The sequence below is a fragment of the Candidatus Hinthialibacter antarcticus genome (genome assembly GCA_030765645.1).
GTDB lineage: Bacteria > Hinthialibacterota > Hinthialibacteria > Hinthialibacterales > Hinthialibacteraceae > Hinthialibacter > Hinthialibacter antarcticus.
On record JAVCCE010000010.1, the window covers coordinates 1 to 57,671 of the forward strand.

Below are 57,671 nucleotides of genomic sequence, written 5' to 3' on the forward strand. Positions count from 1 at the left end.
CATTCATAGTCACCTCCTGAGAGTTTTCAGCCGCTTTGCGCGTTCGAGTTCCAAGATAGACGCCAATCAATAATGAAATCGTGATGCCAGACAGAAACAGTCCCTTCAAAAACGCATTGGAACGCTCCAGTTGGATGATCTGCTCGGTATTCTGGTTGATCTTTGCTGATAGGGTCTTGAATTGAGACTCAAGCACGGTCAATAGTTGTTGGATTTGTGTGGTGATGGTGGTGGATTGGTGGTCGTTTTGCGGGATATCGTTGGTGGGTTGCTTGCTGCCGCATGAAGTGAGACAAATGAGACAGAAGATCAGTAAAAATGCTCGAAAACTACGGAAATCGGGTGGTCGAAAGACGTTCATTCATACATAACCTCCTGAGGATGGAATGAGTGGTTAGGGTTTAATATTATATAGTGGAGAGCGAAATTAAATCATGTAATGCTAAAATGCTACATCTGATTGGTGTATTCTCATATATCAATTTATCAGTTCAAAATTAGATTAACGGATCCTCAGCAAGACACTCTCCCTTATTTAAATTACGAATAATATTTTGACCGACTTTAATTCCAAGCACGTCTTATAAATGTATTTTACTTATGCTTTTTATATAAAGCATAAGATTTGTCATTTCATAATTCTCAATCTAAATCTCTTTGAAGGGGAGAAAATATGTATATTTGTAATTATTTAAAAGCCAGGAATGCTCATTGTTATTTGCTTTTTCTAATTAGCTCGATAATGCTGTGTACACAAAGTGTTGAGGGACAAAATCTCAAAGAATACATTTTCTTTTCTGTTTATAATAATGGTGTATATGACAGTATCTGGAGAATGAATCCAGATGGTACGAATAAACAAATAGTTTTTGAAGAACCTGGAGTAAAGATTTTTTTCTATAATATTTCACCAGATGGAGAGAAAATTGTAATTGCCAAAGAAACTGAATTATGGACTTACGATATTGATGGAACTAACCCTCAATTGATAGACACAACAGATTCACTACCTTTTCTTAGTCCTAGATGGTCGCCAGATTCTCAAAAAATACTTTATGTTATCGGGAGTTCTGGTTCTAATCGAAAATTTTCTTTAATTAATGCTGATGGTACAAACAAGGTCATGACATCAGTATTCGGACATCGTCAATCATTCACACGAGATGGTAACCATGTAATATACCTTGGTCCTACTAATTCAAATTCCAATAATTATGATATTTGGATTTGTGATTATGATGGAACAACGCTTTCAAACGCAGTAAACCTCTCTCCAGGTTCTCCATATGAAAGTACCTCTACAAAAGGACAAGCAATCTCTGCCGATGGAGTCGTGCTAGATTATTTATGGCCTTCAAACACTATTGCTACGCGGCAACTTATCGAAAATAATGGAGTATTCAGTTTAGGACCGCGCATCAATCTCTTTGGTGCGACAACTTATGATGCATCTTGGTCATACAACGATCAGAAAATTGTGTTAAATAGGGGCTATGACATTTTCATAGCAAATCCAGATGGAAGTGGTCTTGTGAATTTAACGAACAGTCCAGAGAGAGAAAATGGAGCTTTATATGTCCTAACAAAAAATCTTGATTTAGATCAAGAAAATAATGAACCAATCATTATAGATATTCCTAATTTACCCGCTAATGCAAAACCACTGGAAATGGTTAAAATTCCGGCTGGCACTTTTATGATGGGAAGCCCTGAAGACGAACTAGATCGTAATGCTTCTCGTGAGAGCCCACTTCACAATGTCACAATAAGTCAAGATTTTTATATGGGTATCTATGAAATAACCCAAGCGCAGTGGGAAGCCGTGATGGGGAATAATCCATCGATCAATGGTGGTAATCCAAACCATCCTGTTGAAAATATTTCATGGAATGATAGTCAGGAGTTCATTGAGAATCTGAACGAATTTGGGCAAGGGACTTTCCGTTTGCCTACTGAAGCAGAATGGGAATATGCATGTCGTGCTGGTACGACGACTCGGTATTATTGGGGGGATGACTTAACTTATTCAGAGATCAATGATTACGCATGGTTTAGTGGAAATGCGTCGATACCTCAAGTGGTTGGAATTAAAATCCCTAATTCCTATGGATTATATGACATGGCAGGCAACATTACTGAATGGTGTATTGATGGATTGCAAGCATATCTTGATGGAGACCAAATTGATCCTGTTCAAGACCTATCTGGAACTGTTCCATGTGTAAGAGGTGGTTCGATTAAAAGTTTAGCGGAATATTGCCGCTCTGCTCAATGAACAGGTTTCAATTCGCCAGCTTACAATCTTGGTTTTCGGGTTGTTCGACTAATCAATGTTAATCAATCAAACAATTCTCCAACAGCTGACGCTGGAGAAAACCAAACAATCGAAGCGAATCGCATTGTTGGTGCAGACGGCATCTTATTAGATGGAAGCGGTTCAAACGATCCTGATAATGATCCATTAACGTACGAATGGTCTGGTGCATTCGGTACAGTCTCAGGAGTGACTGCTGAAGTCAGTCTGAATATTGGAATGTCAAATGCAACGCTTACTGTGTCGGATGGTCAAGCGTCAGATCAAGGGAGCGTTATTGTCTATGTGAAAGACACGACTCCACCAGCGCTTGAAGACCTTGAAAACATCACCGTAAACGCAGCTGACAGTTCGGGAGCTATTATTTTCTACCCAACTCCAGCAGCATCGGATATCGCTGATCCTTCACCAATTGTTTCAGCAACTCCAACTTCTGGTTCGTTGTTTCCGTTCGGCGATACGGTAGTGTATTACTCAGCAACTGATTTTTCTGGTAATGTTTCTTCAGCATCTTTTGTGGTAAGCGTTTTTGATCAAATTCCACCACAAATCACATGCCAAGGAAATATTGTCGTTGAAGCCGAAAGCGAGTTTGGAACAGTAGTATACTATCCAACACCTGAAGCAATGGATAATGTTGATCCATCTCCAATTGTTGAATGCAACCCACCATCTGGTTCTCTAATCCCGGTTGGAAGCACTATCGTTAATTGCACAGCGACCGATTCTAGTGGAAACGCATCGAATTGCTCGTTTATTGTTAGCGTCACAGATACGACTTCACCAGACATTAATTGTCCTGGAAATATTTATGCAGAAGCAATTGATAGCAATGGTGCGGTTGTTGAATATTCAGTAGAAGCAACCGACATAGTTGACCAGGATGTGGATGTTGTCTGCATTCCTCCATCGGGTTCAGTATTTCCAATAGGACATAACATAGTGACTTGCACTGCCACTGATGACTATGGGAACTCATCTGAATGTTCATTTGATATTTATGTTGACGATACGACTCCTCCAATCATTCAATGCTTAAATGATATAAGTGTTGAAGCAATGAGTTCAGATGGAGCAGTAGTTGAATTTGTGGTGTCTGCATCAGATACGGTTGATTCTGAGGTTGATGTAAATTGTACACCTCCTTCGGGTTCTGTTTTCTCGCTTGGTGATACATTAGTCCAGTGTATTGCTTCAGATGATGCAGGGAATTCATCTACATGCACTTTTGTCGTTAACGTAACGGATACCACTCCACCAATTATTGTTTGCCCTGGTGAACTAATCGTTGTAGAAGCAGTTGATGAGAATGGTGCAATTGTTAATTACTTGGTGACTGCAAGTGATATCGTTGACCAGGATGTTGAACTAATCTGTGATCCACCATCAGTATCCGAATTTCCACTTGGACAAACAACTGTTTCATGCATCGCAATCGATAATTCCGGTAACAGCACGATATGCGAATTTGTTGTTAATGTGATTGATACAACTTCACCTGTCATTTTGTGTCCAAGCGACATATACGTAGAAGCAACCGGATATGAAGGTTCAGTTGTCGAGTTTGTTGTTTTAGCATCAGATACAGTTGATCAAGAAGTAGACGTGAGTTGTAATTCGCAAACAGGTTCCGTATTCCCACTGGGAGAAACTGTAGTTCAATGTATAGCAACTGATGACTATGGAAATAATTCTACATGTTCATTTGTTATAACCGTCATTGATACAACACTACCTGAGATTGATTGCCCCGAAAATATAAGCGTTGAAGCGACCAGCCCTGATGGTGTGGTTGTTGAATTCACAGTTGTGGCGACAGATTCAGTTGATCAGAATGTCGATATCGTTTGCAACCCTGTTTCGGGTTCTGTTTTCTCAATTGGACAAACAACAGTTACATGTATAGCGGTTGATGATTTCGGCAACCAAGCAATATGTTCATTTGTTGTTAAAGTTACAGACACAACTCCTCCACAAATCAATGACGCTGTTCCTGACCCTGCTGAAATTTGGCCGCCAAACAATAAGATGATTCCTGTCACAATTTCTGTTGACGCCTTCGACACTGCTTCTGAGACTGTAAATTGCCAAATCATCTCCGTGACAAGTGATGAAGAAATTACTGAAGATGACTGGGAAATCACAGGTGATCTTACTCTACTCGTTCGAGCAGACCGCGACGGTAACGGTGATGGACGTGTTTACTTTATTCTTGTTGAATGCACCGACGAATATGGAAACGCTTCACAAGAAGTAGTTGAAGTTACGATAGCGCACGACCAAAGTGGTAAATCGAATAAGAAAGATAAAAAACCAGCAAAACCACCTAAGAAATAATAGATAACTGACATCGTTTAGAATGGGGATTCGAGATTATTCGAGTCCCCATTTTTTTTGCATGGTTTTATTTCGACCCTACCATAACTATATATATTCAATTCCAACCACCCGTATTCCCACCCAAATCACCCAACCCAATGAAGGAGACGTGCGCATGAACGATCAACCGGATACAAGTGTGTCGAAAGCGATGCAAGAAAGTTTGAAAAATTATTTGAAAGAATTATGGAACGCTCTGTGGATTGTTGTCTGGGGAGTTCTTTGGTATCAGTACTACGAAAATGTGAATCCATACAATCAAGCAGATCAACTCATACTCGCCATCGTCAGTCTATTTGTGCTGATGAATTTTCTGCGTGAGTGCAGCGTTCGCATCGACAACATATTCTTTATGTCAGGGACGTGGTTGATGCTGATTTTTGGAGCGTTGTTGCCAAATCAGTCGTATGAATGGATTCAACCAGTGCTTGGATATGCCGCGATACTGTTTCTGTTTCGCATATTCGCATCGAGAAAAGATTTTATGGATGATTTTCTGAAAGACGCTCGAACTGATGAATCTAAAAATGATTCAAACGGTGATGATAAAAACGGCAAAGACAAGATGAGTGAGTCGAAGTTGTAAACGGCGCTGAAAGAGGGCTGAATGGCTCTCTTTTTTGATTTAAAACGGTGCTAAGTCGTCATATTTTTCATCCTTAACCTTCGTAATATCTGCACATTACACCCAATTCTTCAACCTTCGTAATATCTGCACATTACACCCAATTCTTCGGCGCGCCGAATCACTTTTTTGCAAGTATCTGATCGATTCTCTTCTTCAAACTCATCATTTCTTTGTTCTCATATACTTACAGCTCTTTCTCACTGGTTTAGTTAAAACCATCTGATGAATGTTAACGAATCGATAACATACGAATCAAAAACTTAAAATTTCTATTTGACAGTTACAATAACTTGAGATAACGTGTTAGTTATCTAGCAGGAGGGTGTAATGGTACGTCCAAAATTTCCGATTCTAAGCGAGTGGGAGCAGACTCTTCTTCAATTGATATGGGAGAGAAACGCTGCGACTGCGAATGACATCGTAGAAGACTTGTCAACAAAACAAATCCACCGAAGCAACTCAGCCATTCGGACGACTCTCAGTTCACTAGAAAAAAAGGGATATCTAAAGCACCGGATACAAGATAACACCTATATATACTATGCGACGGTTTCAAACGAAGACGTTGAAAATGATGCGTTAGATTATGTAAAAAAAGTGTTTTTTAATGGGTCTTTGCATTCCATGTTACTTCGTTTAGTCAATAAAGATGAGATCACACCAGAGCAAATTCTTGAACTTAAAAACCAATTAGAGGAAGTTGATAAAAACTGATGCAGAACTATACACTTGGTTTTGACATACTGTTATCGATTGTCCTACATTGGGCGCTGGCATCCATTGTATTCATATCGATAAACGAATGGCTTATTGGTAATTCACAACGAAGCGAGTCTCTACAACCATTAATTTGTTTGCAATCATGCATAACAATTCTTTTCTTTTTCCCTATTTTCTATAGCATTTTTCCATTTAAGATCACGAAAGAAATAATAGTATACAGTCATTTGAGTAATTGGTTTCCGTATTTATATTATTCCTTTATTACTCTTTTTTTCATTCGCTTTACCTTTAATTTCAGTTCATACATACTGATACGGTTCGATTGGTTTCGGAAACGTAATTTTAATACAATCCATTCTCCTGCCTGGTTGTTGAATTTGGTTGAAGAAGAAAAAAAACGTTTAGACATCAATAAGCCAATCCAAGTCGTCGTCATTGACGGCATCGGGTCTCCAGCGGTAATTAATGGCTTCAAGGCGATTATTTTTATGCCTGCGCAGATTGTAAGCCAATGGGCTATTAGCGATATTAAACCTATCATCATCCATGAACTCGTACATGTTCGCAATCGTGATCATTTCTTTTTAGGCATGATTGATTTCATACAAACCATATTATGGTTTTTCCCAGGCGTATATTGGTTAAAGCGCCGGTTTTACCAAGCCAGTGAGTTTGTTTGTGATGATGCTGCTGCCAGCGCATGTGAAGATAAAAAAGAATATGCAAAAATTCTATTTCGTATTTATGAAATTGCGCAATTTGACTCAAATAAAAACGCCGTATGCGCTTTTGCCAATCCTAACTATAGCGTCCATTCGCGTATTCAACGGCTTCTTTCAAATACAGATCATAAAGCGCCGCTTTCATTTTTCTCTAAAGCCGCTACAACTCTGCCTCTCGTCGTTCTCATGTTTTTCCTCTGCTCAATTCATATAGAGATCGTTTATTCACAAAACCCAGACATCCCTATTGAATTGATTCAAACAGAGACCATTGAACCGGCATTTCAACAGTATCAAACTCCAACGCCAGAGGCCGTCTTGACCTCATTCGCCCAGTCAAATTCACAGGCCGTTGTCGCTGGTTCAAGGGCATGGATTTGGGAAGAAGAGGATGTGGAGGAAGCCGGACCATTTTTCAGCATCGCCAGCGGTTGGTCATTTGATCCTAGCGTTATGGAGGCTCAACAAACTGGCGAAATACAACTTCCGAACGAATATGTGCTCACTGAATCCTCGATTACTCCACTGAAGAATATAGTGGAGTATCGAATTCAAAAATCCACTGATGATTTACTCATAATCAGCGGCGAGTATAAAAACCTTCGCCCCTTGATTGATCTACCGGATGTTACTGATCTCAAGCAGTATATTGGCGCGAATCTATTTGACGCATCCAGTTCAAACAATCCAGAACTCGTCGCAACTCTTCCCCTCCGAACAGATTACAGTGGAGATATTTATTGGGTTCTTGGCGTTGCGGTGGTTAACAGAGAATTAATACTCGTCGATGTAGACGTGCAAGATGAATTTGAATCGTACCATCGTATTTTTGCGTATGACGTTTCGGACGCGCGGGCCCCCAAATTGAAGTGGGTTATGGATAACCCCATGACTTTACTTTATGACGCAATGCTCGACGAGCATGACAACGACATTTTATATTTGGCTGGAGATGATTTGCTTGTATGCCAATTGACGGAGACAAGTTGTAAACCAATCAAGAAGTTGCAATTTGAAAATACTGCTTGTTTCTTTTTTGCATTGTTGCCGTTTGAATCGGGAATTGCCGCTATTGTACAAGAAAAAATATCCGATCCGTTTGATTTGCCCTATCCTCCGTCGGAACTCTGTTTTATACCTCTTTACCCGAATACCGTTGCGAAAAATGTTACGTTCCTTCCATTCATTGGAGACGATCAGTTAAGTTCTCACATATTATTGGGGACATTTCGCAACGGAAACCGCATAATTGCAGTAACGACCCACGAGGCCTTCGTTATGGAAGTGGTTGATGACGTCCCTCGTGAAGTCGGCGTATTCCCAACGGGCAATAAAAGTTTGGTTCCTTTTAACGTTGGCGGCTATTACTTCATTGGTCGCGAACCGACTCATGTCTATGACGATCATATCTTCTCACCAGAACAAACCATTCAAAATTGGATGGGATACTAGGAAGAACCGTCATGCAGAGAAAATCTGACGCATATTCATTGATTGAACTTCTCGTTGCCGTGGCAATCATTGGGATATTGACAACAATCTCCGTCCAGCAACTTGGCATGGCCAAAGTAAGAGCCGAAGTTGCCCGCGTACAATCGGATTTTCACAACCTAGGCGTCGCAATCAATTCATACAAAGTCGATTCGGGCAGCTATCCAGCAACGAAATTGGCTAAGGTTTCACTGGCTTCAAACTATGTTCAAGCCATGTTCGAACTCACGACTCCCACTGCGTATATAAACCAATTGCCTGATAGCCCCTGGCTTGGTAAAAACCTGCATCTCCATGTACTTTACAGAGCGCAACGGAATTATGAACGTACAAATCGTTATAACGAAAATTGGGGTTTCACCTATGACTACACCTATTGGATAGGGGCTTCTGTGCTTCACATTCCAATGCAGACAATACCAAACTGGACATTAACAAGCCATGGTCCGACCGGCATTGGTTCCACTGGGACTCCTTACGATTCATCAAATGGAACCTTAAGTAACGGTTGGATCTTTCACCATGATTATTGAGTATGTATGCAGGGATTCTTGTTTTTGAGAAACTTATCTTCTCACCAGAACAAACGCTTCAAAATTGGATAGGATACTAGGAAGAACGGTCATGCAGAGAAAATCTGACGCATATTCATTGATTGAACTTCTCGTTGTTGTTGCAATCATTGGGATATTAACAACGGTCTCCGTTCGGCAACTTGGCATGGCCAAAATAAGAGCTGAAGTTGCCCGCGTACAATCGGATTTTCACAACGTCGGTGTCGCAATCAATCTCTACAAAGTCGACTCGGGCAGCTATCCAGCAACTAAATTGGCTAAGGTTTCAGCGGCTTCAAACTATGTCCAAGCCATGTTCGAACTAACGACTCCCACTGCGTATATAAACCAATTGCCTGATAGCCCCTGGCTTGGTAAAAACCTGCATCTCAATGTACTTTACTATGCGCAACGGTTTTATGAACGTTCAAATCGTTATAACGAAGACTGGGATTTCAGCTATGACTATACCTATTACACCAAGGATGCCATGCTCCACATTCCAATGCAGACAAAACCAAACTGGTCATTAACAAGCCATGGTCCGACCGGCATTGGTTCCTCTGCGACTCATTACAATTCATCAAATGGAACATTAAGTAACGGTGCGGTCTTTCACCATGATTACTAAACAAAAATACGGAATTTATACTTTATTCACGCGAATTTTTTTAACCCGCAATGCTAGTTAACTAGCAGGAAGGAGGGGAATGGGAGGAATTCCAGATGCAAGTGAATGTACTGGTGGACACGGAAATTCTTGTTTCTAACAAAAAAGATTGGAGAAAAGAGATGTTCATTTCAAGCGCAAAAAAACTTACTTATCTGACGGCAATCACGATTGCATGTTTTGTTGTCTTCGCCCAAACCGCAGCGGCGGAAGAAGCAAGTCCAATACAAAGCGGCGACGTGGTTTTTCATTCGCTGTATACATGTGATTTACTGCCCGCTTTTACTGGAGACAGCACTGCTTCTTTTATCGCGCATACAAAACAAAAAAAGACGCAGGTTACTTACCAGCGTTTTATCCATGCAATCTTTGACGGCGACCAAAGCTGGATCGAAGAAACAGTTGAAGCGGATGGTCAATTCTTTTCGTCGCCAGTCAGCACGACCTACATATATGACGGAGAATTTTTAGCCATTCTTGACAATGTATTAGGTACATTTGCGAAGAAGCCGCAGAGCCGACCTTATAGTCAAACTACATACGCTAGAAATCAACTCCATCCTTTGTACGGCGGCTACAATGCGCAAACCATATATACCATGATTGCTTCGGTGAAAAATGATTCAGGCTTATTGCCCGGCATCACTCTCGAAAGAAACGGTTTCGTTACGACGGCTTCAGCGATTTATCCAGATTCTGAAGAAACGATAATCTTAGCCAGCATTGAATGGGACCAGGACTCGGAAGCATTGTTCAAAAAAGCAAGGTTCTTCGTTCCTTCGTCAAAAGCTGCTGTCGAAATAACGAACTCTACCTTCAAAGATTTAAACGGTGTCCGTTTCCCTGAATCGATCCAAATCCGCCTTCGTTTTGCTGACACGTTAGACGAATTTGACAATGGGCGGTTTATATCCGACCAGGTATTAACTGTTGTAAGCGCAAACTTCAATCAGGAGATACCACAAGATACGTTTTCAGTAGACGTTCCGGCTGGTTACGCCGTTGCATTTCAAAGATAGTACAACTAAAGCCTATAGGGACTCGACATTTATAGAGTGTGGGGACTTGAATTTGTCCTCACACTCCCTTTTTCTATTGTATATTTAGCATGAGAAATGTCTTGAACTGTGCAATTGAACACCAACAAACCATGTGTGGACGATTTACGTTATTTTCTAAGCTTGATTTGATCAAAATCCTCTATCAGTATCTGGATGAGACGGGACAGAACGAGCATGTCCCTTCGCCGGAGGAATGGGAAGAAATCGTCCGGCGGCATACGTCGTACAACATCGCACCGTCGCAAGAAGCGCTGGTTATCCGCAACGGAGATAACAACGGCGAAAAGCAATTGGCCTCGCTCAAGTGGGGGCTGGTTCCCGCCTGGGCGAAAGACCTCAAACAAGCCCGCAAACCCATCAACGCCCGCGCCGAGACCGTCGCTGAGTCGGGCATGTTTCGCGGCGCCTTCAAAAGCCGCCGCTGCCTGGTTCCGTCGTCGGGGTTCTATGAATGGAAAAAGTTAGACGCCAAGACCAAACAGCCGCACTTCATCCGCATGAAGAGCGAGGAGCCGTTGCTATTCGCTGGATTATGGGAACGCTGGAGACGCGAAGACGACGAATTGCAAACCTTCACCATCATCACCACCGAACCGAATGAAGTGATGGCGCCGATTCACAACCGCATGCCAGTCATCTTAAATCAGAAAGAGTGCAAGCAATGGCTTGATCCAGACGCCAACGACAGCGCGGCGTTGAAAGCGCTGCTCAAGCCCTACCCTGCTGATGAGATGGAAGCCTACCCCGTCAATCCAGCGGTGAACTCACCGAGAAATAATCAACCCGAATGTACTACGCCCTTTGAGCCCCAAAATAGATCCGATGAACGATTGTTTTAGCTGATCGTAATAGTAATTTATCCTTGTTTCAAATAGACATAATTCGCCTGTTTACACTGATTAAATGAAACGCTTATGATACAATAATTAGTATAAAACATTGCCTGTTTCGTTCCGTACTTATACATTCGTTGTATTACGGAGATACAGACAATACACATCTCGTTTAAGCAAAGGGGTAAATGCAATATGAAGAAAGTTTTGATCGCATCTTTGGTATTACTCGTGAGCATGGCTATGGCAACAGTCGGTTACACACAAGCGGAACCTGTTGCTTGGGCAGATTTTGAAGTAGACGTAAATGGCTGGTGGACAGAAGAGCACGCAATTGGAATGATCTGGTCAGAAGAAGGCGCCGGTCCCGGCTCTTTTGGTTCAATCGCAACCTTGATTGACCCAAATCAACCAGATGATGACAGCCCGGAATCAAAAGTCGCTGGAAACTTACCCGAAGGCATCAACATTGCTGATTATGAGTATGTTTCCTTTTACTACAAATGCGACAGTGACGCCTACACAGGCAACACCATGTTCCTCATGCCAATGGTTGGCGGCGGAGCATCAGGCGCTGGAGCGTCACACTCCGGCACTATGATTGGCGACGGAGAATGGCATTACGAAGAGTACCATATATCCGAATTTTCGAACTGGTGGGGCGAGTGGAGTTGGGATGCAACTGATACGCTCGTGATCGGCGTTTGGGAAACCAATGACCGCGGCGAATGCGAAATGTTTTATGACCACGTGATGTTGTTTAACACTCCTGGCGACGGCGTTTTGCTTGCGCAAGAAGGTGCGCCCGAAATTACCCAAACCGTCCCTGCATCTGGCGCACAACTTTCAGCATTGAGCGAAATTACCATTTCATTCAATCAAGCAGTCGAAGGCGTCGCCGACGATGGAAGCAACCTATTGGTCAATGGTCAGCCTGCGACTTCAGTCACAACTTCCAACAATCGTATTTTTGTCTTCACCGGTTTCCCTGAACCAACGGGAGACACCGCAGACATTGAAGTCGTTGCTGGCGATATCAAAACAGCGAACGGCGATGCGTTTGCGGGTTATTCTTTCAGCATTGGCCTTTATTCAGCCAAGTCATACACCGCCCCATTCGCGGCCGTTGCGCCAACCATGGACGGCGTCATTGACAGCGGCGAATACGCTGGCGACATGGTGAATAGTTGGAAAGACAGTCTGGGCGCTCAAGACCCCGAAAGCGATACCGATTGGAACGCAGAGTGGACAGCGACGCATGACGCAAATTATGTGTATGTAGCGTTCCGCGCTGCGGATGATGTTCGTGAAACGGCGGCTGACGCTTGGGCGCAAGACAATGTCGAATTCTTCATTGACGGCCCCAACTTGAAAGACGGAACCGGAAATCAGTTCCGCGCCAATTGGGACGGAACGGAATGGACGACTTCCGCTAACGAAAATTGGGAATTCACTGTCGGCGACACTGGCGACGGTTGGATTGTAGAAGCGCGCTTTGAAAAGTCGGTCTTAGATATTCCGGCGGATGGAAGCATCGGCTTCAATATTCAACCCAGCGACAACGACGACGGAACCCGTGGAACGTATCATTTCTGGGAAGATTCTCCCGCAAATAATAACCCCTGGGACAACGCCGCTTCATGGGGCAACATGGTTCTTGTTCCTGGAACGTCAAACGTCACGGACTGGAGCCTCAATTAATCTATCAATGCTGTAATCCGAGAGGAAATCGAATACGAGCCCCGAAGGCGCATGCTTTCGGGGCTTTTTTCATGGATCAACCCATTCTTTTATTTTAGATATATGCGCTTGACATCAAGTACAAATTTCTTTAACAATATTGTCATATACTCGCTTCATTGCATTAAAATGAAGCACATAACGGCAAAACTTTTGCGTCGGATAGGGGAGACGCGGAAGAAGCCGCCATCATCGCGTTTCACAAAACAGGGGGATAAAATGAAAAACCGCTTTCTCACGCAAATAATATGTATCGTCATATTTTCATTAATCGCTTGCAGTGGCCAGGTTTCATTTAGCGAAGAAGGCGGCGTAAAGATCGGCCCCCGGCCGGGCGAAGACAACCCCTATGGAGCGCCCAGCCGCTGGACGCTGTATCGCGATGATGAACTCGCATTGTTTTCATTCAACTCAAATGATGATGAACACAAACTTCAATCCGACAAAGTGTATGTCAATGAAAACACTGACGATCTGAAGATTCATGACGGCCACCGCGCGGACGACTTCTTTCATTGGGACGAAATAAACCATCCCGGTAAGTACGCGGCGGCGGCAGGGCGGTTTAACGTCGAATCTGACGAAGTGGCGACCGCCCACTATGTCGACGACACGCGCTGGCGAGTCAGTTTTTTTAACAATGATTTGATGCGTGTTCGCAATGTGATTTTTGAAGACGCTGGCGAAGGACTATTAGACATCGTCGCGGGTGACTTTATTGCCGTGGCGGATGACGACGAACAATTTGAAGATGAGATCATCGTCGCGCGCGCCTACAAAGACGGCTCGTCTTATTCATTGGCCTTCACGGTTTTCAACCAACTCTTAAACCCACTGCTGCAACAGGCGCCTATCGAATTAGATACAGGCGGCGGCGCGGAGCCGATTGGCATCAAAGCAGACAAAGGCGACTTTAACAATGACGGAATCACCGACCTGGTCATTGTCGTCGCGCTGAAAGAAAAAGGCATTGTCATCTACCCGTTTTCATTCAGCGACAATTACACAACCATTACCGCCTGGGACAAACACACTCACACCCATAGTCACAATGTCTCCTCCGTTTATTTTGACTTGGCGGTTGGCGATTTTAACGGCGACAACTTAGACGATATCGCCGTGTCGTATGAAAACCTGCGCATCTACTCAACAGTTAGCGACGACACAACTGTCTTTGAATATCAAAGTTCGATTGATTACCCACCAGACGTTATGTATTCTGCTCAAATTGTCTCGGGCCTGTTTCATTATGAACCAGACTTGGGGTATGACGTGAACAGAAGCCAGATCGGCTTGGTCTATAGTTCTCCTTCGGCAAACAATCGTGATCGATATTCTGTTCAACTGTACCGGGTTTACAAAAACTTTGAATTGCATGAATTCGATACCAACTATGGATCTCATTATGAGTTCAATCAAAATGAAGTGTGGGCAAACCAGTTTTCCTGTTCTGCAGGCAACTTCATTTTTCATGATGACCCTGATCAGCCCCCCAACCTGTCAGAGATTTGTTTAAGTATTCCAGGGATATTTTCCGCATTGACGGTTCTGTTCAAAATCAATGATGACAAGGTCGAAGTCTTTGACAGCGCGACAGAACGCGAAAGCGGCTTCGGGCCTGTGGTTTGCGTTGCCTATGACTCAGACGGCGACGCGCTCAAACTGGGCGCCCCCGCCCATTTGGTTACAGACAATTTTATTTCGCTCGACACGGCGATGATGGAGCCGCCCAAGCATGTTGATTATCTGCCTCTCAATCCCGAAGAATGGCACAGCGGCTCCGACCATTGGGGCGTGATAAACGTCAATAGTTACCCTGACTTTAATGTTGACTATGTGAACGAAGACGAGACTAGCGGGTCGATTGCTTCATCTGAGCAATCATCTCGCTCATGGGCATGGTCGTGGAGCGCAAAGTATTCAGAATCACTGCGAACTGGCCCGAAAAGTGATAACACAACGGTTTCGATAAGCGCCGCTTATAAAATGTCTGGCAGCAAGGCGCGTTCGCAGAAAAACTGGGACGAGCATTATCAAGAAACTCAAAAAACCATTTCGATGAAAACCAATGAAGACGACATGCTTCAGGGCAATTTTCAGCTCATTGATATTTGGCGATACCCCATTCTCAACCAAACGGATGAAGACGGCGCCTATCTTTATCAAGACGTGTTTCTTCCCGGCCCAAAATATTCATTTATCGGCGGGGGCCTTGGCCATGAGTTTTATCAACCCCGTCATGTGAACCATAATCTTCTGACCTACCCGCGTTTTTCTGAGTCGTTCCCTAGCGGAGTCGGCGCCTATTCTGTCATCGAGAAAAAAGATGATAGCGATAAAATTATTGAACAAGATGCGTCGCGTCCGTGGAACGATTTAAACCACATTGATTATTCGCCCAATGATGTGGATGTCCATGTATCATTTAATGATGCAGAAAAAACAGGATATTCAATTTCACACAATCATTCGTTCAATCACGATGTCGATTTTCACGCTAAAATTTCTTTGAAAGAAGACGTTGGAGTCGAAGCGGCGAAGCAATCGCTGGCCCTCTCGTTTAGTTCAAAATGGCGGCATCATTGGGGCGACAACACCACCAAGAAATACGAACAATCAAACACCAAGAGCGTTAAAATCCTTCAACCTGATATTCCGCTTCCTGACCCGGGCTGGGGATTCGGCTACGTTCCCGCCGTATTTGTATCGTCATCGGGCGGCGCCTGGAAGACAAAGTTTGCCATAGATCAAAACACTCTAGGCGATCGTTGGAGAAACTATTACGGCGGACGGCCTGATCTAGGCCTGGCGCTGCCTCACCGCTTTCACGCCAGCCGGGCTGACAAAGCGTCGTTTGACCGCTGGTCGCTAGTCACTGAGACTGAACGCATGGCGATGCGCGGCGGCTTTTTGTATGAAATGGGCGACGACGATGAGGAAGAAATTCACAACGGCGCGGGCATCGAAGAAGGCGACGTGGTCATCGCGGCGGCGCGGGTGTATAACCTGTGTCTCTCTCAAGAGGCCGGACCGTTCATGGTTCGATTTGAAGCGGCGTTATTTGATGTAGCCACCGCCTTCGAAGTTGAAGGCGAGCGCATATTGATTGGCGAAACGGTTATCGAAAATCTGAATCCGCTTGAGATGCAAGAAGCCTCGGTCGAGTGGGATACGACTGGGTTTGGCCTTGAAGAAGAAGATGCGAGTCTTGTTTGGCGTATCTATGTCACGGTTGACCCTTATGATGAAGTCGCGGGCGAGATTCATGAATGGAAAGACGAAACAAACATTGGCGTCGAAGGCTGGACGGATGAACACGGACGGCTTTATCACGGCAACAACGAAGGTTACTTTCCTCACCACGACGGGTATTTCGTCGGCAAGCAATTATCTCAAGTAACCCTACCAGGGCCTTTGCAAGCGTATAAACACGATGAGTCGCTTGCCATCCAGTATGAGCAACAACTTCTTACCAGCGGAGAGATTCGCGTCCCGCTAGGCAAAAAATATAAACTACGCACACACCTTCAATGCGAAAAGGCCGATCTCAACCGTATTGGTTATGTCGTATTCCATGACAAGGACCCTGGTCAAACGAATGAAGTGATCGCCGTCCAAACGATCCGAAGCTTGAAAAAAGACAATTACGCTTGGGCGACATGGGAGCCCGTTGAAAAAGGCGAGTACGCATTATGGTCGGTATTTTTAGAAGATTCTGACGACCCCAACCCAGGCGACGCCAGTGATGTGTTGCATGTGACAGTTTACGATCCGAATGATACGGCAATCGAGCAATGGGCATTGTTTGAATAATCATTGAGTCTCGTGAATAAAAAACCGCCCTTGAACGGATCGGTCAGGGGCGGTTTAATTCTTGCTTTTGCCATGACATTTTTAACCGCGAACAACGATGTCTCCACCGCTGACAACGCCATTGGATGTGTCATACGGCAAGCCGCGGGTGTCCCCGGCTTGTGATTGCACGGTGCCGATTTTCCCGTCAGGGCCGATGCTAAATATGGCGAACTCCCCTGTCTTCAATGCTTGAATTCCCATCGCTAGCGCATTGGTGTTCCCAAAGCGGTACAGGCCAATGTTATGGTCTTCACCTGGATCTTCGGGATCATTATCAAAATAAATATATGCTTTCCCTCGTTCATCGGCGCCGAAACCAATATTTGTATCAATATTATTTTCGAAAGGATCAATCGGAATCGAAGAAAGATACGCAATCGGTGATGTTAATGGAGCATAAACATTTTCTAGAGTGGTTGAGGGAGGCGCATGACCGACCCGGCCAAAAACGTCTTCCCAGCGTTTTTTGCCCCAGTCGCTGTCATCATCCCAAAAATCCAGCAACAATGCGTTCTTGTCGAGTTGCATCATCTTGATCGCAGTCGCTGTGGTTCTTACATCGGCTTGAGTCCGGGCGATTTTGGCTCGCATTTGCGCATTCAAAAAATTGGGCACGGCAATCGCAGCGAGAATTCCAATAATGGCGACGACGATCAATAATTCAATTAAAGTAAAACCACTTCTGTTAAGCCTCATCACACTCTCCTCATACATTGTTTAGTTAGTCAAATGAAATTCAAAGTAGAACCATCCCAGCAAATTGTAGCAATACATCGATTAACTTCAAATCATTCTTTATAAAAAAATATATTTACACACACAATCAAAAATAGCATTTAATTAAACTTCTCTTGTTATTCTCCATCAAATTCAGATAAAATAGATTTATCAACAGGGAGAAACACCATGAAAAAAATTTGCGCCTGGTGTAAAAAAGAACTTGGCGTCAATTCAGCCAACTCTGAATTGATTACGCATGGTATTTGTGATTCGTGCTCAGAGACTTTTTTAAAGGGAGACCCAGAAAGTTTCCAGTCATTCCTGGATGATTTTCACTTCCCAATCATCGTAGTTGACACTGACGGCAAAGTGATGGGCGGAAATTGCCAAGCCTGCAAAATCACGGGCAAAACAATCAATCAATTTCGCGACCAAATGCTGCCAGGAGAAGCGATTGATTGCGTCCATGCGTTTGAACCCGTCGGCTGCGGAAAAACCATCCACTGCCAATCGTGTACGATACGCCAATCTATCAACCAAACCTTTATGACGGGGCAATGCCTGCGAAACGTCCCCGCCTACAAAGACATCCGCGTTGGCGAAAACGAGCAGCCCGTGCGTTTTTTGATTACCACCGAAAAAATCAAAGACCGCGTCTTGTTGCGAATCGACGACCTACAAAACTAAGCCTAACCGATATCTTTCACCAAGCGCATCATCATGCCGAAGTGGACGCCGTTGTGAAACAAACTGAAGCGCAGCGCATCTGAGACGCTACCTAAGACAACGCCCGTCTGGGTCGCGAACGGCTTGTCAAACGTCAAGGCCCAATCCGACTCATATTGATCGAAAACATCAATCACGTCATATCTTAATTGATCGCAAAGCGTTTCTAACGATGGGACATGTACGTCTTTCCAATCCAGCGGCGACGTTCCGCGCCCAAACAACTGAGTATATTCACTCCAGGCGCTGACGTCTTTTCCCGCCAAGCGATCGGTCAACATTCGCGGAACCAACACCAAATGGCCGACATGCCAAAGGAGGTTGTTCTTCCAGCCATGTGGAACCACGTCAGCAACCTCAACGCGCGGCTCTACCCAATTGGCGATACATTCGTGAATTAAAATGGTCTGGCTGCGCAATGATTTAAATTCGTTCATGGAATATTTTGTCCTTAATGCGTTTTTGATTTTTCGACTTCGGCATTCTTTTGGTAAACGCGAATGTAGTCAACTTGTAGCGACTGTGGAAACACCGTTTCATCATCAGGGGCGCCGGGCCAATTGCCGCCGACCGCAAGATTCATAATTAAATGGAACCGCTTGTCAAATGGGGCGGGAAACAGCGCCTTGTTGGTACTCCACTTCGTTTGGGTTTGGTAGAGTTCGCCGTCAACATACCAACGCATCACGCCTTCTTCCCACTCAAGAGCAAACACATGAAATTCATCGGCGAAACTGCCCTCATCAATCGCAAACGGCTTGCCGCTGTGGACATTATCCGGCCACGACGCGCCGTAATGCAACGTACCATGAACCTTATTTGGTTCATGCCCAAGATACTCCATAATGTCGATCTCGCCGCTGGACGCCCAACCACCGTAGGCGCTATCGGTCGGCATCATCCAAATCGCGGGCCAATAGCCCTGGCCTTTGGGCATTTTGGCGCGGGCTTCGATTTTCCCATACAGCCAATCGCCTTTGCCTTTGGTACGGATACGCGCCGAGGTGTAGTCGCGGGTTTTCTCTTTCCCGCTGCGTGTATCCACGCCTGTGAATTGCTGATGATGCGCTTCGATGAATAACACGCCATCTTCGATGCGGACATTCTTTTCCCGCCGGGTATAGAACTGCAACTCATTGTTGCCGCCGCCAGAGACATCAAACAAGGCTTCCCACTTGTCGAGATTCAGGCTCTCACCATCAAACTCATCGCTCCATACCAGAGACCATGACGCCTCATTTGAATCACTCTCAAAAGGCAATAAACATACAGCCGTCAACAATATAATTGTCCGCGTCAAATATTTTCTCATTTTATCTACCTCAAATGACATTCTTTTGGGATCATCCTGTAAGTGAGCACTTACGTTGATGGATGACCATAATTTTGATTACGAAAACGTATTCCAGCATATCAAAAATTGACAAACCAATTCAGGCATGGGTGCAACTCTGGAAGCGCCTGTGCATAAGAGCCTGAAAGCCCGCACTGAAGCGAGCTGAGTTGTACCCATGCCGCACGCAGCGAAATCTCAATTCAATTTGTAAAAAAATACCCAGTTTTCTAAAGAACCTTGTTTCCCAAAATTTATCCGAATAAACCCATTGACTTGAAAAGTTAAAATAGGCAATGATATCATATCACATAATCTTACGGCATTTTGGAGGAAGAGATGAACACCTTTGTTAAGCATCTACGATTCATGGCTATTGCGGGCGCCCTTGCCTTGCCAGCCACAGCACAAGATTTTGAGTTTTCCGTCAACGATTTGAACTACCCAACGCCAACAATCACCATCGGACAAGACTTTGTGATCGAAGCGGAGCAAGCACTGCTCATTTTCGATGAAGGCGTTGAGTTCACGCCTGAAGAAGTCTATCAAGTAAACGCAAATCCGGCGGCGAGCGGCGGCGCCGAAGTTCAATTTATTGGGACTAGCAACCAAGGCCGCTTTAACAACTGGAGCCTCACCTTCCCGTTCATCCTGACCGAAGAGACGCATGTGCAACTGATTTACGGCATCCGCTTTTTCACTGGTGAAGGCGGCGAAGGCAAAGCCTATGTCAAAATGGACAACAATGAAGATGATTTCTGGCCGAGCACGTTTTTCGGGCTTGAAGAAGACCTCTGGGCCGAAGCCGATTTCCCTGAAGGCGACGGCGGCGGTTGGATTCAAATCAATAATTTCAGCAATAAGCAACGAAAAACGTACGGTGAATTCTGGGGCGACAATTTAGATTTCAGAGCAATTTGGGCGGAAGGAAACTGGTTTGGAAAACAACCCGAAGTTGAAATTCTTGCCTGGACGCTGCCCGCAGGACAACATACGTTTCAAATGACCCCGCGCAGCGGCGGTACGCTGGCGTTAGATTACGTCGCGATCATCACGTCTGAATTCGACCGCTTCCAATTTGACTTTATTCCGGCGGATGCGCAAAAATTAGAAACCTCCGTCGAATCATTTATGCTGTACTAACCATCGCTACGATCTAAAATCTAAAGGGAAGCCGGGTTGGCTTCCCTTTTTTACTTTATTGAAAACCAAAAATGCAGTTCAATAGTCTTATCATAATTTTGGGAGATTTAATCAATGAAACAATTCATGCTTTGGATGATCGCCGTACTGTTTGTAACTGCCGCTGCGTCTGCTGCTGACCGTTTAGGAGAAAAAGCCATTTTGTTGGAAGAACTGGTTTACACGGAAGCGTCCTTCCCGTCCTGCCATGCTTCCACCATTGTTGAAGTCGAACCGCGCGTCTTCTTATGCGCCTTCTTCGGTGGAACCGGCGAGGGCAACAACGACGTCGGCATCTGGCTGGCGCGGCGCGACGGCGACGGCTGGTCCGCGCCGAAAGAAGTCGCTCAACATAGCGGCGTCCCTTGTTGGAACCCGGTACTGTTTCAAATGCCGGACGGCGAAACGCTTCTGTTCTACAAAGCCGGCCCTAGCCCGCGCGACTGGTCAGGACTCTTGAAACGCTCAACCGACGGCGGCAAGACATGGTCAAAAGAAGAACTTTTTCCTTCTGGAATCTTAGGCCCCATCCGCGCCAAGCCCATTCTTCTTGATGATGGAACCTTGCTGTGCGGCTCCTCTGTCGAAAGTTGGAAAACCTGGGCCTGCTGGATGGAACACACGTCCGACGCGGGAAAATCATGGAGCAAGTCAGGCCCCATTTTCGTCCCGGGACAATTAAACGGCATCATTCAGCCAACCGTTTGGAAAGACGACGACGGCAATATCCGCATGTTGGCGCGCGCGCGCGGCATGAATCGAATTGTCAAGTCCATATCGAAAGACGACGGTAAAACCTGGACGCCGGGCGAACTTACGGAACTGCCGAACCCCAGCGCGGGAATCGACGCTGTGAAGATGACTGACGGACGCGTGGCCTTGATCTATAACCACACCGAGAGCGGACGCCACAATCTCAGCATCGCAATCTCAGCCGACGACGGCGACACCTGGAAAACAGCAGTGACGTTAGAAAACCAACCAAAGGAATATTCGTACCCGGCGATCATCCAGGGCGCAGACGGCAAATTACACGCGACATACACGTATAACCGTGAGCGGATCAAGTATGTGATTCTGGACCCGCGCCAGATGTAGGCGGAGACGGTTTATGCAGCACCGCGAGTACCTCGCGTCCTCCAGCGATAGGTTGGATGGTTTGAAATCCATAAGCTTTCAACACGGGCGTTAGCGTCGATTGCGTAAAGCGCAACGGCGCTTCGCCCGAATCAAGCCGCGAAGCAAAACGCCCCAACCAACGCACAATCGCCCACTCGCTATTCGACCAGTTCCTCACGGGTTCCGTCAGAATCACGCAGCGCCGCGCTGATGCGATCATTTTTTCTATCACCGCTTTTTCGTTGGGAATAAACTGACACAGGCTGCCCATCATTATGATGCAATCGGCGGCAGGAATTTCATCTTCCAATACATTCAATGATTGCGTTTGAATATTTCGGCGTTGCGCCCATTGCAAAAAAGTGTGATTCAAATCGCAGGCAAGATAGCGAATGTTCTTCTCTTGCAACGCATAGCGAAACACCGCGCAATCGCCCGCGCATACGTCCGTCACCGATTCGCCGGGCTGCACCCACGTTGCAACAGCGTGATAGCGTTCGTGATAGCGCCTTCCATACAACAGGCGGATACTGAGCTCATATAAGAATGGGTGCCAATAGATCGGGCTGCGCACGGTTAGCGTTCCTGAAAAAAGCGTTTGCGAAATCGCAACAATTCACGAAAGTATGCAATACTGTCGCGAACCGGCTTCACGGTTGAGGCTTTGTCCCAGCGCCGGATAAACAACGCAGGAATTTCGTTCAGTTGCAATCCATGTTTGTGACACAACGCCATGATTTCTGTGTCCCAAAACCAACCGTTCGACTGGGCTTCGTCGAGCAATGGTAAGATGCGCTCCCGCCGGAAAAATTTGTATCCGGTTTCGGTATCTTGATAAGGAAGATCCAACATCGACTTGACCAGCGCCCGGTATGAATTGCTGAGAATGAAGCGGAAAAACGTATCCAGGTTCCAACGAATTTCATAATGACGGTAGGCGGTCGCACCGTCGAATCCGTCTTCAAGCGCTTGCAGCATAGACGGAATGTATCGGCAGTGCACTTCAAGGTCGATGTCGAGAAACCCGACGTAGGTTCCCTCCGACAAACGAAAACCCTCGGCGACTGTACCGCCTCGCCCAATGTTCGTTTCATGCAAAACCGAACGGACGTTCTCTCGTTGTTCGGCGCTTTGCCTGGCGGTTTGAGCGCTGCCGTCGGGGCTGGCGTCGTCGATGAGGATCAATTCATACGAATAATGGACTGCGGCGAGCGTGCGTTCAATCTCTTGCAGGCTGGCTTCGAGATGAGCGCCGTCGTTATAACACGCGATGACCAGAGAGAGATCAACCACCGCCGCCGCCTTCGATGCGGGCGCTGCACGGCAGATGTATTTTTCCGCGAAGCCCGTAGCCTTTGGCTCCCGGCTTGACCATGAAGGGGCAGAGTTCTAAGCGAAGATCAAAGCCTTCATAAAAATTAAAATTCGATCCCGGCCCTTCTTCGCGTTTGCTAAAGCCGATGCTGAGGCTATAAGCGCCGTCGAGCAGGTTCAGCGCTTCAAATTCAAATATCGTTTTCCCCGCGCCGACAATCGAATCCACGTCGCCGACAGTTACGTCCGTTGCGACCGTTGAGAGTTCATAGCCGTCATCCGCATGAAACGCGACCCCGAAAATAGGATACGCAATCGGCTTCTCGGTCTTCCACTGCAACTCGATCCGCACCCGTTCGCCGGTTTCAAACACATAGCGTTCGTCGCCGTTCGCATCGAACATGCGGACGCTAACAATCTTCGCCTCGAACGTCCCCAGGCGGTTGCGGCGAATGATTTCCGCCGAGGGCGCCTCGCCGCGTTGGCGCGCTTCCATAAACTGATGCTGCTTATACAGCGTCACCATGTCGTAGGGACGCCCTTCGCCCAGCATGGCGCCTTTATGGATCACCACAGCCCGGTCGCACAACGACACAATCGCGTCGAGATCATGCGAGACCACCACGATGGTTTTTCCGCTGCGGCGCAGGGCGCGAACATGTTCTTTGCATTTTCGTTGAAAGCGCTGGTCGCCCACCGCCAGAATTTCGTCAACCAGCAGGATATCAGGATCAACATACACACCGACGGCGAAGCCAAGCCGCAAAAACATCCCGGAGGAATAATGCTTAACGGGTGAGTCGATAAATGCTTCCAATTCGCTAAACGCGATGATGTCCGCCATGCGTTCCGCGAGCACGCGGCGGGGGATGCCCAACAATGAGCCGGAGAGAAACACATTTTCGCGGCCCGTCATGTCGGGGTGAAACCCGACTCCAACTTCCAGCAGGCTGGATACGGTTCCGTTGACCTTCAACTCGCCGCTGGTCGGCTCGGTGATGCCCGCAACCAGTTTCAGCAGCGTACTTTTGCCGGAACCGTTGTCGCCGATCAGCCCCAGAATTTCACCGCGATGAATGTCGAGGGTCACGTCTTTGACGGCGTCAATCGCGGTCTCGGTCATCAGGCCGCGCCCGCCGCGTAAGAAGGTTTCTTTCAACGTCGATTGGCGCTCAGAGGAAAGCAAATAGCGTTTCCCGACGCTTCGCATCGAAACCGCCGGGGCGTCGCTCACGCCAAGTCTCCACGCAGGCAGCGCTTTTGCGCCGCATTCAGTTTCTCTTGCTCCGTATCGGTCCATTTCGCCAACGACGAATTTTGATGCGCAAGAGCAGTCAGATGTTTTTTGAGTTGCTGGGGATGCGGCGACCCATCATGATCGCGCTGGGCAATGCACTCCTGCGGTTCGGTCAGATTATGAAATTCATCCATACTCAACGGCTTCACGCCCGCTTCATTCAACAATTGGTTTAGACCATCGAGTTTGAAGCGTCCGCTTTTGCTTTGCCCCACGGCGTCGGACATAATTTTGTAGGTCGAGCGAAACGGCAAATCGCGGGTGCGCGCCAGTGCGTCAGCAATGTCGACCGCATTCAGAAATCCCGTCTCCGCTGCGGAGGCCATCTTGTCAGCATTGACTTTCAGCCCGGCGATCACGTCGCCCAATAAACGCGCGGCGCCCTGCCCTTCGCGAACGGCGTCCATGAAAACGTATTTCGTCCATTGCGCGTCTTTGTTATAGCCGAAAAAATTCGACGCGTTAATCGAAAGCAGCGAAAACGCGTAGCCAAAAATCACGCTGGCTTTACCTTTGATTGCTTCTGCAAAATCCGGGTTGCGCTTTTGCGGCATGATCGAACTGCCGGTGGTGAAATCAGAAGGCAGGCTGAGATAGCCGAATTCATCCGTCGAAAATAAAATCAGCCCCTGCGACGCGGCGGCGAGGCGCTTGAGCATCAGCGCAATGCCGTGTACGAATTCCGCCTCGGCTTCACCGCGCGAATCAATCGCATCGAGGGTATTCTCTTGCACGCCGTCGAACGCCAATAGTTCCGCGACGTACTTACGGTCTATGGGCCAGGTGGTACCATACGACGCCGCCGCGCCCAGCGGGCAGGTGTTCATGCGGCGGTAGAGGTCTTGAAATCGTTGCGCGTCGCGCAAGGCGCCCTGCGCGTACGATGCGCACCAATGCCCCCAGGTGGTCAAGGTCGCTTTGCGGTGATGAGTATAGCCAGGCATGACCGTCGCCGCGTGCGTCTTTGCGCATTTCAACAGCGAGGCGACCAGTTCGTTGAGTTCCTGACAAAACGCCAGAACCCCATCGCGAATGAACAGCTTCATATCCGTCGCGATCTGATCGTTTCGACTGCGTCCGCTGTGCAAACGCCCGCCGATTTTCTCGCCGCATTTATCCGTCACATACGTTTCAATATTGATGTGAACGTCTTCCAGAGCGGGGTCGAGGCGCCATTCGCCTTTTTTCCACTCACTCTCGAGGCGCTTTAACGCGGACAATATTTTTTTCGCTTGCGGCGCGCTATAAACGCCGACCTTTTGCAAGCCCAACGCATGAGCGCGGTTGGTCCAGATATCATAGGGGACAAGCGCATGATCGGCTTCGGGCGACGCAACCACGTCGCGCCCCGCCGCAAACGCGACGAACGCCTCGCGCGCGCTGCCTTTGCTTTCGCTATGCCACACAGGTTTAGAAGAGTTGGTTTGATTTGCCATGATGAGCGATTATATCGCGCAGCGGCAATCCGGTCGACAGGTTGTCACCATAATCGTAATTGTACTTCGCGGTCCGGCAGTTCGGCGTCTACTTCATCCGGGTCATGGAACCCGGCGGAACGTACGCCCAACAAGCGCACTTTCATTCCCTGTAAGGAGAGACGGTCTAACATTCCATTGGCGATTTCCGCAATGACGCCGGCTTCATCGCTGGGCAGCCCGATGGTATTCGACCGGGTGGCGATGCGAAAATCCTCGAAGCGCACCTTGATGCCGATGGTGCGCGCTTTCAATTTTTTCTTCTTCAAGCGCTGCGAAACCATCTCCGCAAGTTCGGTCAAGATACAATTCATCTCTTCTTTATTGCTGAGATCATTCGTAAATGTTCGCTCTTGCGAAACCGATTTCGGCGTACGGCTTGAAACGACTGGCGCGTCGTCCATGCCCTGCGCCAATTGATGCAGGCGTTCGCCGTGCTTGCGGCCTAAAAATTCTTGCAGTTCATCAACCGCGCGTTCACGCAATTGCCCGATGGTGCGAATCTCCATCAATTTCAGGCGGTGGTCGGTTTTCGGCCCCACCCCTGGAATCACCCGCACTGGCAACGGTTCTAAAAAGTTCAGCGCTTCTTCTGGTTTGATGATGAACAGCCCGTCCGGTTTGCGATAATCAGAGGCAACTTTGGCGAGAAATTTATTTGGCCCTACGCCCACCGACGCCGTGAGATCAATTCGGTCATGGATGTCTTTTTTCAGGCGTCTGCTGATTGACAACGCATGTTGAAAATCCATCACCTGCCCGGTGAGGTCAAGATAGGCTTCATCCAGCGAAACCGGTTCAATTTTTTCGGTCAATTCACGAAAGATGACGTGGATCGCCTGGGAGGCTTCACGATAGGCGCTAAACCGGGGCGCCCGCAAGATCGCTTCAGGACATTCCCTCAAGGCTTGCGAGGTCGGCATCGCCGAACGCACGCCAAACTTTCGCGCTTCATACGACGACGCCGCCACCACGCCGCGCTCCGCAGGGCTTCCACCGACGATTACGGGTTTCCCGCGCAACTCAGGAAAATCGCGCTGTTCAACAGACGCATAAAATGCGTCCATATCGACGTGCATGATGATTCGCGTCACTGCCATGTCCCGCAACCCAAAATAATAATTCTATACTGTACAGCGGTTCGCGCGTTTATTCAGAATCGTACGTTGTTAATGTATGCACTGGATAGGGCTGCAATTTCTCGCGCCCGTTCAAAAACGTCAGTTCAACCACGCAGGAAATCCCGGCGATGGTGCAGTCGAATTTTTTCATCAATTGAATCGCCGCTTCCACCGTCCCGCCAGTAGCAAGCAGATCGTCAATAATGATGACCTTGTCGCCCGCTTCGATGGCGTCTTTGTGCACCTCAATCGTCGCCTGCCCGTATTCCAGATCGTAAGATTGTTGATAGGTATCGGCGGGCAACTTGTTGGGTTTGCGTAAAACCACCATGCCCGCATTGAGCTTCAACGCCAACGGCGCGCCAAAGATAAACCCGCGCGACTCAATCGCGACGATCTTTGTGATGCCTTGATCTTTGTACGGCTCCGCCAAGGCGTCGATGGTCCAAGCCAACGCCTCGGGTTTCAACAACAGGGTTGTGATATCAATAAAATTGATTCCCGGTTTGGGAAAATCAGGCACCTGACGGAAAATAGGCTTTAAGTCCACAAAATCACCTCATGCTTGTATAAATTTCTGATTGTTAATTCTCATCAAAAAAATCGGAGATTTCTTCACCGCTTTGGGCAATCATTTCTCGAATCGCCTGCATGCCCTCGTTCTGCAACTGACGGATGCGCTCGCGCGTGAGATTTAACTGTTCGGAAATCTCATTGATGCTCATTGGTTCGCCGTCCTCCAAACCAAACCGCTTTTCCAAAATAAATTTTTGACGGTCATTCAGCCGCTCTATATAAGACTGCAAACGCTCATCCCGCGACAACAACGAAACTTCATAATCAGGCCGTGGAGTATATAAATCTTCAAAGCGGCTGTCGTGGTCTGAGGAACTTTCATCATCGCCTTCGAGCGACTCAATAATATTGGGCGAGAAAATCAAATCGACGATATCTTGCGCCTGCGATTCAGACAATTCGACCTCAAGCGCTTCTTGCAGTTCCCAGGGGTGAGGGTCAGAGCCTTTGTCTTGCGCGAGTTTGTTGAACACCTGTTTTGCGCGGTAGAGGTATTCACGCTTGTGTGAAGGCAAGCGCACAATGCTGCCCTGATTGGTGACGGAACGGTTAATAAACTGACGAATCCACCAAGTGGCGTAGGTGCTGAATCGGCAATTGCGCGAGACGTCAAATTTTTCCACTGCGCGAATCAGCCCCAAATTGCCTTCCTCAATCAGGTCCATCAAGCCCAGCCCTTGGTTCTGATAGCGCTTGGCGATGTTGACCACCAAGCGCAGGTTGCTCAAGATCAATCGGCTGCGGGCTTCATCGTCGCCCGCATGGGTCTTATTGGTCAGATCAATCTCTTCTTCCGCATTTAATAAGGGATATTTCCCTAATTCGCGCAGGTAGAGACCGACTAAATGGCTGTCTGCATGATCTTCAACAAACGACATTGACACCTAAGCCCATTGGGGCGTTATGAAGGATGGTCTATCTTCGTTAAATCAGTTGTAATACGTATATCCGGCAAGCGCACCCGTAGGCGCATCGGTCAATGCTGATTGACGAAACTGAATCCGAATATTTTTCTAGCAACTACTATAAAACTCTATGGTTAGCATGAAATGCTGTCAAGCAGCGCTTCATTCGCTTGACATTGAGATTGAGGGCTTTTAGGGTTTCGCGCATGGTGGATAAAGCACTTTCTAAATTTTCGGCGTCACTGCCCCCCTCCCAACGATGGTTTGAAATTGTCGTCGCGTCTGCAATTATTCTGCTCGGCTTGAGCATGGTGTGGTTATTTGCGTCAGAGTGGGCGCTGCTTGGGACCCTGGGCGCGTTGGTGCTCGCTATTTGCGTCTTGTTTGGGTACGAATATTTTCCGTTAGCGTTATTTGTTACGCTTCCGTTTTCCGTTGAATTTCACCTGAGCGAATCCACCCGGCTCACCTTGCCGACGGAGATGCTGATCCCGCTGCTGGTGGTCTTGTTCGCGGGCGAATGCCTCAAACGCGGCGTGATTCCCATTCGCATGTCATGGATGAACGGCGCGGTGCTGCTTTTTTACTTTATGATGGCGGCGTCATTGTTGTATACCACCCAACCGACCGCGACGCTCAAAGCGATTATTCGTGATTCAGGCTACATTTTGGCAGGATATTATTTCATCCCCCGTTTCGTGACTAGCGAAGCGAGATTAAAGCAGCTTCTCACATTTACGCTGGCGGCGCACATCCTACTGGTTCTATACGGCCTAGGGACGCAGGCCGTCAACGGCTTGCGTATTTACGGCGACCTCGCCTACCCGTTTTTCGTCGAACACTGCATCTATGCAGCGTTTATCACGTTGACCTTAACTTTTTTGCTTGCATTTATGCTGGAAGAAAAGCCCGGCTCCACCCACAGAACATTGATCGCGCTCACGGGCTTCGTCGGCTTCGCGGTTGTACTCACGTTTGTACGCGGCGCTTGGATCAGTATATTCTTTGTTTTGTTATTTTATTTATATCAATTTCGCCACCGCAAATCATCCGTCGATTTAATTCTCACCCTGATCTACATCGCTCTCATCGGCGGCGTTATCGTGATCGGGACCGGCCTCGGCGCCATGCTGATGCAGCGCGTGGAAACCATCACCGACCTTCAATACGTCGCCAACTATGACCGCATTGGACGCTGGGCCGCCGCCTTTGATATCTGGCAAGACCATCTCTGGTTGGGCGCAGGCTGGGGGTCGTATCCCGACGAATATTTCAACTATCTTCGCTATGAAGACGCCTATTCCGCCAAGTTCAGAATGGGGGCGCACAACATCTATTTGGAATTATTGGCTGAAACCGGCGTGTGGGGATTATCGGTGTTTTTGCTGATGATTTACGCCTTTTTCCGCCATGCGCTGCTGCTGCAAACCCGCGCTCAAAGCCGCTTTATCCGAACCACTCTGGCAGCGCTGCAAGGCGCCATGATTACATTTATTATTCACGCCTTCATCAACAATCTAGGGCCTTCCGACAAAATCGGCATCACATTCTGGTGGATATTGGGCATGATCCCAGCGATACAATCGCTGATCGAAAAAGAAGAACTCCCTAAATCAAACACAACAAACAGCGATCTCAACCCCAATCATTCCGAGTAGGAAATTCAATATACCGCTAACAGGCAAACGAATTCTGGCATGGGTGCGACTCTGAGAGCGCCTGTGCATAAGGGCCTGAAAGCCCGCACTGAAGCGAGCAGAGTTGTACACATGCCTCTCGAAGCGTAAGTACAAATAGTTTAGAGATGTCTTCTAATCCTCAATCGGGCGATTAAAGAAATTGCGGCTTTGGTCGGCGAACATCTGCGCCTCGCGCCGCGCCGCTTCGTCAAAATCATCGCCCGGAGATGCATTAATAATCGCCCGCGAGACGTTGATGACCAGGTTGTGATTCTCCGCGCCGCCTGCATACAGCACGTCTTCTAAGTCGCCGCCTTGCACCCCAACGCCCGGACATAAAATGCTCGCGTCCGGCCCCAAAATCGCGCGTACGGTTTCGAGTTCCTCTGGCGCCGTCGCGCCGACGACTGCGCCCAGGTTTCCGCTGGTGTTCCATTTACGAATTTTCTCTGCGACAACCTCATATAGCGGCTGCGTCTTTTCGCCCGGCTCCGAAACCACTTGTTTGGTTTGTAAATCCCGCCGCGACGAGTTCGACGTAAAGCAGAGAATATAACTGCCGCGCTCGGCGTATTTCCGAAACGGCGCAATGGCGTCTTCACCCATGTACGGGTTCAATGTAACCGCGTCCGCCTCTAACTCATCAAACGCAGACATGGCGTAATACTCCGCCGTATGACCGATGTCGCCCCATTTCACGTCAAGAATCACCGGAACCCCATACGCATGAGCAGCGTGAATGGATTGCTTGACCGCCTCGATTCCCTTCGCGCCCCGCGCGGCGTAAAACGCGTAGTTGATCTTATAACTGCAAACCAGATCATGGGTCGCATCAATCACCGCCCGGTTAAAAATCCATTGCGGCGCCGCTTCGTTCTTCACGCAAGCAGGTAGCTTTTCATAGACGGAATCAAGCCCGACGCAGAGAACGCTCTGTCGGTCTTTAATTAATTGACGAAGAGTTTGATTGTACATGTTGGCTCAATATTTCCTTTTCTATACATCATAACAGGTCGCATGGTAATATGAATTAAGATTATCACAAGTTCCCATTTTTTTAATGCGAATGCGCCTAATCTCCGGGGAGAGCCGCCATGAGAAATGGATTCACGTTAATCGAATTATTAATCGTAGTCGCTATTATTGGAATTCTGGCGGCGATTGCCGTACCCAATTTCCTTAACGCGCAAATCCGCGCCAAGATATCCCGCGTCCAGGGTGATTTTAATATGCTTCGCACCGCTCTGGAAATGTACCAGCTCGATCACAACGGCTACCCACGATTCGTTGAGGGAGACGGCCCGGCGCGACGCCTGCCAAACACGCGGCGTTTCATCGACCTCACCACGCCGACGGCCTATATCTCCAGCCCGCCGACGGACCCCTTTGCGGTGTTTAATACGCCCGATGACTACGAACAATGGGGCAATGCGTACGATTACGTCACCGACGACACCGACAACCCGGGACGCACCTATGGCCACCGCTGGCAGGTGAACAGTTGGGGGCCAGACCACGTCAACACTTGGCTCGCGAATTACCCCAACGATTTTTATCACACCTCCAATGGGCTAGTCAGCCACGGCGACATCGGCATCTTCGGGCCAAAGAGCAATCGCTTTCCTGACCAATATCGTGAAGTGCTGCCGCACTGGTAACCAACAGCCCACTGGACACAATGCCATTAGGCTTTTCGCCCCTCTTTTTAAGGAGGGTGGCGCTGAAAGCGCCGGGGGGATCCCAAAACAACAGAAACAAAGCGATACATTCAAACAATAATTCAAGGGCTGGCCTAGCCTGTGACAGACAGGTTCGTTCCAGTCAGCCTTGGCTCGGCGCCTCTTAAGTTAATGACATTGCCACTGGACAAGTTGACAATTGCAGTCAGAATTCAACCATGATCTATTTAACCGAAACCGCCGCGCAAAAAGTCAAAGAGTTTCAGTCTCATCAAAACCGCCCCGACGCCGCCCTTCGTGTAGCCGTTCTTGGCGGCGATTGCGCGGGCCTGAAATATTTCATCGGCCTGGACGACTTCAGAAGCGCCGATGACGTCGTCATTCGCAGCGAGGGCGTCCGCATCTTCGCCGATTCGACCAGTGCGCCGCTTCTCGAAGGGTCTGACATCGAATGGCTTGAAGTCGATGACGACGCGGGCTTCGTCATCCTGAACCCCAACAAAGGCCGCAGCCGCGGCGGTTGCAGCAACGACGGCGACGGCGAAGGCTGCATGACCAAGGGTGACGGCAAACATTGCGTGAAATCCGAAAGCAAATGTAAAAGCTGCGCCGATTCATCCAAAGAGCCGATCCCCATTTCACTACTTGACTGACGCGTCTCATGCCGGGATACAAAACTCACATCGCCGCCTCGCTCTTGTTCTGCGGCGGGCTTTATTTTTTCCCTTTCTGGGAACCGCTCCCCATTCTGGGCAAAGCCGCCTGCGTCGCGATCTGTGTATTTTTCGGGCTATGGCCGGACGTGGACACCAAAAGCAAAGGCCAGGTGGTGTTTCTCATTCTATTTCTAATCGTGGATGGAATTTTGATCTTACGGCAGGAGTTCGAACGCGCCGCTTATTTGGGGATGCTGATTACTCTGCCGCTGTTGGCGCGCCATCGCGGCTGGACGCACCAATGGCTGGCGATGGTGTTGATTCCCGGCGGCCTCTATTTCGCTGCGGTGCACTATACCGGCGCACACCCCGGCGACCTGCTTCCCTACCTGCTCGCCGCCCTCCTCGGCTACGCCAGCCACCTCGTCGCGGATAAGTTTTAGAGATTACTCTTGATAGATACCGATTGTATGATACAAAGCAATAGAAAGATTTTATGAAATGAGCGTAATTACGATGCCAAAAGATTACTCGCCTTTTACACCAGGAGTCCCTGTAGATCGCGAATACTTTATAGGTCGTGAAAATGAAATAACGACTTTCATCGACACGATCAGAAAATCAGTGCATAGAAAATCTTTTGAACGTATGTTTGTGCTTGGGGAGAGAGGAATCGGAAAAAGTTCTCTATGCAAACATGCAAGTTTTGTCGCAGAGCAGCAATGTGAAATCATGAGTGTTCATGTTTCGCTAGGTGGCGTGAGCACATTAGATGAAGCCGTTAAGCGTATTTTTGATGCACTTATAAAAGATAATGTAGACAAACCTTGGTTTGGGTCAATAAAAAAGTTCTTTGGTAATCATATAAGCCAAATTGGTTTATTCGGCATAGACTTTGAATTCAACATTAGTGACCGTGATTTAAAGAAAGCAGTCCGAGAATTTATTCCAGCTTTGATGGATCTTATTCAAAAGATCAAAAACAGAAAAGGCATCCTTCTTATTTTGGATGACATTAATGGTCTAGCTGCACTTCCTGAATTTGCTCATTGGTTAAAAAGTACAGTAGACCAAGTAGCAATAAAACAAAAACCGTTCCCTGTTACTCTCGTACTGGTTGGGTTGGCGGAACGAAGAAATCAATTAATCTATACTCAACCATCATTAGACCGTGTTTTTGATTTAATCGACATTTTGCCTTTCGAAGAAGCCAAATCAAATGACTTTTTTTTAAATGCATTCAATACAGTCAATGTTAAAATCAAAGATGATGCTCTAAAAGTCTTATGGCAATATTCGCAAGGCTATCCGGTTTTCATGCATGAAATTGGAGATGCCGTTTTTAAACATGATAACGATGGAGTTATTTCATCGGAAGATGTTTATTTAGGTTCCGTTGACGCAACTCAAGTCATAGGAAAGAAATACATAGAATCAAATGTACTATCAGCAGTACATAGCCCTAAATATAAATCCATATTAAAACGTTTTAGCAAGAGAGAAATTGCATTTGCTTTCACAAGACAAGAATCTCTTGAAAAATTAAACAATGAAGAATCTAAGGTCTTTGATAATTTTATTAGAAGAATGAAAAAGTTGAATGTAATTTGTCAAAATAATGAATTAGGCCTTGGCACATATCAATTCACAAGTCTTCCTTATTATTTGTATTTCACTTTACATCGGAAATGATATTCACTCATCTAATCAAAAAAAGCCGCCCCGGTTGTTTCACCAAGGCGGCTTCGTATTATATCACTTGATAAAAACCCTAATTTACGACCCAGGTTTCGCCGGAATGCAGCAGCGCTTTTAAGTCGCCGCCGGGTTTGTCCTGTTGCGCTTTCTCGACTTGGACGCGAACATCTTCATCATAAATCGGGCGATGCACCTGACGAAAAATCCCAACAGGGGCGGGAAACTCAGGATAATTCATCCCTGACAGCATATACGCCCGAGTCGGGTCCTGACGAGTGGAATCATGTACCAGCAGATCGCTTTCCGACACGCCGTTTTCACCAATGACAACGGCTTCAAGTTCATGGTCGGCATTAAGGCGAATGCCCTTCTCGCCGTCTTTGCCAAAGCGCATCGGCTGACCGTCTTCCAACTCCATCACCGTATCGGATTTCAACTTGCGGTCGGTCGCCCATTCCCAGGCGCCGTCGTTGAAGATGTTGCAATTCTGTAAGATTTCGACGAACGATGTCCCTTTGTGCCGCGCCGCCGCTTCCAGCGTCTCCGCCAGATGTTTGGTATACACATCCACCGAACGCGCAACGAAACTCGCCTCAGCGCCCAACGCAATGCGCAACGGGTGCAGCGGGTTATCGACCGATCCGTACGGCGTCGATTTTGTTTTCTTACCGCATTCTGAGGTCGGTGAATATTGCCCCTTAGTCAGACCATAAATACGGTTGTTGAATAGCAGGATGGTTATATCCACATTGCGGCGGATCGCGTGAATCAAGTGGTTACCGCCAATGCTGAGCGCATCGCCGTCGCCGGTAATGACGAACACATGCAACTCGGGGCGCATGATCTTTAACCCCGTCGCAAACGCAGGCGCCCGCCCGTGGATCGAATGCAACCCGTAGGTATCCATATAATAGGGGAACCGGCTCGAGCAGCCGATGCCGGAAATAAAGGCGATGTCCTTTTTAGGAATCTGCATATTCGCCAGCGCTTTTTTCATCTGCGTCAAAATCGAATAGTCGCCGCAGCCGGGGCACCAGCGCACGTCTTGTTCTGAGCCGTAATCTTTCGGCGTTAATTTGGGTTCTTGAGGCGCGATCGCCATCGTCATTACTCCTCTAATGCCTTCGTAATAGCAGACTGAATTTCTGAAATCTGGAATGGACGGCCTTGGATTTTATTCAGCCCCTTGGCTTTCACCAGAAACTTGGAACGAATCAACATGCGCAATTGGCCCAGGTTGAGTTCGGGAATCAACACATTTTTGAAGTTCGACAACACTTCGCCCAAATTTTTGGGGAACGGATTCAAATAACGCAAGTGCGCACTGGAAACCGACTTCCCTGCCTTGCGGGCGCGGTCAACGGCGGTTGTGATCGAACCGTACGTCCCGCCCCAGCCCAAGACCAACAGATCGCCGGTCTCTTTTCCGTTCACTTGCAGCGGTGGGATGTCTTCCGCAATGCCGTCGATCTTGTTCTGGCGCAACCGCACCATGAAATCGTGGTTTTCCGGGTCATAACTGACAGCGCCTGTGATGTGCTGTTTTTCCAAACCGCCCAGGCGGTGCTGCAAACCTTCCGTACCAGGGATCGCCCAGGGGCGCCCCAAACGCTCGTCGCGAATATACGGCTGGAAGCCCTTTTCCGAATTGACCTCAGTGGTGTAGTTCACTTCAATCTTCGGCAGCGATTCAACGTCAGGAATTCGCCAAGGCTCAGCGCCGTTGGCCAGATAGCCGTCAGAAAGCAGAATCACGGGCGTCATGAACTTCAGCGCAATACGCGCCGCTTCCAACGCCATATCGAAGCAATCCGCAGGCGTCGCCGGAGCCACAATCGCTACAGGCGATTCGCCGTTACGTCCAAAAATAGATTGCAACAGGTCGGATTGCTCGGTCTTAGTTGGAAGCCCAGTGCTGGGTCCTCCGCGCTGGACGTTCACAATCACAGCGGGCAGTTCGGTCATTACGCCAAGCCCGATGGCTTCCATCTTCAACGCCAGGCCGGGGCCGCTGGTTCCGGTCACTGCCAGGCAGCCGCCAAACGAAGCGCCCAACACGGCGCACATCGCCGCGATTTCGTCTTCGGCTTGAAAGGTGGTTGCGCCGTGATTTTTATGCGCAGCGATTTCATGCAAAATATCGCTGGCAGGCGTGATTGGGTAACTTGCGTAAAACAATGGCTTATCAGAGAGTTTTGAGGCTGCGACTAAACCCAACACTACAGCGCTGTTACCGGTAACTTTGCGGTACACGCCGGGTTTGATATCGGCTTTATCGACTTTATAAGAACTGGTAAACAATTCAGCCGTTTCGCCGTAGTGATACCCAGCCTTGAGAGCGCGCGTATTGGCTTCGAGCAGGTTTTCTTTTCCGGCGAATTTTTTCTCGATCCAGCGTGTAGTAGATTCAATGGGGCGGTTATAGACCCAAAATGCAAGCCCCAGCATGAAGAAATTTTTACAGCGGTCGCCAGACTTGCGGTCGAGTCCCAATCCTTCAATCGAATCGCGATTCAATTTCGTAAGTGGAATCGCCACAACCTGATAACTGCTGAGTGAACCATCTTCCAACGGGTTCTCTTTGTAGCCTGCTTTTTCCAAACTATCTTTGGAGAAAGATTCAGAGTTGACGACTAACAGGCCGCCGTCAACCAATTCTATCAAATTGGCTTTCATCGCCGCCGGGTTCATAGCGAACAGCGCATCAATACCGTCGCCGGGCGTATGAATGTCCTGGCTGGCGAAATTGATCTGAAATCCGCTGACGCCAGCGAGCGTTCCCGCCGGAGCGCGAATTTCCGCCGGAAAGTCCGGCAATGTCGCCACATCGTTACCGTGAATGACGGAGCTGGTGGTGAATTGGCTGCCCATCAGCTGCATACCGTCGCCAGAGTCGCCGGCAAAGCGCACTGTGGCGGATTCAATCGCCTGAATCTTTCGATTCAGGTTTACGGGGTCTAAGGATTCCGCAGTAGACATTCTTTTAATTTTAACTCCAAATGCGTAGAAATTGCGCACGAACCCAAGCATTGGTCTCATACGCGTTAAAACGGTGACTCACCTGGGGAAGGTTTCTCGTGTGAGAGGGCGATGATGATGACCGGTGGTGAACAACGCCGTTTGGTATTTCAACTACTTTATTTTCAGTACGTTACAGAAAAAAATATGCTTCTAATACTGTATAGTGTATTCCACGCCGCCTAATACGCAACGTGGAACACATTATATTCTATAAACTTTATAGGATATATCAAGATTACTTAGTCGATATATCAATAAATCCTGCGACGCCAACGGTATGGCCTTTGCGCCACGGGCATGGATTCAACGACGCGCGGGTCGCTTCACCAAATGCGCGGAACACCGCTTCCCAGATATGGTGGGGGTCTTCACCCGACAGAATGTCAATATGGATAGTCGCGCGGGCGCCTTGCGCGACGCCGCCTAAGAAGTTCCATAAATCCATGCAAAGCATGTCTTCAACCCGCTCTGGAATCACAACCGAGCCGCGATTAAAGTAAAAGCCGCTGCGGTATTCATACGATATTCGGGCGCGGGCGACGGCTTCGTCGATGAAACTTTCTCCAATTCCACTTGCGTTAACCCCTTGATTTTTAATCATTTGGTCAGTAACGCGCAACAGCGCCTCGCCAAAACATTGCCCTGCGTCTTCAGCGATGACGTGTTGGAGCACAAATTCTTTCATCTCGACCGAACAAGACAAATTCAAGCACGAACGCCAGGCCCATTGCTCAATCATGTGGCTGAGAAAATGAATGGTCGTGTCGATATTCCCTTTTAAGTTGGGGTCCATCTCTCCACCTTTGATGCCGGTGATGATGGTCGACTCACGGGTTGCCCGTTGAATTGTGACTGGATCAAATTGAAACATACTCAGCCTTTCCTTTCTGTCCGTACGGCGGCTGCGTGAGCAGGGAACCCTTCAAAATCAGCAAATACAGCAACGTGGTCCCGCAGCGATTCGTAGCCTTCTTCGGTGACATAACTAAGCGACGTGCGCTTCATGTAATCATGCACGGTAACCACTGATGATGTCTTCGCCCGCCCGCCAGTCGGCAGAATGGCGTTAACGCCCAGCGAATAATTGCAAATTGAAATGGGCGTAAACGGCCCCATCATAATTTCGCCTGCGTTTGTCAACTTTGTCACCAACGCCATCGGGTCTTTGGTGAGCACTTCCAAGTGCTCCGGCGCATAATCATTCGTAAACGCAATGGCTTCTTCTAATGTATCGGTCAAAACGACGCCGCCATAATTCGAAAACACCGTGGTGACGTAATCCTTTTGTTTTTCCGGCAAGGCATTTATCTTGTCAGGAAGAATCCTGACCAGTTCATTCGCCAATTTTTCACTATGGGTCACTGCGAGCGCGGCGGAATACGGCCCATGCTCCGCTTCTATTAATAGGTCTGTCGCAACCAATTCTGGATTGGCAAACTCATCGGCAAGAATAATAGATTCACTAGGCCCAGCGGGAGTTCCGAAGTCCATTACGCCATAAAGTATTTTCTTAGCCGCCGACGCGTAAATGTTGCTAGGTCCAAGCATTTTAAGAACAGGGATAATCGTTTCCGTCCCCAATGCAAAGGCAGCAACCGCTTGAACGCCGCCGAAGCGGTATATTTCATCAATTCCAACAAGTTCAGCCGCGTAAAGTGAGGCGTCATCGACAGTTCCGTCAGCCTGTGGCGGCGTAACCACTGCGATGCGACCAACGCCAGCAATCTTCGCCGGGACGCCAAGCATCAACAGTACAGATGGATAGGCCGCCGTACCGCGCGGAACATAAAGCACGCAGCTTTCGATTGGAGAAACCTTCTCGCCGCACATGAGGCCGGGGCCAACTTCGGTAAACCATAGTTCTTCGGGCATCTGGCGCTCATGAAAGGTCTTGATATTCTGATACGAAATATCAATCGCTTTTTTGACTTTGGGATCAAGCCGGGCGCCTGCGGCTTTGATTTCTTCCTGCGTAACCCGCAGGCCGCATTGGCTCAAGTCGGCGCCGTCAAACTCTTTCGTTAGCGCCACGATGGCTTTGTCGCCTTGCGCTTTGACGCGGTCTATAATCTCTTGCGCCTTGGGGATAAACGCATCAATATCCTGCCCGGAGCGGGCGAGTATTTTGGCCTTTTGTGAGTCAGGCGTTTGGTTCCAACGATATATAGGAATCATTTTTGTATTTCTACCTTCGTTTAAGTATCGTAAAATTTTAGCATGTATCAATCAGTTACCGAGGGGCGCAAACCGGCTTAATCGTAAGAAATGGGGTTTTTCGATACACTTTCTCGATATAGACATTGTATAACCTGAATTTTTTTCATAAAATGCCCAAACTTTTCGACGCATTCGATCATAACTGCATAGAATATCATCTTCCGAACCGAACAGCGCCGTTGAATGCGTAAATGAATCAAAAGGAGCCTTTCCAATGAAGATGAAGAAATATTTATCGGCGGCAATGGGTATAGCGACGCTCGTATGTTTTGTTTTGGTCGTGAGTGGAGACTCTCAACTCTGGAGCCAGGAAAAAGAGCAACCGTCTTTTGCAAAGAATCTTCAGGTGCTGGAATTTGAAAGCAAAGAAGAATTATTTGCGTATATGCAAGAACTTCAACAAGCGCTCGGCGTCAAATGCAACTTCTGCCATGACGTGAAAAGCGGGTTCCACGTTGACAACCCCGACTTGCATAAAGAAATCGCCCGTAATTTTATGAAAATGGTGAAAGGCCTCAATGAAGGCTTCTTCAAAGACATGGATGACAAGGTAACTTGCTTTACATGCCACCAAGGCCGCAAGCACCCGGTGAATAGCCTGGCGGATTTAAAGAAACTCCAAGCAGCCGAAGCAAGCAACTAAACGAACACACTATATCAACCAAAAATGGCCCTCAATCGAGGGCCTTTTTTAATGTTATGTGAATCAGCGCAAATATTTGGCCTATTTATAAGGCGCGGGCGCTTCTCATTGAGCGCCTGTGCAAGAGGGCATGAAAGCCCGCACTGAAGCGAAGAGAGAAGTGCCCGCGCCTTATAAATACAGCTTGGTTCCACCTCATCCGGCGTATTTTATATAGCCGGTCGCGTGGCGGTTCACTGGAGTTCGACGCGTATCAGTGTCCGTGAAATAGACTGGAGTGAACTTGAAACAAAGTTCCATATCTTCAATCATTCCATGAAGTTCTGAAATAATGGGAACAGCGGCTTCGTACATGGTTTTTCCGCCGCTGCCTTTGACTTCACTGGCGTCCATCAATTTTCCCCGTTTGAAAACAGTACCAACAGGGTTTACTTTTTTACCGCCGCCGCCGCCAGCCGCATTGCGAATGGCGCCCTGCGCACGAGATATCTTAAATCGTAGTTTATATTCTTTGTCGCCGCTTTTAAGAACAATTCCATCGTTGACTGGAACATTCCCGACGATAGCGGAAAACACGATTTGGTCGGTGAAGCGGCCTTCTAATTTGCAATCGCCAATGGTTCCCTCTAATTTGTCCGAAACGGGAAAGGTGCCAAAGGTGTTAGGGACGGTTTTTCCTGTAAAACGTAACCGGACAGGGATGCCTTCGATCTCGCCGCGCAATCCACTGTTGTATGGGTAATTTCCTTGAAGAGTGCTGTGCCAGACGGCATAGTCCACATCGAGTTTCACATCAACTCGGCCCTTTTCACGAACAATCTCCCGCAGTTGGGACAGGCTATCAGAAGTCATCACGATTTCACCTTTCCAAAACATCACGCCTATTTCACTACGAAGCAGGCTGAGAGTCAATTCATATAACCACTTGAAAAGAAAGAATTAAGTTTAAGCATTACAGTAATCTAATTGCCGCCGAAGCGTCATATAGTCAATAACTAACTATAATATAACGACTTATAGAATTATCCCCATCATTGCGCTCAAAAATTACTTCACTTTAAAATTTACGATTTACTCAATATTGAACAAACTTTGTGTTTTTCAAATAATCCCCGCTTTTTTGATTGACAAGTGAGGCCGCTGTTGGCATTATACAATTTAATCATCGGGGTTGAGGGACTTATGATGGTTGAGGTGTTGGCGAAACGAAGCAAGATTGATTAATAACCGTTTCTCCACACGGTCCCCGGTGAATTAACCGCAAAATTCGAATGAGAATTTTGCATTTGAATAAATTATAACGGTTCTTACCCCAAGACTAGTAAGTTAAGGGGATAGAGTTGTTTGTAATATATTTAAGGCTACTTTTTACCCGCCTTGGATCGTCTGGTCGAAGCAGTTTTTTTTCATTCCTATTTTTCTTTCAAGCCAGCCCTCGTTAGCAGATTTGGCGTAGATTTCTTTACACCAAAACTCTGCAACTTCGTCTCAAATCAACCGACAGGTCAAGGGTATTTCCTTGACAAAACCTGAGCACAAATGCTCATAAACCAAAATTCTTAAAGGAGTTAGGGACCATGACGTCAAACCCTCAAACAACCCCTGAGGCAAAACCTGAAACAAAATCTCCCCCTTCCCCCTCTGGACTCACAGGGAAAGGCTACGCATCCGGCTTATTAATGACAGGAGTCGTCATTGTTGGCTCTTGGATGGGCATGGCGGCGTATATTGACTATCGCCTGCAAGATGTTGAAAAACACCTGGCCAATAACCGGGAAACCATCGTGGCGCAAGTCAAAGAAGAGACTCAAAATGCAAGAGATACGCTTGTTCTTCAGACCAGCAAAAACTCTTCGATTTTAGCGCAAGGCATCTTAGAAATCACCGATAACACCAATCAGGGATTCAAAAACACAAAAGAAGCCCTGACCGCGTACCAAAGTAGTATGAATGAAAGCCAACAATCGACCGCGACGGCATTAAAACAAGACATCGAAGCCGCGCGCCAAGCCGTTATCGAAGAATTATCGTCATCACAGCAAAAGATATCTAAAAGTTTAGTCGCCCAATGGGATAAAACCCAAACCGTTCAGTCTCAAGCGCTCGAAACGGCGCTCGGAAATCTGCAATCATCACAAGATAAATCGACAGGAAAGATACTCGCTGCGGTCGATACCGTCGGCAGCGAAGTCAAAGGCGCAAAAAGCGCGATCAATGAAAGCCTCAATTCTTCAATGAAGTCGCTGCAAGACCTGGTCAAAAACGGCAACATCAATCAACGCGAACAATTCACGCAACTTCTCGCCAGTCTTGGCGGCATCAACGAACAAACAGTTGGAACAAACGAAACCATCGGGAACCAGTTGCAGGGACTGGCCGAACAGGTTTCAGTCTTACACCAGAACATGAAAACCACGCAGGGTTCGCTCGACCAAGTACAAGCCTTCATGCCGGAAATTCGTAAAACCTACGAAACGCAGTGGGCGGAATGGGTCAAATATTCAGATGAAAATGTGGGACAACTCGCCTCGAACATCTCTGAGATTCATGGGCGCATCAATGAAATGAACAAAGGACTCGAAGCAGCGTCCGATTCGATGATGAACGCCCTGTACGTCAATTCACAAGGGCTCGAAGGTACCCGCGTTGACCTCAAGTCTGATCTGGTCATCTCCCACGAAGAGACCTCGGCCCAGCTGCAAGACCTATCGCAATCCCTGCAAGCCATTTCATCCGAACTAAAGACCCTGCAAACCAAAGTCAACGACCCGGATAATTCAGCCATCGGCTTCAACGGCGATGAATCCAAAAAGCATGTAGAAACGCTCAAAACCGCCATGTCGGAATTCAGTAAAACCTTAGGCGGCGTTCGCGACAACCTGACAACCGCCCTGCTGCCCGGGCTGAAACAACTCGAGCAATCGTCCAATGATGAAAGCGTAAAAGAATCCGTCCAGTTATTGAAAAAAGCCGTAGATGATGTTGAAACGCTGATTTCAACCACCGAACAACAACGCAATTCGATTGAAGCGAGTTTGCAGAGAGGCGGCGCCATCGCCTTGGAAGACTCCGCGCTGAGTGAAAGTTCCACACAAGTTCATTCAGCGGAAAACCAAACGGAAACCATAGAGCAACATCCCGAACACCGAACAGAACACGCTTTAGGTTTTCGATTATATTGACGAAGAGAGATACCTAGAACAACATGGAAAGGCCGGCGATTCGTCGGCCTTTTTTTGTTACGATGAACCCCTTCCCTCGTTTATAATCGTCTTGACGAAGCCACGGGTTGCGACCATGATGCAAAGCATCACATTTGCTCTAATTTATTTCAATAAGAGGTTTCAAGACTTTTGAATATTCTCATCACAGGCTCCAGCGGACAAATCGGAACGAATCTCGGACTACGCTTACTCGAAGAAGGCCATTCCGTTCTTGGAATCGATAAGCGCCCCAATACCTGGACGAACAAGATTCCAATGAAGCACTTGGACTTGACCACCGATTGCGGCGCCCGGCTCATCGAATTAATTAGTGGTTACGAGATTTCGCTGATCGTCCATCTGGCAGCTCATGCAAAAGTCTTTGAACTGGTGCGGGAACCTTCGCGCGCGCTCGAAAACGTCGTGATGACGTTTCACTCCGCCGAAGCGGCCCGGCAAACCGATATCCCCATCATTTTCGCGAGTTCACGCGAAGTCTACGGAGACATCCACCGCCATCTCACCAAAGAGTCGTATGCTGATTTCGTGGTAGCGGAAAGCCCGTATTCCGCCAGTAAAATCTCCGGCGAAGCGTTTATCTACTCCTACGCTCAATGTTACGGGATGCCGTATATCGTCTTCCGTTTTAGCAACGTGTATGGGCGTTTTGACAATGACATCGAACGCATGGAGCGGGTCACGCCGCTGTTCATTCATCGGATAATGAATGATGAACCGATCGTGATCTTCGGCAAAGAAAAGGTATTAGACTTCACCTACGTTGATGATTGCGTCCAGGGAATCATGTTGGGAATCGAAAAATTACATAACGGAGAGGTCAAAAATCAGACGTTTAACTTAGCCTATGGCGAAGGCAATAGTTTAGAAACACTGGCAACCCTCATCTCAAAAGCAGTCGGAAAAGAACCGGACATTACCTTCAAACCGACCCAATCCGGTGAGGTAACCCGCTATATCGCAGATATTTCACACGCAAAAGAATTGCTTGGCTATTCTCCGAAGACGCCATTTGCAGATGGAATTTTAAAAGCAGTTGCGTGGGGCAAAAAATTCACGCCGCCTAATCCTCAATAAAAAAGGACGAAACCTTTTTCTTAACTTGACGGTTACGTCTATAATTAGCGTGTCGATCTTTCAGCATTGCTTGCATTTTTTGTCATCGACAGCGACAAAATGAATTAAACCAATCTTTTGTATTGATATTGCTTAAAATTTCTGAGAAACTAATGTGTCAAAAAGTTGTATAGATGAGTTATTGAATCGCGTGTTGGATTAAGCCTATGAGTGAAGGTACAATTTTAATTGTCGATGACGAGCAGATGATTCGAGAACTGCTTGTCGATATATTGACCGCTGCGGGTAACTACCGTCTTCTGACTGCCGCAAATGGCGAAGAAGCCCTCACCGTCTTCACTAACCAGGAAGTCGATCTCGTCTTGACCGACTTGCGGATGCCGGGCGTGACAGGTCTAGAACTGTTGGCTGAACTGCGCCGCATCAAAGAAGATGTCCCGGTGATTATTTTGACCGGGCATGGTCGCCGCGAAGACGTGATTGAAGCGCTTCGGCTTGGCGCATCCAATTTCTTGATGAAGCCGCAAGAAATCAAACTGGTTCACAAGGTCGCGTCTAAAGTGCTTCGGGTGCGACTGAAAGAACGCCTTGAGCAACAAATTTATGAGTATTTCCACTCAGAAACGCAGACCTATCAAATTCCCAATATTTTAAAATTCACATTTCCTTTGATTGATCTGGTCACGGATAAATTGATTCGCGTTGGAATTTGCAGCAACCACGACCTGACCAATATTCGCCTCGCGCTCGATGAAGCGCTCATTAACGCAATCATCCACGGCAACCTGGAAATTCCTTCAACCATGAAGGGAACGAGTTTAAGTGAAATCACCCAATTCAATCAATTGGTAAAAGAACGCTCAATGGCAGAACCTTATACATCAAGAAATGTGCATCTAGAAATGGAATTGTCGCAGGAGCAAGTAAAATACGTCATTCAAGACGAGGGAAACGGCTTTGATTGGAGCCAAATGCCCAAATCATTTGAAGACCATGAAATTTTGGCCAACCATGGACGCGGGTTGCTGCTGATTCAAGCCTTTATGGACGATGTTACATTCAACGATAAAGGCAACTGTATCACTTTAATCAAAAAGCGAGCCCCCGTGAATTCTGAAGTCGCGGTTTCATCTTGATCCGACAATCATTTTAAGACAGAATTACGCTCTGATTTCATGCGGGTAAGCGTTACCTTGGTTGAATCGCGCCCGTTGCAATGACTTAGCTGGTACATACAGCATTTGTATAGTGGTTGCCATAATTATGTGCGGATTGAGTTTCCGTATCTGTATTTATCGCTGAGCCCTTCGGGCGCGCTTTACGCACATATTTTTGACAAACGCTATAGAACCCCAAGACTATGCAATCCGGTTTTGAACCGGATACCGCTGCTTACTAAGAGGCAGACGACGCTCTGCTGATAGTGAGCCGCGCAAAAAACTTTGAGAAGTGATGAGGACGATATGATTACCGTCGAAAAACTTCGCAAAACCTTTAATCGCTTCACCGCAGTCGATGACGTGTCGTTCCGCGTTGAAGAAGGTGAAATTTTAGGTTTCTTAGGCCCCAACGGTGCAGGAAAAACCACCACCATGCGCATCATCACCGGCTACACGCCTCCATCAGCCGGGACCGCCGTAGTCGACGGCCATGACGTGAAAAACGACCCGCTTGCGGTGCGTCAGGTCATTGGCTATCTCCCCGAAAACACGCCGCTGTATCTTGATATGGACGTGGTGGGTTTTCTAACCTTCGCGGCGAAAGTCAAAGGCATCCCATCCAGCGAACGCGACCCCGCCATCCGGGAAGCGTTAGAAGAAACCGGAACGCTCGAAGTCGCAAACCGCACCATCGGCAAATTATCAAAGGGATTCCGCCAGCGGGTGGGCCTCGCGCAGGCGCTGTTGGGCAACCCCAAAGTGCTCATCTTAGATGAACCGACCGTCGGGCTGGATCCAAACCAGATTCGCGAAATCCGCGAGTTGATCCGCAGCATGGCGGGCAAGCGCACCGTAATTCTTTCGACCCACATTTTGCCGGAAGTCAGCATGGTGTGCGACCGGGTGGTCATTATCAACAGAGGGCACATCGTCGCGGCGGACGCTGTGAGCGCGTTGTCGTCCCACGTGTCGCAATCCAAGTTGATTCGGCTCACAGTTGAGGCGCCTGCGACAGAAATCAATTCGGCGTTGTCTGAAATCAAAGGCGTTCAAAATATTGAAACCATTGAGATGCCTGGCTCGCAATGTCAAGTCAACATAAAAAGCGCGACAGACGCCGACATTCGACCGGAACTCTCCAACCGCATCGTCGGTAAAGGCTGGCAATTGTATGAAATCCGCTCGATGGACCCGACCTTGGAAGACATCTTCGTCGAAATTATCGCGAGCGATAAAGGAGGCGTACAATGAAAAATATCTTAGCTGTTTATAACCGCGAATTACGCGCCTTCTTCTTCTCTCCCCTTGCATACGTCTTATACGTATTGTTTCTGGGAATTTGCAGCGTGTTCTTTTTGATGTACTTCAACGCCTACTTGGGCATGAGTAACGAATACATACAAATGGCCAGTATGCAGCCGGGCATGATGCAACTGCCGAACTATACCGAAATCGTTATCTTGGGGCTGACCAACGTCATGACCTTCGTCTTGCTGTTCATCATCCCCATGCTGACCATGCGGTTGTTCGCCGAAGAAAAAAAGATGGGCACGTTAGAACTGATAATGACCTACCCCATCAAAGATTCGGAATTACTGATTGGCAAATACCTGGCGGTACTCACCGTGTACGCGGGCATGTTGGCGCTGACGTTGTTTTATCCCATCATTTCTTATTTTGTGGTTGATGTATGGGCGGGCCTTCCGCAGACGTTTTTCCCAACCATATTCGCGGCCTATTTCGGCGTCTTTTTGATTGGCGCTGCGTTTTTGTCGTTTGGGTTATTTGCATCTTCGCTGACGGAAAACCAAATCATCGCCGGCTTGACCTCGTTCGCCGTGTTGCTGGTGATGTGGATGATTGGTTTTGTTGATGAAATTCAGCCGGGATTCATCGGACAAATTTGCAACGAAATTTCCGTCTTCTCGCATTTTGAACAATTCAGCAAGGGCGTCATTGATACGCGGCACGCCGCCTACTATGTTTTGTTCTCAGCCTTTTTCTTATTCTTCACATTGCGCGTGTTGGATTCCAACCGCTGGAGAGGATAAATCGATGCAATCGAAAAACACCATTATCGCCTACATCGGGCTGGCGATTGTATTCGTCGGCTTCATCCAATGGGGCATCTATATGCAGATCGACGCCTACTCAGGCGTTTCGTTGGGCGTCGGCGCCTTATTGTTGCTGGTCTACATCGCTCAAAACACATCGTTCTTAATCACGAAACTCACGGGACGCAGCGCCGCAGAGGGCGCCAACTTGGCGGTTTCCGTTTTTGTTTTCTTGGCGATTGCCATTTTCGCTTACTTGTTGTTGAAGCAACACAACGTCAAGTTTGATTTTACCAAAGAGAAAAAATTCACGCTGGCTTCGCAAACAGTCCAACTCGTACAGAATTTGAAAGAAGACATCCTGGTGCAGTACCTCGCCAGTCCAAACTCCCCTGCTCCAGCAGAACAAGCGCGGGTAAAAGATTTATTGGCGTTGTATTCTGAATTTTCAAGTAAGTTCACCTTTGAAGTCGTTGACCCGCAAAGCGCGCCCGAAAAAGTACGGGGACTGAACCCGGACCGATACGGCCCGGTCTATGTTCGGCTGGGCGAGCAGCATGAAAAGGTTGATCCGGTCAATGAAGAGAACCTCACCAACGCATTGATAAAAATCAATCAGGGCGCCAGCCGTTTGGTGTATTTCACCAGCGGACACGGCGAACCGTCAATCGAAGACCAAGAGAACAGCGGCCTCCTTGGCATGAAGACCAAGTTGGAAGACCAGGGCTTTGAAGTGAAAGCAATAGCCTTGTACGAACAAGACGATATCCCTGACGACTGCGCGGCGATTATTATTGCGGGGCCGCAGCGCCCCTTCCTGGCGAATGAAGTCGAAGCCATCAAGCGCTTTCTCGACAAAGGCGGCGACGCCATGTTTCTCATTGATCCTGAAACGCAAAGCGGGCTGGAAAGCATGATTCGCGACAACCTGGGTCTTGTGTTAGGCAATGACTACGTCGTTGAGAACAACGCCTTCATGCGGGCGCTCAGCGTGTCGCCGATCCACCCGATGATGTCGAAAATTGAAGAACACCCCATCATGGACGCCTACAAAGGCCAAGCGCAGGCGATCATGTTCCCCAAGGCGCGCAGCATTACGCTTTCTGATGATGTGCCAGCAGAGTTGGAGATTACCGAACTGATTAAAACCAGCGAAAACAGCTGGGCCGAAACCAACATCAAAGACCTGTTTGATCCAAGCAAGGGAACGGCGGGATTTGATGACGGCGAAGATATCATGGGGCCAATCACGCTAGCGGCAGCGGCGTCAAAAGCCGTTGAAATCGAAAGCGCAACCGAGCCGTCTGAAACGGACGAACCGGAGACGGACGAGAATGTTGAAATGAAAGATGAGGCGCCGCAGATGCGAGTGGTTGTATTCGGCGATTCTGATTTCATCATAAACAAGAACTACCTCACCAGTTCTGATTTGCTCATCAATTCGGTCAACTGGATGGTCCAACAAGAAGACATGATTTCCATTCGCCCCAAAGACGATTCCGGTACGCCGATTGTTCTTGATGCGGAAAAAGCCAACGTAATCTTCTACATGACGCTGATCGTCTTCCCATTGATGGTCGCATTGTTCGGCTTCTTCATGGTCATGTGGAAACGGGTGCGCGGATAACACCGAGCGAGGGAAACCATGAAAAAAAGCAAACTGATTCAAACGCTGGTTCTGGTCGCGGTTCTCGCCGTGATCGCAGGCGTTTATTTTCTAGACGATCAAAATGTTAAGAAACAAGCGGAGCAGGAAGAAAAAGACAAAGAACTGTTCACGCTTGAAAAAGACGCCGTACAGTCAATCACCGTCGTCAACGCACACGGAACCTTCAAGGCCATCAAAGACGGCGACGTATGGAAGATGACCGAACCGTTTGACGCCATCGGCGACAAAAGCCTGTGGGATAATTTGGCGAATAATTTCACCGCCAGCAAACGCCAACGGCTGATCGCGGAACAAGCGGAAGACGTTTCGGCCTTTGGGCTGAGCGCCCCGCCCATTCAAGTGACCATCGCAGGCGAAAACGACGAAAACGCGACCACGATGCTCATTGGCGACGAGGCGCCGCTGGCGGGAAAACATTACGCCCTCATTAAAGGCAGCAGCGATGTGGTCACGGTCGGCAGTAGTTTGCAATCCACCGCAGACAAGACCTTGTTCCAGCTTCGCGATAAAGCCGTGGTCGGGTTTGAAACCGATGACGTTCAGCGCATCGAAGTGCAATGCGACCCCATCGCCTATACGGTCGAGCGCTCAGGCGACAACAAATGGGTGCTGACCGAGCCGATGCAAGGGCTGGCCGATGAATCAACCCTGCGGACCTTCTTGAACACCATCAAGGGCGCAGAAATTAAACAGTTCATCGACGAAGCCCCTGATATGTTGGCCTCGTACGGGCTGTCCGAACCCGCGACCAAAGTTGTCTTTTGGACCGGCAAACCCGGCGACCCGGCGGGATGGTCAGCGCGGGCTTTGCATCTGGGCGCTACGGGCCTGACCGAAAACATCTATGCCATGCGCGACGGCGAAAATAATGTCTTCGCCATTTCTCCCAATGAGTTTAATGACATGCCGACCTCATGGGGCGATCTACGCAAATTCAAAATTTCCAACATGCGCTCCTGGGGCGTCAAGCGTTTCTCAGTGGCGTCCGCTGGCGAGATCATTTTAGAAGCCAGCAATGAAGCGAGCGATTGGATCATCCAACAGCCCGAACAAGGCAAGGCGGATTACTCTGCGGTGTCGGATGTGGTGCGCGGAATTGTCGAATTAGAAGCGACCCGTTTTGTTGAAGGCGCAACTGCTGAGTATCATTTGGACAAGCCCGATTTGGTGATCTCGCTTTTCGGAGAAGACGGCGAAGAAGAAACCATTTTGTTATCGAATTCCGTCGGCAGCGACGACCCGTCCGTTCGCAGCATGTATTACGGTGCGCGTCAGGACCCGCTTGAAATCTACGCGATCTCCAGCGGTGCGATCCGTTTGTTGATGGATAAAATCGGCCAGGTGAAAGTCACAAGCCCTTCAGACGAGAATGAAGTGGAAACGATTGAGGATACTCAATAAGTTCAAGTGATTTCATACAAGTGAAAAACGATATTTTGGGGAGGGCGAACCTCCTGGTGAGCCGAATCGATAGTATTACTCCTCTTCGCGGCTCGTCAGGAGACTCGCCCTCCCCTCGTTTTACCTATTCGCCTAGTTCAATTCCCAATCTTCAACTGCGACCGGCTCTGATGCGACTGAACCCGCGTTGAGTCCGTCAGCCCCTAATCCCATCGCAGGCGAATTGGGCTGCAAGTTAAAATCGAGGTCAACGGCAAGCGTCTCTATCGTTGCGTTCACAAAAATAGGGTCAGCGTTTATTGAGGCTTGAATGTCAACCACGCCGCCTTCGGCGATCTGCACTTCGCCGTTGCTGCCTGCATCCCATAAGACGGAATTGCGAATCGTCAGATTTCCCGCAACGATATCAAAGTCATTGTTCTCTTCCCCATCGGTTGCAAGAAAGATGGAATTGGTGATAGAAATTTGCGGGCCGATATTCGGCGCGGCGTCGGGGTCGTCCACTTGAATTTGCACCAAGTTGGGATGAGAGAAAAAGTCGCAATGGTCAAGTTCAATATACGTCGTATCGCGAACATCGACTGCGTCGTTGGATGAGACGAATGGGTAGTCTGCTGTTAAAGCAAACACGCAATGCTTAATTTGCATAGGCGTCTCTGCCGAGCCGACGGTGCGCCCGCCAGTTGATTTCAGCGCCGTGCTGCAATTAATAAACCACACGTTTTCAAAAATCACTTCTTGGTTTGACGGAGAACTAACGTCGCCTGTCCGCAAGTCGGTGGCGCGGTCGATCACGTTTATAATGGTCAGATTGCGAAACACCACACCGCCGCGAATGCTGAGCGCGCGCCCGTCGCCAGCGGGGTCATTTGAATATGTCATGAAGTCCAATACCGTCGCGTCGGCGCCCATCCCGCTGCCGGAGCCTTCAATGATGAGATTGGTATTTGCATTGAAGCGCAGTTGAACGCCCATGTCATACACGCCCGGCGCAAGTTTGAAGATCGTATCCTGCGAGCTGCCGATCAAATCTTTGAGAATTCCCGCGTCTTCGGGCACGAGTTCTTCGATGGTTTGCGCTTGAATAACAGCGGAAAACAAGCAAATGCCAATGAATAAAAAAATGCAGCGTTTCATCTGTTTTCTCCCTTTGCGTCTGAGTTTCTGAGTCAAGGTTACAATCAAAAGAGGGGAATGAAAACGGGAAATTTCTATCTACAACTTTGCCCCGCAATACTTGCAATGGACTGCGTCAAAATCATGTCCTTCGGCGCCGCACTCCAAACACGCTTGCGTGGATATTTTTTTTGGATTCACGGAAATTAATTCTGCAGTGACGATTCCAGTCGGGACGGCGATCATGCCATATCCCAACACCATAATAAACATGGCGACCGTCTGACCGAATGGCGTCTGCGGCGAGATGTCGCCATACCCCACCGTCGTCAGCGTCACCACCGCCCAATAGACGCTGCGGGGGATGCTGGTGAATCCATTTTCTTCGCCTTCAATCAGGTGCATGAACGAACCAATAATAACGACGACAATAGCGACAGTATAAATAAACACAGCGATTTTGCGCCGACTGGCGCGCAAGGCTTTGATTAACAAATCGGCTTCACGGATGTACTGCGCTAATTTCAAAACACGGAATATCCGCAACACGCGCAAGACCCGAACCACCAGCATAAAACGCGCGCCGGGGAGAAATTGATCGAGATAGGTCGGCAAAATTGCGATCAAATCAACGATGCCGTAAAAACTAAACGCATATCGCAACGGGCGCCCGATGCACGCCAAGCGCAAGACATACTCAACCGTAAACAAAATGGTAAACACCCACTCGGCGGCGTAGAGATAGGGGCCGTACACCTCACGAATCTCTTTTACGCTTTCGAGCATGACCGCGATCACGCTCGCCAGAATGCAAGCGATCAACACAACGTCAAACGCTTTACCGATTTTCGTATCGGCTTCAAATATAATTTCGTGGAGGCGATGGCGCCAACTGCGGTTCTCAGTCATTCAATGCTCTCTATCAACTCAAACGCGTCACTTGCCATTCATCATAAAACGTAACAACCCCAAATGGGAAGCGGTAATCTTCGCATTGCCCTGATTCTATTCAGAATAACGGATAAACTAGACATACATTGATGCGATCAATACCGAATCAACCCTGTACGCACTTTAATGCCGTACTTTTCACGGTTACAATTCAATCTCTATAATTTCAGTAAACTTTATAAAAAGAGCGAATATACAATGGAATTGAAGTCTGTTCAAAAACCGGTCCGTTATATTGGCAGCGAGTGGAACGCCGTCACCTCCAAACCCGAAGCCAAACTTCGCTTCGCCTTTAGTTACCCCGACGTGTATGAAGTCGGCATGTCGTTTTTGGGGCTGCAAATTCTCTATGGCCTGATGAATGAAAACCCCGACTTCTGGTGCGAGCGCGTATTTGCGCCGTGGCCTGATCTCGAAAAACAAATTCGCGATGAAGGCTCCGTTCTCGGCACCGTCGAGAGCGGGACCGCGCTGAATGAAATGGATATCATCGGCTTTTCGCTTCAACACGAGATGCTCTATACCAATGTATTGACCATGCTCGATCTGGGCGGCGTCCCCATGTTCGCCAAAGACCGCACGAACGCTGACCCGCTCATTATTGCGGGCGGCCCCTGCGCGTTTAATCCCATGCCGATGGTTGATTTTATCGACTGTTTTGTGGTTGGCGAAGGCGAAGACGTGATTCTCGAATTGTCGCAGCGCTATCTTGAACTCAAAGAATCCAACGCCAGCCGCGATGAGATTTTACGCGCATTTGGACGCATCGAAGGCGTGTTCGTCCCGACGCTGTATGAATATGAAACCAACCGTTTTGACGAGACATTTCCGTCTAAACCAAAATATGACGACGTGCCGGATGTTGTTCATAAACGCCTCGTCAAAGATTTTGAAACCTCTTATTATCCGACAAAACAAATAGTGCCCAATACGCAAATTGTCCATCACCGCCTGGCGCTGGAAGTCATGCGCGGCTGCCCCGGCGGGTGCCGTTTCTGCCAGGCGGGGTACACGGACCGTCCGGTGCGAGAACGTTCGCCCGAGCGCTTGATGAAAGACGCGCAAGAAGGCCTTCGGGACACAGGCTTCAACGAAATCGGCCTGCTGTCGCTTTCAACGGCGGACTACACCCAACTGCCGAAATTATGCAGCGGCATGATTCAAGAATACTACCCGCAGCGGGTTTCGCTGTCGCTGCCTTCGTTGCGCATCGACGCCTTCCCCGCCCGCGTAACCCAGGAGATCGGCAAAGTCAGAAATTCGGGATTGACCTTCGCGCCCGAAGCGGGAACGGAACGATTGCGCTGGGCGGTCAATAAACTCATTTATGACGCAGAGATTTACGCGAAAGTGCGCGAGTCGGTCTCGGTCAACCAAGACACGGTCAAATTTTATTTCATGGTGGGGCTGCCGACCGAAACAGACGAAGACTTGCAGGGCATTGTTGATATGGTAAAAAATATCAAAGGGATCCTTCGCGAAAGCGGCAATAAGCGGGCGACCATTCATGTCGGTTTGTCGCCGTTCGTTCCCAAGCCGCATACCGCATACCAATGGTATGGTCAGGTAACGAAAGATGAGATCGAACGCCGCGTTCGCTTTGTCACATCGAGATTAAAAGAGCGCGGCGTCAAAACCAACTGGCATGATCCCGAAAAAAGTTTGGTCGAAGGCGCCCTGGCGCGCGGCGACGCGAAAGTCGGCCAAGCCGTAAAATTTGTCTACGACAAAGGCGCCCGCTTTGATGAGTGGGGCGAACATTTTCGCGTTGATTTATGGAAAGAAGCCTTCGAAGCCATCGGACGCCCGATTCAAGATTACGCGGCGCGTGAGTATGAAAAAGATGACCTGTTACCGTGGGGCGCAGTCTCGATACGCATTAGTACCCGCTATCTGTGGCGCGAATGGGAAAAGACGTTCCGTGAAAAAGAGAGCCGCCACTGCGGAAATGAAATGTGCCGCGTGTGTAAAGTCTGCGACGGCGACGACGTAATTACCGTCCACGCGCCGGAGGCCGACGCCGCTCCATCTTCAAAATACAACATGGAACACGACCTCGCCAAAGAACTCAGCACCACCAAAGAAGAAGCAACGCCTGAAAGTACGGAGCGCTTCCGTTACCGATTTCGTTTTCAGAAGATGGGGCCGATTCGCTTCGCAGGGCATCGGGATTTAATCGTGCTGTTTGATTCGATTCTACGCCGCGCAGGCGTACAACTGGCGTTTAGCGAAGGCTTTAGTCCTCACCCAAAAATTACGTACGCGTCCGCCTTGTCGGTCGGAATCGAAAGCCGGGGCGAATATGTAGAGATCATGACCGTCCGTGAATATGAGGCAGACGATTTGCCGCGACACTTAAACGGGTTCTGCCCCAGCGGCATTCAATTTGACCGGGCGGAAGCGATTGCAACGGGCCGCCCCAAAATCACGGCTGAAACCCACGCGTTTGAATTTGAATTAAATTGCACCGGCGCCGCCCCTGAACAGGAAAGCAAAATTCACGATGTCTTATCGCATCCCGAATGGCTGGAAACGCTAAACTTAATTGACGCCTCGGCGGTGGTTTCCAGCCCGGGAAATTTTGTCTTGCATTATCGCACCAAGGTCATCAACGGCGGTCAGTTCACCAAGCCCGAAGCCGTCATGACGGCGCTGTCTGAAGCCATCGCCTCAGAACTGACGTTGTTGCATATCACTCGCGCTGAGATGTACGCCTTGACGGAATCAGGACACTATGTACCGTTAATTCAACCAACTCATTAACCAATTTGAAGTTGAAAGCCCTCATGCAACGGCAAATCATTGTCAGTGCGGACGATTATGAAGTACGAATCGCTGTACTGGAAAATTCAAAACTGGCAGAGTACGCCGTAGAGCGCCGCGATGAGAAACGCATCGTCGGCAACATCTATAAAGGCGTCGTCACGTCTATCATCCCAGGCATTGAAGCCGCGTTTATTGATATCGGCCTTGCGCGAAATGCCTTTTTATATGTTAACGATTTGTATCCCCAGATGGATGAATTCGGCTATTTTTCCGAAGACGAGTCGGGATATGACGACGATGAGAATTCCGATGAACCCAAGCCGGAACTGCCGCCGCTTAACATCAGCGATCTGCTACAAGAACATCAGGAAATTCTCGTCCAACTCTATAAAGAACCCATCGGCGCCAAGGGCAGCCGCGTTACCACCAACATTTCTCTGCCGGGACGCTATACCGTCTTGCTGCCCTGTACCAGCCATATCGGCGTGTCGCGCCGCATCGAAGATTTAGACAAGCGCGAAGAACTCAAAGAAACGGTTGCCGGGTTGTTGCCTGACTCAATGGGCGGCATCGTCCGCACCGCTGGTCACGACGCCAGCGAAGAGGATTTCAAAAAAGATATTGATTCGCTCTGTGAAGAATGGGAGCGCATTGACCGCAAAAGCCAATCATCGGGCGCGCCGTCGCTGGTGCATCAAGCGCCGGGCATGGTGTATTTGTTGATCCTTGATTTAATCAGCGAAGGGATTGATGAACTGATTGTCGACGACCCCGCGCTGTATACCGAAGTGGTTGAATATGTCAAAATGCGCGCCCCGACCACCGTTCACCGCATTACGTTTTATGACGATTCCACCCCGGTGTTTCGCACCTATGGGCTGGAAAGCGATATCAACAATTTACGCAGCCGCAAAGTGTGGTTGAAATGCGGCGGCTATATCGTCATTGATGAAACCGAAGCCATGACCGTCGTCGACGTGAACACCGGACGCTATCTCGGCAAACACAATCTCGAAGAAACCGTCTATAAAACCAACTTAGACGCCGCCAGCGAAATTGTCCGGCAGCTGAGGCTGCGCGACATCGGCGGCATCATCATCATTGATTTCATCGACATGAAAGAGAAAGAACATCAAGACCACCTGATGTCTCATCTCGAAGAACACTTGGTGCGCGACCGCACCCGTACGCATTTGTATCCACTCACCGACCTCGGCTTGCTACAGATGACGCGTAAGCGCGTGCGTAAAAGTTTGAACAAATCATTGACCCAGCCCTGCCCCTATTGCAAACGCGAAGGCTCTATTCTTTCGACCGACACGATGATTGTTAAAATTTTCCGCACCTTTGAAGAAATCTGCAATGAAGAAGACGCCAAGAGCGTCACCTTGCGCGTCCATCCACGCATTGCAAAAAAAATACTCGAAGGCAAAGCCGAACAACTCGCTTCGCTCGAAGAACGCTACGGCGCCGCCTTGAAGATTCTACCGGGCGAAGACCTCCACTTTGAACAAATCGTTGAGGAAATTTCATGAAGCGAACGCCGGAAACGATGGCATCGCTGTTGACTGAGCAACGCAACCCCCGTTCAGAACACATCGACAGAATGTCCACGCGCGAAATTCTACAAATCATCCATGAAGAAGATAAAATCGCCGTGCAAGCGGTTGAACAAGCGCTTCCCCAAATTGAGCAGGCGGTTGAGTTTATTGTTGCCGCATTTCAAAACGGCGGGCGTTTGTTCTATTTCGGCGCTGGAACCAGCGGGCGCCTCGGCGTGTTGGACGCGTCGGAATGTCCACCGACCTTTGGGGTCGATCCCACCATGGTACAGGGAGTCATCGCGGGTGGTTGGGACGCTCTGCGCCGCGCCGTCGAACGGGCGGAAGACAACCCCGGGGACGGCGCCAAAGCGGTCATCGAAC

At 48.3% G+C, this 57,671-nt stretch carries 49 protein-coding genes (1 of these 49 running past the window's edge); 30 read left to right on the top strand and 19 right to left on the bottom strand.

Annotated features, from left to right (window positions below; translation table 11 throughout):
• Positions 1 to 361 (bottom strand): hypothetical protein (locus tag P9L94_02635; GenBank protein MDP8242951.1); only part of this gene is annotated, 361 nt, incomplete at its 3' end.
• 312 nt (positions 362 to 673) lie between these two features.
• Here P9L94_02635 and P9L94_02640 point away from each other — a divergent pair.
• The 11 genes from P9L94_02640 to P9L94_02690 all read left to right on the top strand — a co-directional run bounded on the left by P9L94_02640 (position 674) and on the right by P9L94_02690 (position 16,928).
• Positions 674 to 2,275: an SUMF1/EgtB/PvdO family nonheme iron enzyme gene (locus P9L94_02640; GenBank protein ID MDP8242952.1), complete on the top strand. Its 1,602-nt coding sequence runs from the start codon at positions 674 to 676 to the stop codon at positions 2,273 to 2,275.
• 258 nt (positions 2,276 to 2,533) lie between these two features.
• A complete protein-coding gene (locus tag P9L94_02645) occupies positions 2,534 to 4,651 on the top strand; it encodes an HYR domain-containing protein (protein ID MDP8242953.1) in 2,118 nt (705 codons plus the stop codon).
• A gap of 157 nt (positions 4,652 to 4,808) precedes the next feature.
• A complete protein-coding gene (locus tag P9L94_02650) occupies positions 4,809 to 5,279 on the top strand; it encodes a hypothetical protein (GenBank protein MDP8242954.1) in 471 nt (156 codons plus the stop codon).
• 369 nt (positions 5,280 to 5,648) lie between these two features.
• Positions 5,649 to 6,035 (top strand): BlaI/MecI/CopY family transcriptional regulator, encoded by a 387-nt coding sequence (locus tag P9L94_02655; protein MDP8242955.1) that lies wholly within the window; start codon positions 5,649 to 5,651, stop codon positions 6,033 to 6,035.
• Positions 6,035 to 8,218: a M56 family metallopeptidase gene (locus P9L94_02660; GenBank protein MDP8242956.1), complete on the top strand. Its 2,184-nt coding sequence runs from the start codon at positions 6,035 to 6,037 to the stop codon at positions 8,216 to 8,218. Before P9L94_02655 ends, P9L94_02660 begins: the two co-directional genes overlap by 1 nt.
• 11 nt (positions 8,219 to 8,229) lie before the next feature.
• On the top strand, positions 8,230 to 8,790 hold the full coding sequence (locus P9L94_02665; protein MDP8242957.1) for a prepilin-type N-terminal cleavage/methylation domain-containing protein: 561 nt from the start codon (positions 8,230 to 8,232) through the stop codon (positions 8,788 to 8,790).
• 91 nt (positions 8,791 to 8,881) lie between these two features.
• On the top strand, positions 8,882 to 9,442 hold the full coding sequence (locus tag P9L94_02670) for a prepilin-type N-terminal cleavage/methylation domain-containing protein (protein MDP8242958.1): 561 nt from the start codon (positions 8,882 to 8,884) through the stop codon (positions 9,440 to 9,442).
• A 95-nt stretch (positions 9,443 to 9,537) separates the two neighbouring features.
• Positions 9,538 to 10,500, top strand: coding sequence for a hypothetical protein (locus tag P9L94_02675; GenBank protein ID MDP8242959.1), 963 nt, complete (start codon positions 9,538 to 9,540; stop codon positions 10,498 to 10,500).
• Positions 10,501 to 10,601: 101 nt separating this feature from the next.
• Positions 10,602 to 11,381 carry an SOS response-associated peptidase gene (locus tag P9L94_02680; protein MDP8242960.1) on the top strand — a complete coding sequence of 260 codons (780 nt, stop codon included), beginning with the start codon at positions 10,602 to 10,604 and terminating at the stop codon, positions 11,379 to 11,381.
• A gap of 237 nt (positions 11,382 to 11,618) precedes the next feature.
• Positions 11,619 to 13,076: a sugar-binding protein gene (locus tag P9L94_02685; protein MDP8242961.1), complete on the top strand. Its 1,458-nt coding sequence runs from the start codon at positions 11,619 to 11,621 to the stop codon at positions 13,074 to 13,076.
• Positions 13,077 to 13,334: 258 nt separating this feature from the next.
• The gene (locus P9L94_02690; GenBank protein MDP8242962.1) at positions 13,335 to 16,928 is read left to right on the top strand and encodes a VCBS repeat-containing protein; all 3,594 of its coding nucleotides are present in this window, start codon (positions 13,335 to 13,337) and stop codon (positions 16,926 to 16,928) included.
• 81 nt (positions 16,929 to 17,009) lie between these two features.
• On the opposite strand, the gene P9L94_02695 is transcribed toward P9L94_02690, so the two are convergent.
• Positions 17,010 to 17,666: a prepilin-type N-terminal cleavage/methylation domain-containing protein gene (locus P9L94_02695; protein MDP8242963.1), complete on the bottom strand. Its 657-nt coding sequence runs from the start codon at positions 17,664 to 17,666 to the stop codon at positions 17,010 to 17,012.
• A 210-nt stretch (positions 17,667 to 17,876) separates the two neighbouring features.
• On the opposite strand from P9L94_02695, the gene P9L94_02700 reads away from it, so the two are divergent.
• Positions 17,877 to 18,377 (top strand): hypothetical protein, encoded by a 501-nt coding sequence (locus P9L94_02700; protein MDP8242964.1) that lies wholly within the window; start codon positions 17,877 to 17,879, stop codon positions 18,375 to 18,377.
• A 2-nt stretch (positions 18,378 to 18,379) separates the two neighbouring features.
• Here the strand turns inward: P9L94_02700 and P9L94_02705 are convergent, their stop codons facing one another.
• Both P9L94_02705 and P9L94_02710 read right to left on the bottom strand, forming a co-directional pair.
• Positions 18,380 to 18,853 (bottom strand): DinB family protein, encoded by a 474-nt coding sequence (locus P9L94_02705; protein ID MDP8242965.1) that lies wholly within the window; start codon positions 18,851 to 18,853, stop codon positions 18,380 to 18,382.
• Positions 18,854 to 18,867: 14 nt separating this feature from the next.
• Positions 18,868 to 19,716, bottom strand: a complete 849-nt coding sequence (locus P9L94_02710; GenBank protein ID MDP8242966.1) for a glycoside hydrolase family 16 protein — start codon at positions 19,714 to 19,716, stop codon at positions 18,868 to 18,870.
• A gap of 372 nt (positions 19,717 to 20,088) precedes the next feature.
• Between P9L94_02710 and P9L94_02715 the strand changes: the two genes are divergently transcribed.
• Positions 20,089 to 20,892, top strand: coding sequence for a hypothetical protein (locus tag P9L94_02715; protein ID MDP8242967.1), 804 nt, complete (start codon positions 20,089 to 20,091; stop codon positions 20,890 to 20,892).
• 114 nt (positions 20,893 to 21,006) lie between these two features.
• Complete coding sequence (locus tag P9L94_02720; GenBank protein MDP8242968.1) at positions 21,007 to 22,029, top strand: sialidase family protein; 1,023 nt, start codon at positions 21,007 to 21,009, stop codon at positions 22,027 to 22,029.
• On the opposite strand, the gene P9L94_02725 is transcribed toward P9L94_02720, so the two are convergent.
• The 7 genes from P9L94_02725 to P9L94_02755 are packed head-to-tail and all read right to left on the bottom strand — an operon-like array spanning position 21,995 to position 28,711.
• Complete coding sequence (locus P9L94_02725; GenBank protein ID MDP8242969.1) at positions 21,995 to 22,624, bottom strand: class I SAM-dependent methyltransferase; 630 nt, start codon at positions 22,622 to 22,624, stop codon at positions 21,995 to 21,997. The genes P9L94_02720 and P9L94_02725 overlap by 35 nt on opposite strands.
• Before the next feature lie 2 nt (positions 22,625 to 22,626).
• Positions 22,627 to 23,343 (bottom strand): glycosyltransferase family 2 protein, encoded by a 717-nt coding sequence (locus P9L94_02730; GenBank protein MDP8242970.1) that lies wholly within the window; start codon positions 23,341 to 23,343, stop codon positions 22,627 to 22,629.
• Positions 23,336 to 24,598, bottom strand: a complete 1,263-nt coding sequence (locus P9L94_02735) for an ABC transporter ATP-binding protein (protein MDP8242971.1) — start codon at positions 24,596 to 24,598, stop codon at positions 23,336 to 23,338. Before P9L94_02735 ends, P9L94_02730 begins: the two co-directional genes overlap by 8 nt.
• A complete protein-coding gene (argH, locus tag P9L94_02740) occupies positions 24,595 to 26,097 on the bottom strand; it encodes an argininosuccinate lyase (protein ID MDP8242972.1) in 1,503 nt (500 codons plus the stop codon). The genes P9L94_02735 and argH overlap by 4 nt, the downstream gene beginning before the upstream one ends.
• 44 nt (positions 26,098 to 26,141) lie before the next feature.
• Positions 26,142 to 27,236 (bottom strand): DNA polymerase IV, encoded by a 1,095-nt coding sequence (dinB, locus tag P9L94_02745; GenBank protein ID MDP8242973.1) that lies wholly within the window; start codon positions 27,234 to 27,236, stop codon positions 26,142 to 26,144.
• 49 nt (positions 27,237 to 27,285) lie between these two features.
• Positions 27,286 to 27,807, bottom strand: coding sequence for an adenine phosphoribosyltransferase (locus P9L94_02750; GenBank protein MDP8242974.1), 522 nt, complete (start codon positions 27,805 to 27,807; stop codon positions 27,286 to 27,288).
• Between the two features lie 34 nt (positions 27,808 to 27,841).
• Positions 27,842 to 28,711, bottom strand: a complete 870-nt coding sequence (locus P9L94_02755) for a sigma-70 family RNA polymerase sigma factor (GenBank protein MDP8242975.1) — start codon at positions 28,709 to 28,711, stop codon at positions 27,842 to 27,844.
• 233 nt (positions 28,712 to 28,944) lie between these two features.
• Between P9L94_02755 and P9L94_02760 the strand changes: the two genes are divergently transcribed.
• Positions 28,945 to 30,396, top strand: coding sequence for an O-antigen ligase family protein (locus P9L94_02760; protein MDP8242976.1), 1,452 nt, complete (start codon positions 28,945 to 28,947; stop codon positions 30,394 to 30,396).
• A 153-nt stretch (positions 30,397 to 30,549) separates the two neighbouring features.
• Here P9L94_02760 and pyrF read toward each other — a convergent pair whose 3' ends face one another.
• A complete protein-coding gene (gene pyrF / locus P9L94_02765) occupies positions 30,550 to 31,392 on the bottom strand; it encodes an orotidine-5'-phosphate decarboxylase (GenBank protein ID MDP8242977.1) in 843 nt (280 codons plus the stop codon).
• Positions 31,393 to 31,511: 119 nt separating this feature from the next.
• On the opposite strand from pyrF, the gene P9L94_02770 reads away from it, so the two are divergent.
• From P9L94_02770 to P9L94_02785, 4 genes are all read left to right on the top strand, one after another.
• Entirely contained in the window at positions 31,512 to 32,075 is a 564-nt protein-coding gene (locus tag P9L94_02770) for a prepilin-type N-terminal cleavage/methylation domain-containing protein (protein MDP8242978.1), read from the top strand.
• A 239-nt stretch (positions 32,076 to 32,314) separates the two neighbouring features.
• Positions 32,315 to 32,749: an iron-sulfur cluster assembly accessory protein gene (locus P9L94_02775; GenBank protein MDP8242979.1), complete on the top strand. Its 435-nt coding sequence runs from the start codon at positions 32,315 to 32,317 to the stop codon at positions 32,747 to 32,749.
• Between the two features lie 8 nt (positions 32,750 to 32,757).
• A complete protein-coding gene (locus P9L94_02780) occupies positions 32,758 to 33,195 on the top strand; it encodes a metal-dependent hydrolase (GenBank protein ID MDP8242980.1) in 438 nt (145 codons plus the stop codon).
• Positions 33,196 to 33,268: 73 nt separating this feature from the next.
• Positions 33,269 to 34,444, top strand: a complete 1,176-nt coding sequence (locus P9L94_02785; GenBank protein ID MDP8242981.1) for an ATP-binding protein — start codon at positions 33,269 to 33,271, stop codon at positions 34,442 to 34,444.
• A gap of 79 nt (positions 34,445 to 34,523) precedes the next feature.
• Here P9L94_02785 and P9L94_02790 read toward each other — a convergent pair whose 3' ends face one another.
• The 4 genes from P9L94_02790 to hisD form a co-directional block, all read right to left on the bottom strand.
• On the bottom strand, positions 34,524 to 35,552 hold the full coding sequence (locus tag P9L94_02790) for a 2-oxoacid:ferredoxin oxidoreductase subunit beta (protein ID MDP8242982.1): 1,029 nt from the start codon (positions 35,550 to 35,552) through the stop codon (positions 34,524 to 34,526).
• Positions 35,553 to 35,557: 5 nt separating this feature from the next.
• On the bottom strand, positions 35,558 to 37,429 hold the full coding sequence (locus tag P9L94_02795; protein ID MDP8242983.1) for a 2-oxoacid:acceptor oxidoreductase subunit alpha: 1,872 nt from the start codon (positions 37,427 to 37,429) through the stop codon (positions 35,558 to 35,560).
• 277 nt (positions 37,430 to 37,706) lie between these two features.
• Positions 37,707 to 38,342: a hypothetical protein gene (locus P9L94_02800; GenBank protein MDP8242984.1), complete on the bottom strand. Its 636-nt coding sequence runs from the start codon at positions 38,340 to 38,342 to the stop codon at positions 37,707 to 37,709.
• 2 nt (positions 38,343 to 38,344) lie between these two features.
• A complete protein-coding gene (gene hisD, locus P9L94_02805) occupies positions 38,345 to 39,646 on the bottom strand; it encodes a histidinol dehydrogenase (GenBank protein ID MDP8242985.1) in 1,302 nt (433 codons plus the stop codon).
• A gap of 256 nt (positions 39,647 to 39,902) precedes the next feature.
• Here hisD and P9L94_02810 point away from each other — a divergent pair, with 256 nt between their 5' ends.
• A complete protein-coding gene (locus P9L94_02810; GenBank protein ID MDP8242986.1) occupies positions 39,903 to 40,331 on the top strand; it encodes a c-type cytochrome in 429 nt (142 codons plus the stop codon).
• A 195-nt stretch (positions 40,332 to 40,526) separates the two neighbouring features.
• Here P9L94_02810 and P9L94_02815 read toward each other — a convergent pair whose 3' ends face one another.
• Entirely contained in the window at positions 40,527 to 41,183 is a 657-nt protein-coding gene (locus tag P9L94_02815; protein MDP8242987.1) for a hypothetical protein, read from the bottom strand.
• A 725-nt stretch (positions 41,184 to 41,908) separates the two neighbouring features.
• Between P9L94_02815 and P9L94_02820 the strand changes: the two genes are divergently transcribed.
• From P9L94_02820 to P9L94_02850, 7 genes are all read left to right on the top strand, one after another.
• Positions 41,909 to 43,513, top strand: coding sequence for a hypothetical protein (locus P9L94_02820; protein ID MDP8242988.1), 1,605 nt, complete (start codon positions 41,909 to 41,911; stop codon positions 43,511 to 43,513).
• Positions 43,514 to 43,684: 171 nt separating this feature from the next.
• Positions 43,685 to 44,629 (top strand): NAD-dependent epimerase/dehydratase family protein, encoded by a 945-nt coding sequence (locus P9L94_02825; GenBank protein ID MDP8242989.1) that lies wholly within the window; start codon positions 43,685 to 43,687, stop codon positions 44,627 to 44,629.
• A gap of 206 nt (positions 44,630 to 44,835) precedes the next feature.
• Positions 44,836 to 45,765 carry a response regulator gene (locus tag P9L94_02830; protein ID MDP8242990.1) on the top strand — a complete coding sequence of 310 codons (930 nt, stop codon included), beginning with the start codon at positions 44,836 to 44,838 and terminating at the stop codon, positions 45,763 to 45,765.
• A 327-nt stretch (positions 45,766 to 46,092) separates the two neighbouring features.
• Positions 46,093 to 47,040: an ATP-binding cassette domain-containing protein gene (locus tag P9L94_02835; GenBank protein MDP8242991.1), complete on the top strand. Its 948-nt coding sequence runs from the start codon at positions 46,093 to 46,095 to the stop codon at positions 47,038 to 47,040.
• The gene (locus P9L94_02840; GenBank protein ID MDP8242992.1) at positions 47,037 to 47,840 is read left to right on the top strand and encodes an ABC transporter permease subunit; all 804 of its coding nucleotides are present in this window, start codon (positions 47,037 to 47,039) and stop codon (positions 47,838 to 47,840) included. Before P9L94_02835 ends, P9L94_02840 begins: the two co-directional genes overlap by 4 nt.
• 4 nt (positions 47,841 to 47,844) lie before the next feature.
• Positions 47,845 to 49,470: a Gldg family protein gene (locus P9L94_02845; GenBank protein ID MDP8242993.1), complete on the top strand. Its 1,626-nt coding sequence runs from the start codon at positions 47,845 to 47,847 to the stop codon at positions 49,468 to 49,470.
• 18 nt (positions 49,471 to 49,488) lie between these two features.
• A complete protein-coding gene (locus P9L94_02850; protein ID MDP8242994.1) occupies positions 49,489 to 50,913 on the top strand; it encodes a DUF4340 domain-containing protein in 1,425 nt (474 codons plus the stop codon).
• A gap of 132 nt (positions 50,914 to 51,045) precedes the next feature.
• On the opposite strand, the gene P9L94_02855 is transcribed toward P9L94_02850, so the two are convergent.
• Both P9L94_02855 and P9L94_02860 read right to left on the bottom strand, forming a co-directional pair.
• Positions 51,046 to 52,050: a hypothetical protein gene (locus P9L94_02855; protein MDP8242995.1), complete on the bottom strand. Its 1,005-nt coding sequence runs from the start codon at positions 52,048 to 52,050 to the stop codon at positions 51,046 to 51,048.
• A gap of 78 nt (positions 52,051 to 52,128) precedes the next feature.
• The gene (locus tag P9L94_02860) at positions 52,129 to 52,938 is read right to left on the bottom strand and encodes an ion transporter (GenBank protein MDP8242996.1); all 810 of its coding nucleotides are present in this window, start codon (positions 52,936 to 52,938) and stop codon (positions 52,129 to 52,131) included.
• Between the two features lie 240 nt (positions 52,939 to 53,178).
• On the opposite strand from P9L94_02860, the gene P9L94_02865 reads away from it, so the two are divergent.
• The 3 genes in view from P9L94_02865 to murQ are tightly spaced (at most 23 nt apart) and all read left to right on the top strand, a layout consistent with a single transcriptional unit that may run on beyond the window.
• A complete protein-coding gene (locus P9L94_02865; protein MDP8242997.1) occupies positions 53,179 to 55,743 on the top strand; it encodes a TIGR03960 family B12-binding radical SAM protein in 2,565 nt (854 codons plus the stop codon).
• Positions 55,744 to 55,766: 23 nt separating this feature from the next.
• Positions 55,767 to 57,281, top strand: coding sequence for an Rne/Rng family ribonuclease (locus P9L94_02870; GenBank protein ID MDP8242998.1), 1,515 nt, complete (start codon positions 55,767 to 55,769; stop codon positions 57,279 to 57,281).
• A protein-coding gene (gene murQ, locus P9L94_02875; protein MDP8242999.1) for an N-acetylmuramic acid 6-phosphate etherase crosses the window boundary here: on the top strand, positions 57,278 to 57,671 show its 5' portion. The gene runs 521 nt beyond the window's last position; only the first 394 of its 915 coding nucleotides appear in the window; the start codon lies at positions 57,278 to 57,280; the stop codon falls past the right edge of the window. Before P9L94_02870 ends, murQ begins: the two co-directional genes overlap by 4 nt.

Bases quoted from the DNA above. Each gene is read 5' to 3' on its own strand.
- P9L94_02865 (MDP8242997.1), top strand. From the start codon at position 53,179: ATGGAATTGAAGTCTGTTCAAAAACCGGTCCGTTATATTGGCAGCGAG.
- P9L94_02850 (MDP8242994.1), top strand. From the start codon at position 49,489: ATGAAAAAAAGCAAACTGATTCAAACGCTGGTTCTGGTCGCGGTTCTC.
- P9L94_02795 (MDP8242983.1), bottom strand. From the start codon at position 37,429: ATGTCTACTGCGGAATCCTTAGACCCCGTAAACCTGAATCGAAAGATT.
- P9L94_02640 (MDP8242952.1), top strand. From the start codon at position 674: ATGTATATTTGTAATTATTTAAAAGCCAGGAATGCTCATTGTTATTTG.
- pyrF (MDP8242977.1), bottom strand. From the start codon at position 31,392: ATGTACAATCAAACTCTTCGTCAATTAATTAAAGACCGACAGAGCGTT.
- P9L94_02675 (MDP8242959.1), top strand. From the start codon at position 9,538: ATGCAAGTGAATGTACTGGTGGACACGGAAATTCTTGTTTCTAACAAA.
- P9L94_02690 (MDP8242962.1), top strand. From the start codon at position 13,335: ATGAAAAACCGCTTTCTCACGCAAATAATATGTATCGTCATATTTTCA.
- P9L94_02790 (MDP8242982.1), bottom strand. From the start codon at position 35,552: ATGGCGATCGCGCCTCAAGAACCCAAATTAACGCCGAAAGATTACGGC.
- P9L94_02810 (MDP8242986.1), top strand. From the start codon at position 39,903: ATGAAGATGAAGAAATATTTATCGGCGGCAATGGGTATAGCGACGCTC.
- P9L94_02800 (MDP8242984.1), bottom strand. From the start codon at position 38,342: ATGTTTCAATTTGATCCAGTCACAATTCAACGGGCAACCCGTGAGTCG.
- P9L94_02700 (MDP8242964.1), top strand. From the start codon at position 17,877: ATGAAAAAAATTTGCGCCTGGTGTAAAAAAGAACTTGGCGTCAATTCA.
- P9L94_02705 (MDP8242965.1), bottom strand. From the start codon at position 18,853: ATGAACGAATTTAAATCATTGCGCAGCCAGACCATTTTAATTCACGAA.
- P9L94_02720 (MDP8242968.1), top strand. From the start codon at position 21,007: ATGAAACAATTCATGCTTTGGATGATCGCCGTACTGTTTGTAACTGCC.
- P9L94_02770 (MDP8242978.1), top strand. From the start codon at position 31,512: ATGAGAAATGGATTCACGTTAATCGAATTATTAATCGTAGTCGCTATT.
- P9L94_02715 (MDP8242967.1), top strand. From the start codon at position 20,089: ATGAACACCTTTGTTAAGCATCTACGATTCATGGCTATTGCGGGCGCC.
- dinB (MDP8242973.1), bottom strand. From the start codon at position 27,236: ATGGCAGTGACGCGAATCATCATGCACGTCGATATGGACGCATTTTAT.
- P9L94_02670 (MDP8242958.1), top strand. From the start codon at position 8,882: ATGCAGAGAAAATCTGACGCATATTCATTGATTGAACTTCTCGTTGTT.
- P9L94_02815 (MDP8242987.1), bottom strand. From the start codon at position 41,183: ATGACTTCTGATAGCCTGTCCCAACTGCGGGAGATTGTTCGTGAAAAG.
- P9L94_02845 (MDP8242993.1), top strand. From the start codon at position 47,845: ATGCAATCGAAAAACACCATTATCGCCTACATCGGGCTGGCGATTGTA.
- P9L94_02760 (MDP8242976.1), top strand. From the start codon at position 28,945: ATGGTGGATAAAGCACTTTCTAAATTTTCGGCGTCACTGCCCCCCTCC.
- P9L94_02830 (MDP8242990.1), top strand. From the start codon at position 44,836: ATGAGTGAAGGTACAATTTTAATTGTCGATGACGAGCAGATGATTCGA.
- P9L94_02835 (MDP8242991.1), top strand. From the start codon at position 46,093: ATGATTACCGTCGAAAAACTTCGCAAAACCTTTAATCGCTTCACCGCA.
- P9L94_02665 (MDP8242957.1), top strand. From the start codon at position 8,230: ATGCAGAGAAAATCTGACGCATATTCATTGATTGAACTTCTCGTTGCC.
- P9L94_02775 (MDP8242979.1), top strand. From the start codon at position 32,315: ATGATCTATTTAACCGAAACCGCCGCGCAAAAAGTCAAAGAGTTTCAG.
- P9L94_02870 (MDP8242998.1), top strand. From the start codon at position 55,767: ATGCAACGGCAAATCATTGTCAGTGCGGACGATTATGAAGTACGAATC.
- P9L94_02650 (MDP8242954.1), top strand. From the start codon at position 4,809: ATGAACGATCAACCGGATACAAGTGTGTCGAAAGCGATGCAAGAAAGT.
- P9L94_02860 (MDP8242996.1), bottom strand. From the start codon at position 52,938: ATGACTGAGAACCGCAGTTGGCGCCATCGCCTCCACGAAATTATATTT.
- P9L94_02855 (MDP8242995.1), bottom strand. From the start codon at position 52,050: ATGAAACGCTGCATTTTTTTATTCATTGGCATTTGCTTGTTTTCCGCT.
- P9L94_02785 (MDP8242981.1), top strand. From the start codon at position 33,269: ATGCCAAAAGATTACTCGCCTTTTACACCAGGAGTCCCTGTAGATCGC.
- P9L94_02645 (MDP8242953.1), top strand. From the start codon at position 2,534: ATGTCAAATGCAACGCTTACTGTGTCGGATGGTCAAGCGTCAGATCAA.
- P9L94_02780 (MDP8242980.1), top strand. From the start codon at position 32,758: ATGCCGGGATACAAAACTCACATCGCCGCCTCGCTCTTGTTCTGCGGC.
- hisD (MDP8242985.1), bottom strand. From the start codon at position 39,646: ATGATTCCTATATATCGTTGGAACCAAACGCCTGACTCACAAAAGGCC.
- P9L94_02655 (MDP8242955.1), top strand. From the start codon at position 5,649: ATGGTACGTCCAAAATTTCCGATTCTAAGCGAGTGGGAGCAGACTCTT.
- P9L94_02840 (MDP8242992.1), top strand. From the start codon at position 47,037: ATGAAAAATATCTTAGCTGTTTATAACCGCGAATTACGCGCCTTCTTC.
- P9L94_02695 (MDP8242963.1), bottom strand. From the start codon at position 17,666: ATGAGGCTTAACAGAAGTGGTTTTACTTTAATTGAATTATTGATCGTC.
- P9L94_02685 (MDP8242961.1), top strand. From the start codon at position 11,619: ATGGCAACAGTCGGTTACACACAAGCGGAACCTGTTGCTTGGGCAGAT.
- P9L94_02660 (MDP8242956.1), top strand. From the start codon at position 6,035: ATGCAGAACTATACACTTGGTTTTGACATACTGTTATCGATTGTCCTA.
- argH (MDP8242972.1), bottom strand. From the start codon at position 26,097: ATGGCAAATCAAACCAACTCTTCTAAACCTGTGTGGCATAGCGAAAGC.
- P9L94_02820 (MDP8242988.1), top strand. From the start codon at position 41,909: ATGACGTCAAACCCTCAAACAACCCCTGAGGCAAAACCTGAAACAAAA.
- P9L94_02755 (MDP8242975.1), bottom strand. From the start codon at position 28,711: ATGTCGTTTGTTGAAGATCATGCAGACAGCCATTTAGTCGGTCTCTAC.